Source organism: Cupriavidus sp. 22TCCZM01-5, from assembly GCF_057798915.1.
In genome coordinates this window covers 1-55,701 of record NZ_JBYOJR010000009.1, presented here as the reverse complement: position 1 = coordinate 55,701, position 55,701 = coordinate 1, and the positions used below count along the sequence as shown (strand labels likewise).

Genomic DNA, 55,701 nt, shown 5'->3' with positions numbered 1-55,701 from the left:
TGTTGAAGATATTGAACAGGTTCAGGCGCACGTCGTACCTCGGCTGGTGGTAGGCCACCATGCCGTCCCAGCGCACGAAGCTGCCCACCTGGACCGTATTGGTGTTGTTGGCGAAGCGCTCCGACATATAGAAGGCGCCGCCGCCAACTTCCCAGTTGGGCAGGATGGTGTAGCTGGTCCAGGCCGTTGCAGTGTGCTTGGGCGTGTTGGTGGGCACCTTGCCGGTGGTGTTGGCGCCGATGCCGTTGATGATCTCGCCGTCCAGGTAGGTATAGCCGGCGAACACCTGCCACTTGTTGGTGATGTGTCCCGTGGCGCCCGCGCGGAAGCCCTTCACGCGGATCTTGCCGGACAGCGCGTAGGTGGTGGCGTCGATCTGGCTGCGGGCATTGTCCTTGGTGATCTGGAACAGCGCCGAGGTCAGCGACAGGTCGCCGCCCATCAGGTCCCACTTGCCACCGACTTCATAGGACTTGTTCTTCTCCGGGTCCAGGCTTTGCTGGCCGACGGTGCCGACCAGCTGCTCCAGCGAGGGGTTGAACGACGTGCCATACGACACGTAGTAGGACTGGGCTTCGGTCGGCTGCCAGATACCACCGAGGCGCACGCTGGTGAAGTTGACGGTCTGGTCGGCGTTGGCCAGCGCGGTGCTGAAGAAGGGGGCGCGGGCGGAGTTGGATGAGTTGATGGAGTTGCTGATGCTGGCGATGTAGCGGTCATAGCGCACGCCGGCTACGGCCTTCCATTGCTTGCTGAACTCGATCGAATCGTTGAGGTAGGCGGCTATCGTATTGGCCGAGCCGCCTTGCAGATTGCCGGTGCTGGTGGCCACGTTGGCAGGCGAGGCCGTGTAGGTCGGGTTGACCAGCGGTTCGCAGGCAACGTATCCCGCCGTCGCGGCGGTCGTGCCACTGACCAGCGGCTGGCCGTTGCAGCTGCCGTTGCGGTAGTAGTTCTGGTTGTTGTAACCGTCATGGCCGATTTCCGCGCCGACCAGCAGCGTGTGCTTGACGGAGCCGGTATCGAAGTTCGCGGTCAGTTCGGTCTGGTTGAAGATCGAATAGTCGCGGATCTTGCGGTCGTGGCTCTGCAGGCGCACGAACAGCTGGTCCAGCGGCAGGGTACTGGTGGTCAGCGGCGTGAAGCCGCGCGCACTGACCGAGCCGACCGCGTTCGGCGCGGTTTCGCGCGCATCGGTTTCCACGTAGTTGAACTGCGTCTGGTTGCGCAGGCGCAGGTTGGGCGAGAACTTGTGCGTGATGCCCGCGCTCAGCGCCGCGATGTCCTGGTTGGTGCGATCGTCGGTGAAGCCGTAGAAGGTATTGCGGTCGACATTGGTCGGATGGCCGTTCAGGTTCGAAAAGCCATAGTCCGGCATGTCGTGGTTGTGCTGCAGCAGTGCCGACAGGGTGATTTCCGTGGGTGTGCCGATGCCGAAGCGCCACGACGGCGCAATGCCGAAGTCTTGCACCGTCATCTCGTCACGGGTGCTGGGACGGCCATCCTGCGCCATCGCCGAGATGCGGAAGGCCGAGGTGTCGCCGGTGGGCGTGTTGTAGTCCGCGGTGGCGCGCACCAGGCCATTGGTGGTGACCGAGCCCGTCACTTCGGTGGCGGCCTTCATCTGCGGCTTCTTGCTGACCTGGTTGATCACGCCGCCGGTGGACCCGCGCCCGAACAGCATCGACGACGGACCCATCAGCACTTCGACGGAATCCAGCGCGAAGGTATCGCGATAGTACTGGCCGCGATCGCGGAAGCCGTCCAGGTAGATATCGGTGCGGGCCGAGAAGCCGTTCAGGTTGATGTTGTTGCCGATCTGCCCGCCTTCGGCGCCGCCGATGGTGATGCCGGGCACATTGCGCAGCGCGTCGGCCAGCGAACTCACGCCCTGGGATTCCATCAACGCCTTGTTCACCACCGTGACGGACTGCGGCACGTCGCGCAGGTCTTCAGGCAGCTTGCTGATGGAGGTCCTGCCCGCATTGAAATCATCGCGCGAGGCTGCGCCATTGACGACCACCTCCTGCAGCGTCGTGGCTGCGGCGGTCGGGACGGGTGCCTGCTGGGCAAGAGAGGCTGCGGGGGCGGCAAACAGCGCGATCAGCGCGGCTGCGATGGGCGTAGGTTGGGAGCGGCGGTTCATGGCGTACGTTTCTTGTCCGACCCCCGGTGCGGGTCCGGCCGGCGCCGCTGCCAGCGCGAAAGCACGGGAATCGACGATGCCGTCATGGGGGGATGATTTGGGCTGTGCGAATATAAATGCGAATGATTTGCGTTGCAATTAACGTTGCGGACAAGTCACAGACATTGACTGTCGTGTTCATATGCTTTAAATAAAAAACAAACAGGCGCAAAATAGTGCGCAAAACGCCATAAATTGCTCCGCGCAAGACTCCTCTGGCCCCAAGGGGCTGGGCGCGAAAAGAAAACGGCCCTTCGCAGGAAGGGCCGCCTCAGTACATTGGCGAAAATGACCGGCCGGTCAGCTTAAAAATATTTCTCAGTCGGCGCTCATATTGGCGTTCTTTGCAATCCGCCCCAGGCGTTCGCGTTCGGACTTGATGAAGGCGACGAAGCTCTCCTGCGAGCCCCCTGCCGGCTCAATGCCATTAGGCAGCAGTCGCTCGCGCGTTTCCTGTGTCTGCATGGCCGCGGTCATCTCCGCATTGAGCTTCTTCAGGATGGCGGGGTCGGTGCCCTTGGGCGCGAAGATGCCGGCCCAGTGTCCGATGCGGACTTCAGGCATGCCCTGTTCGGCAGTGGTAGGGATGCCCGGCGCGGCGCTCATGCGCTTGTCCCAGGTTGCGCCGAGCGCCTTGAGCTTGCCCGCCTTGATATGCGGCAGTACCACCACGCTCGCTTCGGATGTCGCGGCGACCTGGCCGCCCATCACCGCGGTGATGCTCTCCGAACCGCTCTTGTATGGCACCGGCGTGAGCGATGCACCTTTCTCCTTGAGCATCTCCTCGACGAAGTGCGGCGTGCTGCCGCTACCGGCCGTGGCGAAGTTCACTCCGCCGCCTTGTTTCTTCGAGTAGTCGATCAGCTCCTTCAGGTTGTTCGCCGGCAACGATGGCGATGCCACGATCACCGAAGGGCTCACCGCGATCAGCGACACCGGTACCAGGTCGTCCGCGGCGTAGGGCATCTTCGTGCGGATCAGGCTGTTGGTCACGGTGCCGACCGCGCCGACGAGGAAGGTATAGCCATCGGGTTTGCTCTTGGCCACAAAGTCGGCGCCGACCACGCCACCGGCACCGGGACGATTCTCGATCACGACCGGCTGGCCCAGGCGCTTGCTGACGGCGTCGGCCGCGGCACGCGCCACCAGGTCATTGGCTCCGCCCGCCGTGAACGGCACCACGAACTTGATGACGTGCGCCGGCCATGCATCGGCTGCGCGCGCGGGCGAGGGGAGGGCAACGATGATTGCCGCAGCCGCGGCAAGAGATGGCAAGGCAAGGGCCAGCGCGCGGCTGGCGGGGATCTGTCGCATGGTGTCTCCGATGTGTGGGTCCGATTCGCGGCGCGACGGCCATCGCTTGCGCCGCGAATGCCGGACGATGTTACCGGGACTGGCTGTCAGTCTGCTTGACGTGCGTCTTGCGGTGCTTCTCCCTGGAGCGGTGATGCGGAGAAACCCTGACGCACCGGCGGGCGCCGGCAGTGTGCCATCAGTGCTCGCGCTCCCAGGTCTGCGTGCGGCCCAGCAGGCTGATGCCGATGAAGCCGCGCACGTTGAGTTTGCCGCCATCGTCGGACAGCGACATCTTGCTCTTGTAGACCTTGCCGTTCTCGGGGTCGAGGATCTCGCCACCACTCCATTCGTTATCGCCGGTCTTGCGCAGGCCGGAGAGGATGGTCATGCCGATGATGGGCTGGTCCTTGCGCGCATCGGTGCATTTGTCGCACACCTTCGGCTTGCCGTCGCCTTCGACGAAGGTCTTCACCAGCCGGCCGCTGTAGACGCCGTTCTTTTCGGTGATCTCAATCAGGCCGCGTGGCTTGCCGGTGGTGTCGTCAATGGTCTTCCAGTTGCCGCTCGGCGTGGCCTGGGCGTGCGCCGCGGCGCTCGCGAACAAGACGGCGGCGAACATGCCGGCGCGCAGCAGCGCGCGCGCGGGGTTGGCTTGGGGGTGGATGCGCATGAGGTCTCCTCTCGGGTGGTGGCGGTTGCTTGCGCCGGTGCCGGCAGCCATGCTGCTGCCAGTTGCACAGTCTGTGCGGCGTCAAGCGTGCTCGCCAATCTACTGGCGCGGCTTGCGCTTCGCAATCAGCGCCCCGGCGCGCGCAGGCTCCGCGCCGCTGTTGCACGTTTCTCCGAAAGCCGCATCGGCAAGCCGTTTGCGGGAATTCTGTGTCGCAACAAAGCGTGTACCGCGCGTGCCTGAAGCAATCCTCTAGGCGGCCGCGTTGCGATGTTTCACCGGCATCCTTCGCGCGACAGGAACGGGTTGTGCAAAGCGTCGATCTTCACTGACATCGGCATCGCGTGACGGGTGTCGACGCGCATGCGGATCGTTGCCTGCGGACATCGCGACGCGTCTTCATTGCGAAAGCTTTGCCGGATCGCAACGCTTCGGAGGTCGTCGAGCTGTTGCTTCGATGCAAACCGTTGCGTTGGCGCATCAGTGTCGCGCGCGCTCGGCGACATGGATGCGCGCGACCATCGCGCGCGTCATCGCAGCGAGAGGATCATGGCGCGCGGCGCGCTTGCCGTCCGGTGTCGAGACAGCGCGCGCAAGGGCGAGGCGCGTGATCGCGTGCGTGCGGTGCGTGCATGGCAGCGCGTCTTGTACAGCCTCGCTTCGCCTGCCGGAAAGCCTTTATTCATGCGGCTTTCCAGTCGGCACGATGCGTGTTGCGCGCGCGCTTTCGATGAGTGCGGTGCAGGCATTGCGATGCTTTCACGCGCGATGCGAAGCGCTCGCCGATCGTGTCGGAGTGCGTGCATTCGCGCGCGTCGCGATGCCTGTTCGCGTCGCTGATGAGGACATGCGCCGACGCATGCGGACGAGGTTGCGCGATGGTGTTGGCGATGTCTTCGCGAAGCGGTGCTCGCGATCTAGATCGACTTGCGCGCGCGCGCAAGTTTTTTTGCACTTTTTTCTTAACATCATCGTGCAAACGAATTATGATTCGCCTTGACAAGAGTCCCACTTCATTGCAGCGAAGCAGGAACAAACAAACAAGATTGAACGAAGAGCGCGATGCGAGCTTCGATGCAGTGACACAGTGATGCAGGTAGCTGAGGAGCACGAGAACTTTGACGCAGACCAGGCCGGAACGGCTTCTTAAAACGCGTGCAGTCTCCTTTGGCCCAGTGACGGGATGGGCCAGCTACCTCAAGATGAATGCCGTCTGCCGTGCGCGAGGCCAGGCCCGCACCGCAGGCAAGCCGTCCGATATCTCCTCATTGCTGGCTGCGCGCCGACTCGACGGGCGGCGTGGGCTGATCGAATATTCCGGGGCGCGGCAAGTGCCCGGAGCCCGCATGCGGGCCCGTCTTGCCGCCAGTGCGTCGCCGTGGGCGACGGCCCTGCTACCGAATTCATTAGCGTGCGGCGGAGGTAATGCCGTGCGCCGATGAATCGCTCGCTCGACTGGGGTAGTGGCAAAGTGCTGCGCCTCGGGTCGGTCGGGTCGCCAACCTAGGTCATTCGATATTCACTCTCTAGTGAAGGAGTTATCCATGGCAACGACTGCGAAGAAGAAGCCGGCGGCCAAGAAGGCCGCCAAGCCGGCAGCCAAGAAGGCTGCACCGGCCAAGAAAGCCGCTGTGAAGAAGGTAGCCGCCAAGAAGGCGCCGGCCGCCAAGAAGGCTGCAGTGAAGAAGGTAGCCGCCAAGAAGGCGCCGGCCGCCAAGAAGGCTGCAGTGAAGAAGGTCGCCGCCAAGAAGGCAGCGCCGGCCAAGAAGGCCGCAGTAAAGAAGGTCGCCGCCAAGAAGGCAGCGCCGGCCAAGAAGGCAGCGCCGGCCAAGAAGGCCGCAGTGAAGAAGGTCGCCGCCAAGAAGGCAGCACCGGCCAAGAAGGCCGCAGTGAAGAAGGTCGCCGCCAAGAAGGCAGCACCGGCCAAGAAGGCCGCAGTGAAGAAGGTCGCCGCCAAGAAGGCAGCACCGGCCAAGAAGGCCGCTGCCAAGAAGGCTGCGCCGGCCAAGAAGGCTGCTGCCAAGAAGACCGCCGCCAAGAAGCCGGCTGCGAAGAAGGCTGCTGCCAAGAAGCCGGCTGCGAAGAAGGCCAAGGCTGCCCCTGCGGCGGCTCCTGCCGCTGCGCCCGCCGTTGCTCCTGCTGCCGCTGCCAAGACCGCGCTGAACCCGGCCGCTGCCTGGCCGTTCCCGACGGGCAACCGTCCGTAAGCCTCACTCGGTCGAGTGGGGGCCACGACATCCGCAAGGAGTCGCCCGGGCACGTACAGCGTGCCATAGTGGCCGGATACACCGTATCCGGCCAGCAAGACACCAGTCTTGCCAACCCGCCGACGGCGCTTGCCCGGCGGGTTTTTTCTTTTGGGCCTGCCGCTGCGAAGGGGAAGGGGCGATGGAAGCGCTGTCCCTGACAGCCTGACCTGTCCTCCCAAAAGAAAAGCGCCGCATTCTCTCGGATGCGGCGCCTCCAGTCGCCGGGACGCAGGTGAATCAGTGCGTGACCCGCGTCACGCCGCCGGAGGTCAGCAAGCGCACCCGGTCGCCGGGCCGGAACAGTTCGTCCGCTTCCTGCGTGATCGCGCGCATCTCGCCATTTTCCAGCCGGACCGTGATCTCCAGCCCGCGCCGCTGATTGACCTTGTTCTCGGCCGCGCTGCCGGCAATGCCACCAAGCACCGCGCCAAGAATGCCGGCCGCCACCGAGCCGTTGCCGCTGCCGATCAGGCTGCCTGCGGCGACGCCGCCGATCGCGCCGCCGGCAATGGTGCCGGCGCCGGTCTGGCCGCCCTGGATCATGACGTCGCGCACACCTTCGACCATGCCGTAGCGCACGGTCTGCTCGCGCTGTGCCTGGCCTGTCGAGTAGACGCTGTTGGAGCTGGAGTCCGTGGCACAGCCGCTGATCAGCGCCGCCACGGCGCACAGGGCGATGACACCCGTTCGGAGTTTGTTGTTCATTTCAATGCCCGTAAACGTGCCACGCCCTCGCCGCAGGTCAGGCGTAGCGGTAGCCGAATGCAGACTGGAAGCGGTTGCCGATTTCGTCGAGCGACAACCAATGGTTCTGCGGACCCTGCTGCGCGATCTTGATCGATCCCATCAGCGATGCCAGGCGGCCAGTGGTTTCCCAGTCTAACCCGTTTTCAATGCCGAACAGCAGGCCGCCGCGGAAGGCGTCGCCACAGCCGGTCGGGTCCACGATGCGCTCGGCCGGAACGGCCGGGATCGCGTACTGCTGACCATCGGCAAAGATGCTGGCGCCGCGTTCGCCGTGCGTGACGATGAAGGCACGAACCTTGGCGGCAACCTCGGCGCTGGTCCAGGCAGTGCGGGACAGCAGGACCTGCGCTTCGTAGTCATTGACTGTCACGTAGCTCGCGAGTTCAACGAACTCCCGCAGGTCTTCGCCGTTGAACAGCGGCATTGCCTGGCCAAGGTCAAAGATGAACGGAATTCCGGACTCGGCGAACTGGCGCGCGTGGTGGAGCATGCCCTCGCGGCTGTCCGGGGCGACGATGCCGAGCTTCGGTGCGTGGCTGCCGCCCAGCGCATCCTTCACGTTGGAGAGCTGCGACTGGCTCATCGCGCCGGGATGGAAGGCGGTGATCTGGTTGTTGTCCAGATCGGTGGTGATCATGGCCTGCGCCGTGAACGTATCTGGCAGCACGCGGATGTGCGTGGTGTCGATATTCAGCGCGCGCAGGTACTGCAGGTAGGGTTCGGCGTCCGCGCCCACCGTGGCCATGACCACGGGCTCGCCGCCGAGCATCTTGAGCGTATAGGCGATATTGCCGGCGCAGCCGCCGTACTCGCGCCGCATGCCGGGCACCAGGAACGAGACGTTCAGCATGTGGATCTGGTCCGGCAGGATGTGTTCGCGGAAGCGTCCGTCGAACGTCATGATGGTGTCGTAGGCGACGGAGCCGCAGATCAGGCTGGCCATGCTCTCTCCAGGTACTTGGGGTGGTCGGGCCGTGCGCGGCCCGCAGGGTTTCAGAAAACGGAAGCGGCCGCCCCGGGAATGCAGGCGGCCGTTGCGGGATGCCGGGCGGCTTACTTCAGTGCGGCGAGCGCGGCGTCGTAGTCGGGCTCGTTCTTGATCTCGGGCACCAGCTGGCTGTACTTGACGACGTTGTTCTCGTCCAGCACCACCACGGCACGCGCGGTCACGCCGGCCAGCGGGCCGGTCGTGATGTCCACACCGTAGTTGCCCTTGAACTCGGCGCCGCGCATCGTCGACAGCGGCACCACGTTGGCCAGGCCTTCGGCGGTGCAGAAGCGGCCCATGGCGAACGGCAGGTCGGCCGAGACCGTCAGCACCACGGTGTTGGCCAGGCCGCTGGCAGCCTCGTTGAACTTGCGCGCCGACGCCTGGCACACCGGGGTGTCCAGGCTCGGTACGATATTCAGCACTTTGCGCTTGCCGGCGAAGTCGGCCAGCGTCACGTCCTTCAGGTCCTTGCCAACCAGCTTGAAGTCGGCGGCCTTGTCGCCGGGTTGCGGGAACTTGCCTGCCACTTCAATGGCGTTGCCGCCGAGAGTCACGTTGCTCATCACTGCTCCTTCCTGTTCAGGATCTTCGGGGGGCGCAGCTTGCGGCCGGACTCGATTCGGCCCTTGGCAGCAAGCCTGCGGAATCCAGGGACCGTCCACCGTGAAAAGCGCGAGCGCCTTGCGCGTGAACAGGCCCTATGGATAGAAAATCAGCACGCGGTAATTGGCCGCCGCCTGCTGAGTCCGGAATCGTACCCGAACCTGCAGCTCCGTGCCTGCACGAAGGCCGTGCGTGGCGAAAGGCTTCTGCGCCGGTTCCAGATACTCGGATGGCTCCAGGACGCGCCGCAGCAGTAACTGGTCCTGCAGGTCGGTCATGACCAGTTCGATGGCCGGCAAGGCGGTGGTGGCGCGGCCCTGGTTGCGCAGCGTGACCGCCAGGATGTAGGCATCGCTGCCTTCATCCTGCTTCTGCAACTGGGAGGTATCGATGCGCAGCGCGTCGATGTCGCGCCATGGCGGCACCACGCAGCCCAGCGGCCTGCACGCGGCTTCCAGCATGGGGCGCAGCGCCGGGAACTGTCCCGCGAGCTGTCCTCGCATCAGGTAGAGCCCCTGCAGGAGCACCCCAATGGCCAATACACCGGCGGCGATGTGCCAGCCATAGCGCAGGCGCGGCGGAGCAGGCGTCGCCGCGGCCTCGCGCGCGCGTTCGCGTTCACGCTCGCGGGCCTGGCGCAGGAAATCAGGTGCGAATGCCGGACCCAGTTGCGGCTCCTGGCGTGCCCAGCGCCGCTCGACGTCCTCGCGCGCAATGGCGCCGGCGGTGGCGCTGAACGCATCGCTGGTGCTCGGCCCGTAAGTGGGGCCATAGTTGCGGCCGTAGTCGTTGTCAGGCTCGTGCGGTGCTTTGGGTGTCGCAGCTTCGGCCGGTGTGTGGGGTGCGCTGCCTGGCGTTTCGGTGCTGTCGCTTGACCGTGCGCGCAGGAACTCGCTGGCGCTGCGCAGCACGGGTTCGCCGGATTCGGCGGCCTCTTCGGTGACCGGTGCGTTGACAGGTGCGTCGACCGGTGCATCAACTTGGTCCTCGGACGCCTTCGGTGCCGCGGCCCCGGTCGTACGCGTGGACGATTCCTGGTCGTCGAGGGCAGAGCTGTCCAGCGCTGGCCACGGAGCATGAGCGGCCCCGATCGCGGCGTATGCCTGATCGGCTTCCTGGCCGGCATGAGTCTTGCCGTTGGCGGCCTCGACGGGACCGGAGTCGGCAGGCTCCGCTTCCGACGGTTCGGCTTCAGAAGCTTCGGCTTCCTGCGTTGCGGGTTGCGCGCTGTCTTCGGCAGCCGGTTCTATGGATGGAGAGCCAGCGTCCTGCCCGCCCGGTGTTTCCACCTCGGCGGGTGCCTCTTCGTCCTCGGCCGGCGCCATCATCATGGTGGGCGAATCGAGCGCGGGCACGTCGTACCCGGGGTCGTAACCAGGATCGAAGTGAGTGGAAGACGCTGTTGGCGCGGTTGCGGCAGGCGCAGCCGCAACCGGTTCCGGCGCCTGCTGTGGCGGCCGCGAGGAGGCCGAGGCAGCCGGCGCGGGCACTTCGATCAGGTGCTCACGCGCATCGAAGACGGTTTCGCAGTGTCCGCAACGCACCAGTCCCTGACGCAGACGCAGCTGGTCGGCGACCAGCCGGAAAGCGGTGCGGCAGGCCGGGCAGCGCGTGACGAGCTTGGCGGCGGCCATCGGCGCACCTCAGGGACGGGTGCCGTGCAGGCAGACCCAGCCTTCCTCGCTGCGCCAGACGGTCAGCGGCAGCCAGGCGGCATAGGCGGCCGCGACTTCCTCGGCCTGGCGCTCGAGCACGCCGGACAACACCAGGCGTCCGCCGGAGCGCACGCGGGCGCTCAGCATCGCGGCCATCAGCTTGAGCGGGTTGGAGAGGATGTTGGCGACGACGAGATCGTAGGTCGCCTCGGAGACCGACTCCGGCAGCGCGAACCCGGCCTGGACCTGGTTGCGCTCGGCGTTGTAGCGCGACGCTTCCACGGCGTTCGGGTCGATGTCGATGCCGAGCGTAGCGCCGGCGCCGAGCTTCTTCGCCACGATCGCGAGGATGCCGGAGCCGCAGCCGTAGTCGAGCACGGTCTCGCCGGCCTTCAGGTTCTGTTCCAGCCACTGCATGCAGAGCCGCGTGGTCGGATGGCTGCCGGTGCCAAAGGCGAGACCCGGGTCGAGTTCAAGTACCACGGCGTCCGGCTCCGGCGCCTCGTGCCACGACGGCACGACCCAGATCCGTTCGCCGATGCGGATCGGCTCGAACTGCGATTGCGTGAGGCGCACCCAGTCCTGGTCTTCGACATCGCGCAGCACATAGGCCGGCACCGGATCGATGCCGAGTGCATTCGACGCGGCCGCGACCGCGAGCACCGGGTCGGTGTCGTCGCCGAACAGCGCGACCACGCGCGAGCGGTTCCAGGCAAGCCGTGTCGGCTCGAGCCCGGGCTCGCCGAACAGCGGCTGCTCATCCGGCGTGTCGGCGTCGGCGTCTTCCACCGATACCGACAGCGCGCCAAGGTCGAACAAGGCGTCAGACCAGGCTTCGGCCTGGTCCTGCGCCACTTCGATCACACATTCCTGAAATGCCACGGGCTTCCTTTTGTACAGCAGGTGCGGCAGCTGCCGCGTCAGGCTTTTTCGCGCTGCGCCAGGCGATGCTCGAGATAGTGGATGCTGGTGCCGCCTTCGACGAAGTTGGCGTCCATCATCAGCTCGCGGTGCAGCGGGACGTTGGTCTGGATACCGTCCACCACCATCTCCGACAGCGCGATCCGCATGCGGGCAATGGCTTGCTCGCGGCTGGCGCCGTAGGTGATGATCTTGCCGATCATCGAATCATAATTCGGGGGGACGAAGTAGCCATCATACGCGTGCGAGTCCACGCGTACACCGGGACCGCCAGGCATGTGCCAGGCGGTGATGCGGCCGGGCGACGGGATGAACTTGAACGGGTCTTCGGCGTTGACGCGGCACTCGATCGCATGCCCACGGAACTGCACATCCTTCTGGCGGAAGCGCAGCTTTTCGCCGAAGGCGATGCGGATCTGTTCCTGCACGATGTCGATGCCGGTGATCATCTCGGTGACCGGGTGCTCGACCTGCACGCGCGTGTTCATCTCGATGAAGTAGAACTCGTTGTTCTCGTACAGGAACTCGAACGTGCCGGCACCACGGTAGCCCATCTTGCGGCAGGCCTCGGCGCAGCGGTCGCCGATGCGCTCGATCAGGCGGCGCGGGATGTGCGGCGCGGGCGCTTCCTCGATCACCTTCTGGTGGCGGCGCTGCATGGAGCAGTCGCGCTCGCCCAGCCAGATGGCCTGCTTGTGCTGGTCGGCAAGGATCTGGATTTCCACGTGGCGCGGATTCTCCAGGAACTTCTCCATGTAGACCTCGGGGTTGCCGAAGGCGCGGCCGGCTTCCTCGCGCGTCATGTTGACGGCGTTGACCAGCGCAGCCTCGGTGTGGACCACGCGCATGCCGCGGCCGCCACCGCCGCCGGCGGCCTTGATGATGACCGGGTAGCCCACCTGGCGCGCGATGGCCAGGATTTCCTTCGGATCTTCGGGCAACGCGCCATCCGAGCCCGGCACGCACGGCACGCCGGCCTTGATCATGGCCTGCTTGGCCGAGACCTTGTCGCCCATCAGGCGGATGCTTTCGGCGGTCGGGCCGATGAAGACGAAGCCGGACTTCTCCACGCGCTCGGCAAAGTCGGCATTCTCCGACAGGAAGCCATAGCCCGGGTGGATCGCCTGCGCGTCGGTCACCTCGGCGGCCGAGATGATGGCAGGCATGTTCAGGTAGGACAGCGGCGACGGGGCCGGGCCGATACACACGGCTTCGTCGGCCAGCTTCACGTACTTGGCTTCCTTGTCGGCTTCCGAGTACACCACCACGGTCTTGATGCCCAGCTCGCGGCAGGCGCGCTGGATGCGAAGGGCAATTTCACCGCGGTTCGCGATCAGAATTTTTTCAAACATGGTCTCTCTCTGCGAGAACGGGAGCGGTCCCGCCAGGTGCCTCAGCGGCACACCGGGCGCGCGGCCGGGGAACTGGCGGTGCCAGGGGGCCGCTTCATGGCATGGGATGCGGGCCGCAACGTGCGGACATCCACGAGATCCGGCGAGCCGCTCAGCCCCGCGCCGCATCGGGCAGGGCTGCGCGGCTCGCCGGACAGCATCAGCCGATGACGAACAGCGGCTGGCCGTATTCCACTGCCTGGCCGTTCTCGACCAGGATTTCCTTGATTACGCCGGCCTTGTCGCACTCGATCTCGTTGAGCAGCTTCATGGCCTCGATGATGCAGACGGTCTGGCCTTCCTTGACGGTGTCGCCCACATTGACGAACGGCGCGGCGCCCGGCGACGGGGCACGATAGAAAGTACCGACCATGGGCGAGGTCACCACGTGGCCTGCCGGAAGCTGGGCGGCGGCCGGCTCGGCGGCTACCGGGGCGCTGGCTGCAGCGGCGGCAGGCATGACCGGCAGTGCCTGCATCTGCGGCATGGCCATCGGCGCGGCGATGACTTGCGGCGGTTGCTTGACGATGCGTACCTTGCCATCGCCTTCCGTCACTTCCAGCTCCGAGATGCCGGATTCGGCCACCAGGTCGATCAGCGTCTTCAGCTTGCGCAGGTCCATCTTCTTATCCTCCTGAATCAGGTTGTCCGGGCGCGCCCTGGCGGGCCGCGGCGGAAGAAATCGTCGGTGCGGCGACCGGCTGTCCACGCCCGCGGTGTTCGCACACGCTGCAGGCGCGGCGCCAGGCGGCGCGCGTCATGTTTTTCGGGTAAAGCTTGTTTGCCGGCGGGCTTCAGCCCTTTGGCGGCGGCTGCTCCAGCCCGAGGGCATAGTCCAGCGCCAGCAGGTAGCCGTGCCAGCCCAATCCGCAGATCACGCCGACCGCGAGGTCGGAGAAATAGGAATGGTGACGGAAGCTTTCGCGGCGATGCACATTCGACAGGTGCACTTCGACAAACGGAATGGCCACGCCGGCCAACGCATCGCGCAGCGCCACGCTGGTGTGCGTATAGGCGGCCGGGTTGATGATGATGAAATCCACCCCTTCCGTACGCGCGGCGTGGACGCGGTCGACCAGCGCCCCTTCGTGGTTGGACTGGAATGACGACAACGCGATACCGGCGTCGGCGGCGTGACGCCCCAGTGCTGCGTCGATATCGGCCAGCGTGGTATGCCCGTAGGTCTCCGGTTCGCGCGTGCCCAGCAAATTGAGGTTTGGCCCATGCAGGACCAGCACCTTGCGGTAGCGGGCTGAGCGACGATTGGAGCGGGTTGCAGTCACGGCGGCTCGACCAGTTCAACGAAATTGCGCGGAGATTACCGTAGCTTAGAGGGATTTGTCTAGCACGCGATACAAGGCTTCATGCGCTTGCCCGGCATTGGCGCGTTGATTAGGCCACTTTGGGGCGCCGGGCGCAATATGCGCGCAGTTTCGATGCAAGTTCGGCACCGATTCCGTGAACTTGCATGAAGAAGCCTGTTATGGCGCCGGCTGCACCTAGGATCGTGGCAGAACCGCGCGCAACTCGTCAGACGTGATGCGTCCCATCTTGCGGTATTTCACGGATCCGTCGGGATTGATCACGACGGTGTAAGGCAGGCCGCCAGCGGCATTGCCGAAGTTGCGCGACAACTCCGTGCCCGCGAAGCCAGCCACCGCGAGAGGATAGGCAACCGGCACTTTCTTCACGAACTGCTGGATATTGGCGGCTGAATCGATGCCGATGCCGACAAACTCGACCTTGCGGGCCGCGTACTCGGCATGCAGCGCGGTCAGCTCCGGCATTTCTTCCACGCAGGGCCCGCACCACGGCGCCCAGAAGTTGACCACCACGGTTTTGCCGCGCAGCTTGCCAAGATCGATATCGGTGCCACTCGGGTCGGGCAGGCGAGTCTGGAAGAAAGTTTCCACGGCCTGCGAGGACGCTGGCTTTGGCGAGAACATGAAATGACCGGCCAGCGCTCCCGCGGCACAGGCCACCACGGCCACGGCAATCCACAGCCACAGGCGGGAACGGTTGACAGGTTTCTGGGTGGGAGCGTTCATGGGGTCTCGGTAAGCGGGCAGCGGTTCGGCCCAGATGCCGGCAAATGGTGATCTTCTGACAGGCTCGGCTGGCCTCAGTTCGACCCATCTGCGTCGGCAAGCAGCGCCCGCACGGCCTGCATATCGGCCCTGGCCAGGCGGCCGCTCGCATCGGAGCGCGCGGCGCCGCGTTCGTCATCGGCATCATACAGAGCAATATGAATACCGACGGGCGCACCCAGCTCGGCACGGACTTCGCCGGCCAGCAGGCGGGCTTCGCGACGGTCGGGCCACTGGCCTTTCCACAGGAAGCTCAGGGTTTCAACCTCGCCGCGGCCATTGAAGTGACGGGACTCGCTGGTCTCGAAGTCGACGCCGGCATTGAGCAGGTGCAATGTGGCGTCCTTGGCGCTGTCGCAGAAGCATTGCAGATAGATATCCGAATGCTCGGTCGCGGTGCCATTGAGCACGGCGCCCACGAGGTACGGGCGGAAGCCAGCCAGGTCCTCCATCGCGAGGATGGCTACCCGGCGCAGCAGCGCCAGCACGCGCGGCTGCGTCTCGGCGTGGAAAAGTGCCTGATAAGCGCGGACTTCGGCTTCGATCATCTCGTTATCGGGCAGCCATTCGCCAGCCACGCGCTGGTCGCCGAGCAACTGGCGCGCGGCCTTGCGCTTCGCGGTGGCGTAATCGGCGCCATCTTCGGCAATCATGCGTGCCGCGGCCTGTGCGATCTCCTCGCGCAGGCGGGCAGGGTCGGAAAGGGCATGTCGTGGCATGTGCCGATGATACCGGAGCAGCGCGCCCGGCCGGTGCGCAGAGCTCTGCCGCAGTGCAGCGAAGCGCGCAAGCGCTCGGGTACAATCGAAGTCTTCCTGCCCGGCATGGTCCGCTGGACCACGGCTGGCAAGCCGACCGGCCCGACCGGTCCCAAGTCTTTCCGGGAACCCCATGCATATTCATATCCTTGGCATCTGCGGCACTTTCATGGGCGGCCTGGCGGTACTCGCCAAGCAGGCCGGTCACCGTGTGACCGGCTGCGATGCCAATGTCTATCCGCCAATGAGCACCCAGCTCGAGGCCCAGGGTATCGAGCTGATCGAGGGCTTCGATCCCGCCCAGCTCGCGCTTGAGCCGGACCTGTTCGTGATCGGCAACGTGGTGTCGCGCGGCAATCCGCTGATGGAAGCGATCCTCAACCGCAACCTGCCCTATGTGTCGGGCCCGCAATGGCTGGGCGAGCACGTACTGGCGGGCAAGTGGGTACTGGCCGTGGCCGGCACGCACGGCAAGACCACCACGACGTCGATGCTCGCGTGGATCCTGGAGGATGCCGGCTACAACCCCGGTTTCCTCGTCGGCGGCGTGCCGCAGAATTTCGGCATCTCGGCGCGCGTGACGGAATCGGACTTCTTCGTGATCGAGGCGGATGAATACGACACCGCCTTCTTCGACAAGCGCAGCAAGTTCGTCCACTATCGTCCGCGCACGGCCATCCTGAACAACCTGGAATACGATCACGCCGACATCTTCCCGGATCTCGCGGCGATCGAAACGCAGTTCCACCACCTGGTGCGTACGGTGCCGGGGCAGGGCCGCCTGGTCGTCAATGGCCTCGAAGCCAGCCTGGCCCGCGTGCTCGAGCGTGGCTGCTGGAGCGAGGTGGAGCAATTTGGCGTTGGTGACTGGCGCGAAAGCGACGCAGGCGGCGACGGCGGCAAGGATGCCTTCGACGTGTGGTTCGGCGAGGCCGTGCAGGGCCGCGTGACCTGGGACCTGCAGGGCACCCATAACCGCTTGAACGCGCTGGCCGCCATTGCCGCCGCGCGCCATGTCGGCATACCGCCGGCGCAGGCCATCGAATCGCTCAGCCGCTTCGCCAACGTGAAGCGCCGCATGGAAGTGCGTGGCGTGGCCGGCGGCGTGACCGTCTATGACGACTTCGCCCATCATCCCACCGCGATTCAGACCACGCTGGAAGGCCTGCGCCGCCGCGTCGATGGCGCGCGCATCCTGGCTGTGCTGGAGCCGCGCTCCAACACCATGAAGCTCGGCGTGATGAAGGCGCAGCTGCCGGCCAGTCTCGAGCAGGCCGACCTGGTGTTCGGCTATGGCGCCCCGAGCGGCAAGGACGCGCTCGGCTGGGACCTCGCTGGCGCGCTGGCCCCGCTTGGCAAGAAGGCCGCGGCTTTCCACGATCTCGGCGCACTGGTCGAGGCCGTGCGCGCCGCGGCGCGGCCCGGCGACCAGGTGCTGGTCATGAGCAACGGCGGCTTCGGCGGCGTGCACCAGAAGTTGCTGGACGCGCTGGGCCAGGGCGCCGCAGGCTAAGGGCAGCCGATATGCTGCTGTACCTGCACGGATTCCGCTCCTCGCCGCAGTCGTTCAAGGCGCGGCTGGTGCAGGAGCGCATGCGCGAATGGGGCGTGGGGCGCTACTACGCCTGCCCCTTGCTCGATGTCTCTCCTGCCCGGGCGATCGCCCAGGCCGAAGCCGCCATCAGCGCGGCGCGCGCGGGCGGCGACCAGGAAATCGCGATCGTGGGGTCCTCGCTGGGCGGCTTCTACGCGCGCTGGCTCGGCGAGCGCCATGGCTGCCGCACGGTGCTGCTGAACCCGGCTATCCACCCGTGGACCGACTTGCAGCAATACATCGGCGAGCAACCGCTGTGGCACGGCGGCGGCTCGGTCACGGTCGAGCCGCGCCATATGCAGGAACTGCTCGACTTGCGCGTCGATGCCCTGACGCATCCCGAACGCTATTACCTGCTGGCTGCCACCGGCGATGAAGTGCTCGACTACCGCGAGATGGTCGCCGCCTGCACGGGCGCGCATATCCGCGTGATCTCGGGCAGCGATCACGGCATCAGCGAGTTTGCGGACTACGTCGACGACGTGCTGGCCTTCTGCGGCTACGGGCCTGGCGGCGTGGTGCCGGGCCGCGCGGCATGAGCGCGCAGAGCGCGCGCCGCTGCGGCTGGACCTGCCACCTGCCATTCGACCCGGCGATCCCGCCGAACCTGCGGCATTGGGTCACGGGCGAAGGCTCGCTGACCGCACGGCTGGTGGCCGCTTCCGAACGCTTCCGTGTGCACCGCTTGCGCCAGGATTCGGCGCGGCCCTATCTGGACGAATGGCAGGCACTCGGGCAATGCCGCCGCGAACCGGCGCTCACGCGCGAAGTGCTGCTGATCTGCGACGAGCAGCCGGCCATCTACGCGCACACCGTCGTGCGCGAGCGCCACGCGCGCCGTGACTGGCCCTTCCTGCGCGGGCTCGGCGAACGCCCCCTGGGCGGTCGCCTGTTTGTGGATCCGACCGTGCGGCGCGATCCGTTCGAGTTTGCGCGGCTGCTGCCGCACCACCCGCTGCGCCAGGCGCTGCAGCGGATCCTGCCGGCCATGGCGCCGGTGCCGATGCTGCCGGCGCGCCGTTCCGTATTCCGGCGCGGCGCCGGCGTCATGCTTGTGACAGAGGTCTTCTTGCCGGACCTGCTGGCACGGCCTTCACGGGGACTCCGGCAAAGTTGTCCATCAGACCGGAGCCCCGACTGACTTACACACTACCCAGAGCTATAAAGAGAAAGACATCATGAAATTGCAGGGTCGCGTTGCCATCATCACCGGCGCAGCCGCCGGCATCGGGTTTGCCACCGCCGAGCGCTTTGCCGCCGAAGGCGCCATTGTCATCCTTTGCGACGTACAGGAAGCGCGTGTGCGCGAGGCCGCGGCGAAGCTGGCCGCCAACGGCGCCACCGTCGCCGCCTACCGTGTCGACGTGACGCGCCGCGACGAGGTCGATGCCATGGTCGCGGCGGTGCTGGCCGCGCATGGCCGCATCGACGTGCTCGTGAACAACGCCGGCATCACCAAGGATGCGCGCCTGGCCAAGATGACCGAGGCGCAGTTCGATGCGGTCATCGACGTCAACCTGAAGGGCGTGTTCAATTGCGCGCAGGCCGTGGCTTCCGTGATGACCGAGCAGGGCAAGGGCGTGATCCTCAACGCGTCGAGCGTGGTCGGCCTGTATGGCAACTTCGGCCAGACCAACTACGCGGCCAGCAAGTTCGGCGTGATCGGCTTCACCAAGACCTGGGCGCGCGAACTCGGGCCCAAGGGCGTGCGCGTCAACGCCGTGTGCCCGGGCTTCGTCAACACCGAGATCCTGCAGACCGTGCCGGAGAAGGTGCTCGATGGCATGAAGGAATCTTGCTGGCTGCGCCGCCTGGCCGAGCCGTCGGAGATCGCCAGCGTGTACGCCTTCCTGGCCAGCGACGACGCCAGCTACATCAACGGCGTCGCCATCGAGACCAGCGGCGGCATGTCGCTCTGACGTCACCTTCATCCGGCCGCACTACGCGACATACCCCGCGCCATACCCCCGCCGTGCCGGTCGCCGGCAGGCGGCCGGAACCAGTGCGGTATCATTCTGACTTTGGCACTTGCGGCCAGCCTGCCCGTCAGGGGCACTCACTCTATCTCCCCGGAACCCTCGTCTGTGCCGCCCGAGCGGCAGGGTTCCCGGCATTTCTGAAAGTACCGATCGATGCAGTTGCTGTTCGAAGAAGGCGGCGAGATTCGCGCCGGCACCGTGCTGACTCAGCAGGGCGAGGCCTACCAGGTCGAATTGCCGGCCGGCAAGCGCACCAAGGTCAAGTCGCGCGACGTGCTGCTGCAGTTTGCCCAGCCGTCGGCGAGCGAGCTGGTGCGCCAGACCGGCGAGATGACCGCCGAAATCGACCTCGACTTCCTGTGGGAATGCGCACCCGAAGCCGAATTCGGCTTTGCCGAGCTGGCCGCCGAATACTACGGCGCGGATGCCGGCCCCGTGCAGCAGGCGGCACTGGCCATGGCCCTGCACGGCAACCCGGTGTATTTCCGCCGCAAGGGTCGCGGACGCTACCAGCGCGCGCCGGAAGACCAGCTCAAGGCCGCCCTGGCGGCGCTCGAGCGCAAGAAGCAGCAGGCACTCTTGCAGGCCGAATATGAAGACCAGCTCAAGGCGCTGACCCTGCCGGAATCGTTCCGCAACAAGGTGCTGCAACTGCTGTTCAAGCCGGACAAGAACAGCCTGGAATACAAGGCGATGGACGCCGCCTGCACTGCGCTCGGCATGTCGCCGATGCGCCTGATGGTGGCGGCCGGCGGCGTGGCCAGCGCGCGTGCGCTGCATGAGGCCAAGTTCCTTGCCGAGTGCTTCCCGAAGGGCACGGGCTTCCCGGAGATCGACGTACCCGAGCCGCAGGCCGACCTGCCCGTGGCCGACGTGCAAGCGTTCTCGATCGATGACGTGACTACCACCGAGATCGACGATGCGCTGTCGGTCACCGAGCTGCCGGACGGCAACCTGCGCGTCGGCATCCACATTGCCGCGCCCGCGCTTGGCATCCGCCGTGGCGAGCCGCTCGACGCGGTCGCGCGCAATCGCCTTTCCACCGTCTACTTCCCGGGCGACAAGATCACCATGCTGCCCGACGCCGTGGTCGAGCGCTACACACTGCAGGAAGGCCGCCAGTGCCCGGCGCTGTCGCTCTACGTGACGGTCGAGCCACTGCAATGGCAGGTGCTGGGCAGCGAGACGCGCGCCGAGATGGTGATGATCGCGGCCAACCTGCGTCATAACCTGCTCGACGATGTCATCACCGAGGCGTCGCTGGCCGATGGTAGCGGTGACTATCCGTTCCGCGCCGAACTGACGCGCCTGTGGCACTTTGCCGGCGCACTGCACGACGAGCGCCAGAAGGCCCGCCTGGCCAGTGGCCTGCGGCCCGAATCGCACAATCGCGCGGATTTCAATTTCTACCTCGACGACCAGGCCGACGGCAGCCAGCGCGTGCGCATCGAGCAGCGCAAGCGCGGATCGCCGCTGGACAAGATCGTGGCCGAGCTGATGATCCTGGCCAACAGCACGTGGGGCAAGCTGCTGGCGGACAACGGCGTGCCGGGCATCTACCGCACGCAGAAGGCCTGGGGCATGCACCGCACCCGCATGCAGACCTACCCGGCCCCGCACGAAGGGCTGGGCGTGGCGCAGTATGCGTGGAGCACTTCGCCGCTGCGCCGCTATGTCGACCTGGTCAACCAGTGGCAGATCCTGGCGGTGGCGCAGCATGGCATCACGGCCAAGCTGGTGGCGCCGTTCAAGCCGAAGGACGCCGACCTGCTGGCCGCGGTGGCGGACTTCGAAGGCACCTACGCGGCCTATGCGGACCACCAGTCGACCATGGAACGCTACTGGTGCCTGCGCTGGCTGCAGCAGGAAGGCCGCGAGCGCATGATGGCCACCACGCTCAAGGAAGGCGCGGTGCGCTTCACCGAGATCCCGCTGGTCACGCGCGTGCCCGAACTGGCGCAGGCGCAGCGCGGCACGCAGGTGCTGCTCGAGATCGGCGACATCGATGAGATCTCGCTCGATGTGTCGTGCCGGGTGCTCGAAGTCTTTGCCGGTGAGGGCGCGTTGCCCGAGGAAGAACTCGAAAGCGACGAGGAAGCCGCTGAAGTCTCGGCAGAAGCCGCGGCGGAGATGGCAGCCGAGCACGCTGCCGAGCAGTCCGCGGAAGGCGCCGAGCCTCCCGCCGGCGAAGCGGGCGACCCGGCCGCAGATGGCAGTGGGGACGGGGCGTCTGCCGCGCGCGACACCATTGTCCCCAGCCAGGGCTGATCCCTTCGGAAAAGCCGGCGGCTCACATACAATGCCCTTCTGACCCGGAGCAGCCGCCGGGCCGGGGGCGCATGACGCCATGCGGCCCCGGCGAATCTCCCAAGCGATTCCCCCAAGCCACTGTCCAGCCAGCTCTCCATCGTGAACGCCGCTCTCGTCGATCCCCGCCACTGGTGGCATGCCAGCAATACGCTGGCCAAGGCGCTGGCCATCTCGGTCGTCGTGCACGTGGTGCTGCTGATGGTCCGGATCGCGGCACCCGAGGTGTTCGAGATCAAGCGCACGGATGCGGCGCTGGACGTGGTGCTGGTCAATTCCAAGTCCGCGCAGAAGCCGCGCAACGCGACCGTGCTGGCACAGGCCAACCTCGATGGCGGCGGCGACCACGACCAGCAGCGCGCCACCACGCCGCTGCCGGCACAGACCGTGTCGCAGGACGGCGACCTGGTGCGCCAGGTGCAGCGCCGCGTCGAGCAGCTCGAGCTGGAACAGCAGCGCCTGATGACGCAGTCGCGCGAAGCTGCCCCGGCCGTGCGCAGCCAGCCGCTCAAGCCTGGCGAGCAGCGCCAGGACAATCCACTGCGCGGCCAGGACGAGCGTACCTCGACGGACGAGATGGCCAAGCTGGAAGCGGAGATCGGCCGCAATATGGAGCACTACGCCAAGCGGCCCAAGCGCTACCAGCTCACCGCCACGAGCGCGCGCGAGGTCGACTACGCGCAGTACTATGACCGCCTGCGCCGCAAGATCGAGGCGCGCGGCACCAGCGATTTCCCGCAAAGCAAGGGCAAGCCGCTGTACGGCCAGCTGATCCTGGTGATCAACGTGAACCGTCTGGGCAAGCTTGGCTACAACCGCGACGGCTACAACGTCGATGCCATCGACGTGGTCAAGAGCTCCGGCGATCCGGCGCTGGACCGCCAGGCCGTTGCCATTGTCCGCGCTGCCGCGCCGTTCGGCCCGTTCACGGCCGAGATGACGGCGCGCCAGGACATCCTCGAAGTCATTTCCACATTCAAGTTCTCGCGCAGCGGGCTGGAAACCCGCTTGCAGGCCCGCTGATGACCTCCACTGAACCTACCCAGCCGGCTGACCGCTACGTCGTGGTCGGCAACCCGGTCGCGCACAGCCGCTCCCCATTCATCCACGCCGCGTTTGCGCAGCAGACCGGCGAGGCCGTCGAGTACGGCCGCCTGGAAGCGCCGCTCGACGCGTTCGCCGAGACCGTGCGCGCGTTCCTGGCCGACGGCGGCCACGGCTTCAACGTGACCGTGCCGTTCAAGCTGCAGGCCTATGACCTGGCCGACCGCCTGACGGAGCGTGCCGAAGCTGCTGGCGCGGTCAACACGATGTGGATCGAGGACGGGCTGATCCACGGCGACAACACCGATGGCATTGGGCTGGTGCGCGACATCCAGGACAATCTCGACACGCTGCTGGAAGGCCAGCGCGTGCTGCTGCTGGGCGCGGGCGGCGCGGCCATGGGCGCGATGCTGCCGCTGATCGAATGCCGGCCTTCGCGCATCGTGGTGGCCAACCGCACGGCTTCCCGCGCGAGCGACATGCTCGAGGAATTCGTGGAAGCAGCCGACGCCTACGGCGTGGAGCTGTGGGGCGGCGGTCTCGATGCACTCGAGCAGTTGTCCGAGGACGAGGCCTGCGACGTGGTCATCAACGCATCGTCGAGCAGCCTGCATGGCGAACTGCCGCCGGTGCCAGCGTTCCTGCTCGGCGAAGGCGTGCTGGCGTACGACATGATGTACGGCGCCGAGCCGACCGTGTTCCTGCGCCATGCCGCGCAATGCGGCGCGCGCACGGCCGATGGGCTGGGCATGCTGGTCGAGCAGGCCGCGGAGGCCTTCTACATCTGGCGCGGCGTACGTCCGCGCACCGCGCCCGTGCTGGCCGACCTGCGCGCCGCGCTGCAGGCCGAGCGCAAGGGCTGAACCGCCGCCAGCACCCCGTGGCCACCCGACAGCGCACCCTGCGCGCCGCCGGCACGGCGTTTGCCCCGATGCGCTGGGCCGGCTACCTGATCGCGTGCGTGGCGGCCGGCATTCTTGCGATGCAGGCCTACTTCTTCCTGCAGATCGCGGCCTGGCAGTACGTGACGCCCTCGTCCACGTCATTCATGCGCGCCGAGCGCTGGCGCCTGTGCGGCTTCAACGTCTGGAACTGCAACATCGACCGCCGCTGGGTGCCGTACGACCAGATCTCGCGCAGCCTCAAGCGGGCGGTCATCGCGAGCGAGGACGCGGACTTCGTCAATCATCCCGGCTACGAGATCGACGCCATGCTCGATGCCTGGGAGCGCAACAAGAAGCGCGGCCGCGTCGTGCGCGGCGGTTCCACCATCACGCAGCAGCTCGCCAAGAACCTGTTCCTGTCGCCGGAGCAGCACTACCTGCGCAAGGGCCAGGAACTGGCCATCACATGGATGCTGGAGTTCTGGCTGGACAAGCAGCGCATCTTCGAGATCTACCTGAATTCCGTGGAGTGGGGCGAGGGCGTGTTCGGCGCGGAAGCCGCGGCCCAGCACTATTTCCGTACCAGCGCCGCGAAGCTCGGCGTGGGCCAGGCCGCGCGCCTGGCGGCGGCGCTGCCGGCGCCGAAGTGCTTCGACAAGAAGCAGTACTGCGCCAACGTGCGCATCAACTTCAAGGTGAAGGCAGGGATCATCGCAAGGCGGATGGGGGCGGCGACGCTGCCGGATTAACGGGCGTCAACCGCCGCCTGGAGTCAGCCCCGGACCCTTAGCTCAACCAGCCTTTGCGCCGGAAATACACCAGCGGAATGGCCGCCGACACCGCCATCAGCGCAATCGCCCACGGATATCCCGCGGCCCAGTCCAGTTCCGGCATGATCTTGAAGTTCATGCCGTAGATGCTGGCGATCAGCGTGGGCGGCATCAGCGCCACCGACACCACCGAGAACAGCTTGATGATCTTGTTCTGGTTGATGTTGATGAAACCGACGGTCGCATCCATCAGGAAGTTGATCTTGTCGAACAGGAACGCGGTGTGGTTCTCGATCGAGTCGATGTCGCGCAGGATCTGGCGCGCCTCGTCCTGCTGCTCGGCCGACAGCAGCTGGCTGCGCATCAGGAAGGACACCGCGCGGCGCGTGTCCATGACGTTGCGGCGGATGCGGCCGTTCAGGTCTTCCTCGCGCGCGATGGTTTCCAGCACGTCGGCGGCGGCGGCGTCGGTCACGTTCTCGGCCAGCACGCGGCGGCTCGCTTCTTCCAGGCGTTCGTAGACTTCCTCGATCGAGTCGGCCGAGTATTCCGCGTCGGTCGCGTACAGGTCCATCAGCACGTCCTTGGCGTTGCGCACCGAGCCCGGGCGCATGCGCGCGCGCAGCCGCACCAGGCGGAACACCGGCAGGTCTTCGTCATGGATGGAGAACAGCACGTCGCGCGTGAGCACGAAGGCCACGCGCACGTTGCGCGACGCCTCTTCCTCGTCGAGCAGGAAGTCGGTGCGGATGTGGATGTTCTCGTCCTCGCCTTCGAAATAACGCGCGGACGCTTCCAGGTCGCCCAGGTCTTCCAGTTCCGGCAGGGCTACGCCGTAGGCTTCCTTGATCCAGGCCAGCTCCTCGTCGTCGGGGCTGACGACGTCGATCCAGATCGGCTTGTGCTGCAGCAGCTCGTTGCGCTCGTCGACCTGCTCCTGGGCAAGCCGGCCTTTTTGCAGGACGAACAGGTTGATCATCCCCGGGATTCCTTATTGCTAATGCTGATTGCGACGAAAAAACAAAGACAAGCGCGAAGACAAGCGCAGGCTGGCTCGCCGCATCCCAGGTGGTCCGGACCGGTTCAGTGCGGAATCACGGGCAAGCGTGATCGCGCTGCGCGAAACGGCGTCAGGCCGGCGGGCGCAAGGCGATGGCGTTTGCCTGGGGTGGCTGGCAGGCCGGGAGAGGGAAGATCCGCAATGGCACGGCACGCGCTGCGGCGGCCGCCGGCGACACGGAAAAACACTCGCCCGCATGGATTCTGCGGGCGATGCGACGAGGCGGGAGCGCGTGGCGGCTCCGGCGATTCGTCTACGTAGCCCGCAGTGACATGGCATCCGACGAAGCTGCGTTACCGCGGCAACTCGAACACCCGATGCTACTGCCCACGTAGTTTCTCCGGGATTGTGATGGCCGCGAGTGTAGCCCAACGCGGGGGGGCTTGTTAAGTGAAATCTCCACGCGCCGCGCCGGCCTGCAGGCAACGGTCAGGATGACCAGCAGGATGAGGCCGCCGCGATCGAGAGACATGGATGGCGGGCTGCGTGCCACGCCGCTCTTTGTTTTGACTTTGAGCGCAAAACGCTAGCACGCAGCGGGTAAAATTGCCGGAAACGACATATGCTGCGATACAGGAGGGGCGCATCCGCCCCAGCCCGCAGCGGCCGGGTCGCCCGCCATGCGCCGGCGGCGCCGGCGCAACCAGGATATCGAGTAGCCCATGACCTTCATCGAGCAGCTGTCTGCCGCCTGGCAGCGCAACGATTCCCTCCTCTGCGTCGGACTTGATCCTGACCCGCAGAAGCTGCCGCTGTCCCTGACCGGGACGGGCGGCGCGATCTTCTCCTTCTGCCGCGAGATCGTCGACGCCACCGCCGACCTGGTCTGCGCGTTCAAGCCGCAGATCGCCTACTTCCATTCGCAGCGCGCCGAAGACCAGCTCGAGCAGCTGATCCACTATATCCATGATGCCCACCCGGGTATCCCGGTGATCTTGGACGCCAAGCGCGGCGATATCGGCTCCACCGCGGAGCACTACGCCAGTGAAGCGTTCGAGCGCTACAAGGCGGATGCCGTGACCGTGAGCCCCTACATGGGCTTCGATTCGATGCAGCCGTACCTGGCCTATCCGGACCGCGGCGTGATCGTGCTGTGCCGGACATCCAACCCGGGCGGATCGGACGTACAGTTCCTGCAGGTGGATGGAAAGCCGCTATATCAGCTGGTAGCCGAGGCGGCGAGGGAGCGCTGGAACACCACGGGCCAGATGGGCCTGGTGGTCGGCGCCACCTTCCCGAACGAGATCGCGCGCGTGCGCCAGATCGTCGGCGATATGCCGCTGCTGATCCCGGGCATCGGCGCGCAGGGCGGCGATATCGAAGCCACCGTGAAGGCTGGCCGCACGGCAGACGGCACCGGCATGATGATCAACTCGTCGCGCGCCATCCTCTATGCCAGCGGCGAGAAGGATTTCGCCACGGCGGCGCGCAATGTGGCGTTGCAGACGCGGGACCTCATCAACCGCTACCGCCACGGGTGAGCCGCGCCGCCCTGGCGGCGGGCAGCATCATGACAATTGGGCAAAGTTGGACAACAAGGGCCGTGCCGCACCGGGCGCGGCCCTTTGTCGTTTCAGGCCTCGTTGCGTACCAGTTCGAGCAGCCCGCGCATGGCGTGCTCCGCGGCCTGGCGGCGGATCTGCGCGCGGTCGCCCTTGAAGCGCTGGGTGTCGGTGCGCGTGGTGATGCGGTTGCTCCAGCCAAAGCAGACCATGCCGACAGGCTTGTCGGGCGTGCCGCCGTTCGGCCCGGCTACTCCGGTGATCGCCAGCGATACCTGCGCGCGGCTATTGAGCAGCGCGCCTTCCGCCATGGCCTTCGCGACTTCCTCGCTGACGGCGCCATGATCGCGGATCAGCTTGGCGGGCACGCCGATCATGGTGCTCTTGGCCTCGTTCGAGTAGGTGACAAAGCCGCGTTCGAACCATCCGGACGAGCCGGACACGTCGGTGATGGCGGCGGCCACCAGCCCGCCCGTGCAGGACTCGGCCGTGGCTAGCATCAGCGATCTTTCGGCAAGGGCTACGCCGGCCTGGATGGCCAGCTGGTCGAGCAAGCGGCTGATGGACATAAATGAAAGTTGCCTGGCGATTGAGGGGACTTGGCTGACGAACGGTGCGGCTGAGGCGAAGACGTCAGAACGACCGCCACAGCGCGAACACCAGCAGGGTGTAGAACGCCGCGAAGATGTCGTCGAACATCACGCCGAACGCGCCGCGCAGCCCCGGCCCCTTGAGCGTGCGGTCGTAATAGGCGATGGGCGCCGGCTTGGCGATATCGAACAGCCGGAACCACAGGAAGGCGGCGAACTGGCCCCAGAGGCCCGTGGGCGTGACAAAGGTCAGCACCAGCCAGAACGCGATGATCTCGTCCCAGACCATGCTGCCGTGGTCGTGCACGCCCATGTCGCGCGCTGTGCGCGCGCAGGCCCATAGCCCGATCAGGAAGCCGGCGCCGATGATCCACAGCCAGGTGGTCGGCTCGATCCACAGCGAGATGACGACAAAGGACAGCCACCCGTAGAGCGTGCCCACGGTACCGGGGCTGACCGGCGACAGGCCGGAGCCGAAGCCGAGGGCGATCAGGTGCGCCGGGTGCGCCAGCATGAAACGGGCCGTGGGCCGGGTGACCTTGGCGGTTTGCCCGGCTTCGAGGGTCATGGCGGGGTCGCGCGGCGCGGCCGCGGGAGGGGAGGTCGACATCAGAATTTGGCTCGTGTGCTTATGTTTTATGTCTGCGGCGCCTTGCGTGCCAGTTTCCCGGGGTTCCCTCCCGGGCATGCCGGCGCAGCCTATGCCGGCATCATGACACGCTCGCGTGCCGGCTGTCAGGGCGAGGCGAAGTGGTCGAAGCTGGCGCCGGCGTAGGTCACCGGGCTGCCATGGCGGTCGACCAGTCGCAGTCCCGGCTCGGGCGTGATCGCGCCGACCCGGGTCAGCGGCAATTCCAGGCGATCCGCGATCGCGGCGATGGCCTCGCGGTTGCCGATCGGCGCGGTGAAGCAGAGTTCGTAGTCGTCGCCGCCGGCCAGCACGCACTCGCGCTGCAGGGCTTCGGGCTGGCCGGCCAGCACTTCCGAGCGCGGCAGCGCATCGACATCGAGCAAGGCGCCCACTTGCGAACGCGCCAGGATGTGGCCAAGGTCGCCGATCAGCCCATCGGAGATATCCAGTGCGGCATGCGCCACGCCACGCAGCGCAAGGCCCAGCGCAATGCGTGGGGACGGCGTTTCCATGCGCGGGCGCACGCGGCTGAATTCCGGTTCGGGCAGCAGCCATTCGCCGCGGCAGTCGCCCAGCGCCAGGCGCGCGTCGCCAAGCGTGCCGGATACCCAGATGTCGTCGCCGGGTCGGGCGGCATCGCGCCGCAGCGCGCCGCGCGCCGGTACATCGCCAAACACGGTCAGGCTGAGCGTGAGCGGCCCGCGCGTGGTGTCGCCGCCGATCAGCTCGCATCCGTGCAAATCAGCCAGTGCCAGCATGCCTTCAGCCAGTTCTTCCAGCCAGGCCGGATCGGCCTCGGGCAGCGCCAGTGCCAGCGTGAACGCGCGCGGCTCGGCGCCCATGGCCGCGAGGTCCGACAGGTTGACCGCCAGTGCCTTGTGGCCGAGCGCGCGGGGCGGGACATCGGCAAAGAAATGGCGGCCGCTGACCAGCATGTCGGTGCTGATGGCCAGGTGATGGCCGGGCCGCGGGTCGATCAGTGCGCAGTCGTCGCCCACGCCGAGCACGGCCTTGTGCACCGGCCGGGTAAAGAAGCGGCGAATCAGGTCGAACTCGGAGAGCTGCGCGCGGCGGATCGTGGGCATGGGACTAAGCTGGCCAGGGCGGCGCCGGCGCAGAAAAGGCGGATCGGGACAAGAATGATGCCGGGCCCGAAGCTCGGCAAGATACCGCAGCGGGCGGCAGCATTGACTGTTGCTTGCTGTTCAAGGCCTGCGGCTTGGGGCATATTGTACCGAAACGCAATGCTGGTCCCCGTAAAACGCTTATTGTGAAATTATATTTCACAATGTAAAATGTTGGGTCCAGAGGAAGAGATGGGCGGGCACGTGGAGCCGGTCCGCCGATCATCCGAAGCCCTGTCAAATGACGGCTCCACCGATTGGAATATGCGCCGATGACCAGCCCTCAGCAGTCCCCGTCCCAAGACGATCTGAAACAGCAGCAGCGTGAGGCGCTGCGCAAAGCGGCGCTCGAGTACCACGAGTTTCCGACTCCCGGCAAGATCTCCGTCACGCCGACCAAGCCGCTGTCCAACCAGCGCGACCTGGCCCTGGCCTACTCGCCGGGCGTGGCCGCCGCGTGCGAGGAGATCGTCGCCGACCACGCCAATTCGTTCCGCTACACCGCGCGCGGCAACCTGGTGGCCGTGATCACCAATGGCACCGCCGTGCTGGGCCTGGGCGACATTGGCGCCGCGGCGTCCAAGCCGGTCATGGAAGGCAAGGCCGGGCTGTTCAAGAAATTCGCCGGTATCGACGTTTTCGACATCGAGGTCGACGAAAAGGACCCCGAAAAACTGGTGCAGATTATTGCTGCGCTGGAGCCGACCTTCGGCGGTATCAACCTGGAAGACATCAAGGCACCGGAGTGCTTCTACGTCGAGCGCAAGCTGCGCGAGAAGATGAAGATTCCCGTCTTCCATGATGACCAGCACGGCACTGCGATCGTCGTCGCCGCTGCCGTCATCAACGGACTGAAGGTCGTCGGCAAGGACATCAAGAGCATCAAGCTGGTGGCCTCGGGCGCAGGCGCCGCGGCGCTGGCTTGCCTGGACCTGCTGGTGGACCTGGGCCTGCCCATCGAGAACATCTGGGTGACCGACCTGGCCGGCGTGGTCTATGAAGGCCGTACCGAGCTGATGGACCCGGAAAAGGCCCGCTTCTGCCAGAAGACCGACAAGCGCAAGCTTGGCGAGGTGATCGACGGCGCCGACATTTTCCTCGGCCTGTCCGCCGCCGGCGTGCTCAAGCAGGACATGGTCCAGCGCATGGCCGACAAGCCGCTGGTGCTCGCTCTGGCGAACCCGAACCCGGAAATCGCGCCCGAGCTGGTCAAGGAAGTCCGCCCGGACGCCATCATGGCCACTGGCCGGACTGACTACCCGAACCAGGTCAACAACGTCCTGTGCTTCCCGTTCATCTTCCGCGGCGCGCTTGACTGCGGTGCGACCACCATCACGCGCGAGATGGAAATCGCTGCCGCCAACGCGATCGCCGAGCTGGCGCGCCAGGAGCAGAGCGATATCGTAGCCTCGGCCTATGGCATCCAGGACCTGTCGTTCGGCCCGGAATACCTGATCCCGAAGCCTTTCGACCCGCGCCTGATCGTGTGGGTGGCGCCGGCCGTGGCCGAAGCCGCCATGAAGTCCGGCGTGGCCTCGCGTCCGATCGAGGACATGGACGCCTACCGCCTGCAGCTCCAGCAGTTCGTGTACCACTCGGGCACGCTGATGAAGCCGATCTACGCCGCTGCCCGCAAGGTGGAAATGGCGAAGAAGCGCATTGTCTTCGCCGAAGGCGAGGAAGAGCGCGTGCTGCGCGCCGTGCAGGTGATCGTCGATGAAAAGCTGGCCAACCCGATCCTGATCGGCCGCCCGGCAGTGCTGCAGCACCGCATCGAACGCTTCGGCCTGCGTCTGCGTCCGGGCGTGGACTTCACCGTCGTCAACCCCGAGCACGACGACCGCTTCCGCGATTACTCCGATGTCTACTACCGGATGATGGCGCGCGAAGGCGTGACCCCGCAGTACGCCAAGCTCGAACTGCGCCGCCGCACCACGCTGATCGGCGCCATGCTGGTCAAGAAGGGCGAGGCCGACGGCATGATCTGCGGCACCGTCAGCAATACCGCCGCGCACCTGCGCTACATCGACCAGGTGCTGGGCGGTACCAGCAAGGTCTACGCGGCCATGAACGGCCTGGTGTTGCCGGGCCGCCAGATCTTCCTGGTGGATACGCACGTGAACGTTGACCCGACCGCTGATGAGCTGGCCGAGATCACGCTGATGGCCGCCGAAGAACTCAAGCGCTTTGGCATCGAGCCCAAGGTGGCGCTGCTGTCGCACTCGAACTTCGGCTCGTCCGAAGCCCCTTCGGCACGCAAGATGCGCGATACCCTCGCTATTCTGCGCGAACGTGCGCCGGAACTCGAGATTGATGGCGAGATGCACGGCGACAGCGCGCTCGACCAGAAGCTGCGCGACGCCCTGGTGCCGGACGGTTCGCTCAAGGGCGAAGCCAACCTGCTGGTCTGCCCGAATATCGACGCGGCCAACATCTCATACAACTTGCTGAAGGTTGCAGCGGGCAACAACGTCGCCATCGGACCGATCCTGCTGGGCGTGAAAGCGCCGGTGCACATCCTGACGCCGTCGGCGACGGTGCGACGGATCGTCAACATGACCTCGCTGGTCGTGGTGGACGCCGCAGCCAAGCGTTAAGCCAGGGTACGACTCAGACTGCGAAAAAGCCGGGTTTGCCCGGCTTTTTTTGCGCGGTGACATCGCCGGTTAGTATGCGCACACATTCTGTTAACATGTTGAAACAATTGAGGATTTCGCGCTGGCGCCGGGCCGGGATTGATTAATTGCTTGCATGCGCGTACCCTTACGCCTTTGATACAGGCGCTCGCCACGGGCGCTCCGGTGAGGTCGGCGGCTTGCATGCCGGCCAGGGTGGCCCGGATTACTTGTCTACCCAGCAGGCGGCAGGCTCGATTTCCGGTTCAACCAAGACAGACCAACGTGGGTTTCCAGATTCCCCTGAAACAGCAGCGGCAGCGGCCCATGCGCGGCCCGCGCAAGCTGGCGCGAGCCCTGTCGGGCTTGGTCCTGGCACTGGCGCTCACGCAGCCAACGCTGGCAAGGCAGCAGCAGGCCGAGGGACTGCCGGGAACCATTGCCGTGCAGCAACTGCCCAATGAAGCACGGCAGACGCTGGAGCGCATTGAGGCCGGCGGCCCGTTTCCCTATGAGAAGGATGGTTCGCGGTTCGGCAATTACGAACGCAGCCTCCCTCAACAACAACGCGGTTATTACCGTGAATATACGGTCAAGAGCCAGAACAGCCGGAACCGGGGAGCAAGGCGGATCGTTTGCGGCGGCGACCAGCGCGCGGCCAACGACTGCTACTACACAGAAGACCACTACAACAGCTTCAAACGGATAAGCAAATGATGACTGACATTTTCGGATTGGGCGACGCCCTTGCCGCCCGCGAGGAGCGCGGCGCCGGAGATGGCTGGCAGCGGGCACAGCATCAGGCCCAGAACCTTTACGACAACGTGCTGATGATGCCGCGCCAAGAGCTCACGCACAGACTTCCGCCCGCCGCTCCGGCCGCTGTGCCGGCCATCGCGAACTGGGCCGACGGGGCCGAGGGAGCCATGAACCTGTTCAAGTCGGTGCGCCCGAACATCGTCCAGTCGATCCGCGCATTCCGCGTGCCTGACCTTGCCCAGGCTGCCGCCGAACTTGGCCAGCATTTCCTGTATGCGAACTGCGCCCATTGCGCGAGCAAGGCGGAGATCCTGGAAACGATCGCGACATCGTTCACGTTCCCCAAGCATTTCGGCAAGAACTTCGACGCGCTGGCCGATTGCCTGACCGACATGATCCACAAGGCCGGCCAGCAACCCGGATTCGTGATCGTGCTGGAAGGTCTGCCGATTGCGCAGAAGTTCGACAAGGAAGCGCGCGAGGTGCTGCTGGATGTGTTCCGCGATGCGGCCGAGTTCTGGGCCGAGCGCAAAGTCCAGTTCCGCGTGTTCTATTCGTTCGCCTGATTGCTGTTCGCATTCCGGGGCTTAGTGCTCCGGTTCAAGAAGAAACAAAGCCCGCGATCGTCGCCGATGGTCGCGGGCTTTGGCTTTTAATGCCGATCCGACTGGGACCGCTCAGGATTGCGACGGCAGGTGCCCGTGCGGAGTCAGTCGGTCGATGAGTTCGGGCAGGCCTTCGCTGAGTTGCGCTGCCACGTCTTCCTGGGACATGCCCGTGGAGCTGGCCAGCGAGGCGAGGGCGCCCGTGTCGCCGAGCGCGTCGCTAAGCGCCGACGGCGTGACCGGCTGGTTGCTGCCAACGCCGATCCACGAATCGACCTGTTCGCCCAGGCCAGCTTGCGCAAGCACATCGCGCAGCGCGCCAATGCCGCCGGCCGCGGTACCGAGCGCCTGGCTGTTGGCCGGGGCGCCGCCCTGGCCGCCAAGCAGGCCGCCGAGCAGCGAGCCCAGATCCAGCCCGCCGGTGCCGCCACCACCCGCGCCACCGGTCAGTCCGCCCAGCAAACCGCCGAGGCTGCCCAGTCCGCCCAGCCCATCTTCCTGGCTGGCCTGCGCCGCGTCGTCCGCGGCGCCCTTGTGGCGCATCGCCATCATGGCCAGTAGTCCTAGCGCCATCATCAGCTTGGGGTTGAGGCCGCCGGCGCTTTCGCCTTCGCCCTGGCGCGTGCCGCCGAGTTGCCCGAGCACCCCGCCCAGCACGCTATCGAGTAGTCCCATGGTCGACTCCTTTTTGAAGGATGGCGTGCGCCGCCATCAGAATCCGCCAAGCAAGGCGTTCAGGGTTGCCAGGCATGCCAGCCCGGCAGTTTCAGTGCGCAGGATGCGCGGGCCGAGTGACACGGCGGTGAAGCCGGCACGCAAAGCCGCCTCTTCTTCTTCCGGCGCCAGCCCGCCTTCCGGTCCGACCAGCAGCGTGACGCCGCCGGCCAGCATCGTTTCCCGGTTGGCCGCCACGTAAGCGGGCAGCGATTGAACGGCGCGCGGCGACACCAGCAGCCGCGCACCTTCGCCCTCGATACGCAGCCACGTATCCAAGTTAGCGACCGGCGCGACCGCCGGCAAGCGATTGCGTCCGCATTGCTCGCAAGCGGCTTCGACCAGGGCTTGCCAGTGCGCTTGCCGCTTCTGCGCGCGCTCGCCACTCAGCCGCACGACCGAGCGGGCGGCCTGCAACGGCTGGATCGCCGCGACGCCAAGCTCGACGGCTTTCTCGATCAGCCAGTCCATCTTGTCGCCGCCGGCCAGCCCTTGTGCCAGCGTGACGTGGAACGGTGGCTCGGCTTCGGTCGTATCGTGGTCGCCTACGCGCGCGAGCGCATGGCGCTTGCCCAGTTCGGTCAGCGTGGCGGCATGGCTGCCGCCACGCCCGTCGAAGAGGGTGATGGCATCGCCGGGCGCCAGGCGCAGCACCTGCACATGACGGACCACGGCTTCGGGCAGTTCGAAATCCGTGCCGGCGGCCAGCAATGCCCCGGCACTGTCGACAAAGAAACGCGGCGGCATCAGCTTGCCTTGCCTTCCTGGTTGCCGGCCACCGGTCTGCCGAACCCCCAGCGGTAGCCGTCCGGGTCTTCGACCATGCAGTAGCGGTCGCCCCAGAACTGGTCGGCGGGCTCCATCAGGCTGACGGCCCCCGCCGCCACCGCTTGCGCGTGCATGGCGTCGACGTCGTCGCAATATACGTAAAAGGTCTGCGGGCACTCCACGCCGAGCGAGCGCGGCGTGCGCGCCGTGCTACCCCAGGCGCCTTCGGGTGCAAACATGAGGATCAGTTCGCCCTGATAGTGCATTTCGGCATGGGTCGGCACGCCGTTCTCGTCGACCACGTTGCCGGCCGCAAAGCCGAAGGCGCGCTGATAGAAGTCCAGGGCGTCGCGTGCGTTGCTGACGGTCAGGTAAGGGGTGAGCCTCGGGGTGTTGGCCGGTCTCGTCATGATCGTCTCCTGTCGGGGAAACCTCGCGCTGCCTGAAGGCACGCGGTGCGAGTGTGCATCTTACGCGTGCGGGCCGGCGCTGTCGAAGTCCGCGCCCCGGCGCCGAAAGTGCGGTAACGGCAATGTGCGGACGGAACCGGACGACATCCCGTGCGATTACCGCCCTGTGCCCGGCCTGGCCGCAGGCACCCCGGCGACCGGATTTGCTCCCGGCATCTGCTAAAATTGCGGTTTTCTTGCCGCCAGGCCCAGCGCCACTACGCCCGCATGTCCGCCCTCGCTCATCCCGCCACAAGTCCTTTCGCTTCCCAGCCTGCCAAGCTGATGGCCGATGCCATTCGCGTGCTTGCCATGGACGCCGTCCAGCAAGCCAATTCCGGCCACCCGGGTGCGCCGATGGGCATGGCCGATATCGCAGTGGCACTGTGGGGCCGGCACCTGAAGCACAATCCGGCCAATCCAAAGTGGGCCGACCGCGACCGTTTCGTGCTGTCCAACGGCCACGGCTCGATGCTGATCTATGCGCTGCTGCACCTGACCGGCTATGACCTGCCGGTCGAAGAGCTGAAGAATTTCCGCCAGCTCCACAGCAAGACCGCGGGCCACCCGGAGTACGGCATTACCCCCGGCGTGGAAACGACCACGGGCCCGCTGGGCCAGGGCATCACCAACGCGGTCGGCATGGCGCTGGCCGAACGCCTGCTGGGCGAAGAATTCAACCGCCCGGGCTTCGACATCGTCAATCACCACACCTATGTGTTCCTCGGCGATGGCTGCCTGATGGAAGGCATCAGCCACGAAGCCTGCTCGCTGGCCGGCACGCTGAAGCTCAATAAACTCATTGCGCTGTGGGATGACAACGGCATCTCGATCGATGGCGACGTGGTGCACTGGTTCAACGACGACACGCCCAGGCGCTTCGAAGCCTACGGCTGGAACGTGATCCGCGGCGTCGACGGCCATAACGTGACCGCCGTCGACCTGGCTATTGCGCAGGCCAAGGCCAGCGACAAGCCGACCCTGATCTGCTGCCGCACCAAGATCGGCAAGGGCGCGCCCAACAAGGAAGGCGGCCATGACGTGCACGGCGCCCCGCTGGGCGGCGCCGAAGTGCTGGCCACGCGCGAGGCGCTGGGCTGGGCCCACGCCCCGTTCGAAGTGCCGGCCGAGGTCTACGACGCCTGGGACGCCAAGGCCAACGGCCTGGCCCTGGAAAAGGCCTGGAACGCGCTGTTCGAAGGCTACGCCGATCGCCATCCGTACGAAGCCGGTGAATTCCAGCGCCGCATGCGCGGCGAGCTGCCGGGCAGCTTCGACGCCGCCGTCGATGCCTTCATCGCCAAGTGCGAGGAAAAGGCCGAAACCATCGCTACCCGCAAGGCCAGCCAGAACACCATCGAGGCCTTCGGCCCGGTGCTGCCCGAGTTCCTGGGCGGCTCGGCCGACCTGACCGGCTCGAACCTGACCAACTGGTCGGGCAGCCAGGCGGTGCGTGTCGATGCCTGGGGCAACCACATCAACTATGGCGTGCGCGAGTTCGGCATGAGCGCCATCATGAACGGCATTGCGCTGCACGGCGGCTACATCCCTTACGGCGCCACGTTCCTGACGTTCTCGGACTACAGCCGCAACGCGCTGCGCATGGCGGCGCTGATGAAGATCCGCTCGCTGTTCGTATTCACGCACGATTCCATCGGCCTTGGCGAGGACGGCCCGACGCACCAGTCGATCGAGCATGTGTCCAGCCTGCGCCTGATCCCGAACATGGACGTCTGGCGTACCGCCGACACCACCGAGACCGCCGTGGCCTGGGCCCAGGCCGTGCGCCGCGAGAACGGCCCGAGCTGCCTGATCTTCAGCCGCCAGAACCTGCCGTTCCAGCAGCGTGACGACGCCACCCGCGCCAATATCGCGCGCGGCGGCTATGTGCTGCGCGACGGCGCCAACCCGAAGACCGGCCGCCCTGACGCCGCGATCCTGGCCACCGGCTCCGAAGTCGGCCTGGCGGTCGGCGCCGCCGACCAGCTCGCCGCCGAAGGCGTGCACGTGCGCGTGGTGTCGGTCCCGTCGACGAGCGTGTTCGACAAGCAGGAAGCCGCCTACAAGGCCAGCGTGCTGCCCGCGGGCGTGCCGCGCGTGGCCGTGGAAGCCGGTGTGACGGATTTCTGGTGGAAATACCAGGTCCAGGCTGTTGTGGGCATCGACACCTACGGCGAATCGGCCCCGGCGGGCGTGTTGTTCAAGCACTTCGGCTTCACCGTCGACAACGTGGTCCGGACCGTCAAGGACGCGCTGCAATAATTTTCCGGCGGACAACCCGACGCCCCAGTTTTCTAGCATCAGGCATCTCAGGAGATAGACATGACCATCAAGATCGGCATCAACGGCTTTGGCCGCATCGGGCGCATGGTGTTCCGCGCCGCCGTCGCAAACTTCAAGGACCTCGAAGTCGTTGCCATCAACGACCTGCTCGAGCCCGACTACCTGGCGTACATGCTGAAGTACGACTCGGTGCACGGCCGCTTCGACGGTGAAGTGTCGGTCGACGGCAACACGCTGGTCGTCAACGGCAAGAAGATCCGCCTGACCGCCGTCAAGGATCCGTCCGAGCTGAAGTGGGGCGAAGTCGGCGCCGACGTGGTGGTCGAGTCGACCGGCATCTTCCTGACCAAGGAAGGCGCGCAGAAGCACATCGACGCTGGCGCCAAGAAGGTGATCATGTCGGCCCCGTCCAAGGATGACACCCCGATGTTCGTGTACGGCGTCAACCACGACACGTACAAGGGCGAGGCGATCATCTCGAACGCCAGCTGCACCACCAACTGCCTGGCACCGGTGGCCAAGGTGCTGAACGACAAGTGGGGCATCAAGCGCGGCCTGATGACCACCGTTCACGCTGCCACCGCCACGCAGAAGACCGTTGACGGCCCGTCCAACAAGGACTGGCGCGGCGGCCGCGGCATCCTGGAAAACATCATCCCGTCGTCGACCGGCGCTGCCAAGGCCGTTGGCGTGGTGATCCCGCAGCTGAACAAGAAGCTGACCGGCATGTCGTTCCGCGTGCCGACCTCGGACGTGTCCGTGGTCGACCTGACCGTCGAGCTGGAAAAGTCGGCCTCGTACGAAGAAATCTGCGCCGAGATGAAGGCCCAGAGCCAGGGCGCGCTGAAGGGCGTGCTGGGCTACACCGAAGACAAGGTCGTGGCCACGGACTTCCGCGGCGATGCGCGCACCTCGATCTTCGACGCTGAAGCCGGCATCGCGCTGGACGGCACCTTCATCAAGGTCGTGAGCTGGTACGACAATGAGTGGGGCTACTCGAACAAGGTTCTGGAAATGGCCCGCGTGGTGGCCAAGTAATCCAGTCAGCCTGACACGAAAAACGCGCCTTCGGGCGCGTTTTTCTTTGCGTGTCAGCCGCCGCGCCGTGCCGCCAGCGGCCGCGCGTCCACGGCGTCGCCGTCGACCAGGAAATGGCCACCGGCCACGTGGTGGATGGTGCGAAGCGCGTCGTGTCCGTCGAAATGCCAGCGTCCGTTGCTGAACACGCGCGCATCGGCGTGTGCCGCGACGACTTCGCCGAGGAACAGGTCATAGGTCTGCTGGATCGGCGGCTCGGGCAGCAGCCGGCATTCCAGCCACGCCGCGCAGCCGGCCAGCAGCGGGGCGCCCACGGCGGTACCAGCGAAGGCATCCAGGCCGAACGCCTCGAACTTGTCCGTGCCTTGCTGTTCGGCGAGTGACTGTCCGGAACTGGAGCCGAGCGCTTCGGTCAGGTCGACCTGGCTTGCCGTTGGCACCTGCAGCACGAACTCGCCGCTCTGCTCGAGCAGCCGGCGCGTCCAGGTGCTCTTGTCCAGCACCACCGCAACCTTGGGCGGCGCGAAATCCAGTGGCATGGCCCATGCGGCGGCCATGATGTTGCGGTGCCCGTCGGCAGCGGCGCTGACCAGTACAGTGGGACCGTGGTTCAACAGACGGTACGCCTTCGCAAGCTCAACCGGATGAATATGTGATGACATGAGCGCATGCGTGGAGTCGGGGGAAACCCGACTATACGCCGACGCAGATGCAATTGCAGGCGGTCGCAAGCGCTGAAAAATCGTGAAATGGCACGGAATTTCCTAATACTGATGGGAAAATGTCCACCATTGCCAGTATCGAAATGCCGAATCTGCTTTCCGCTGCCGTTTTTTCCTCTTACACTAATAACGAGCCGTTGATATCTGATGTGCAGCCAGTGCAAGTCGCGGGGCCATCTTTCATGAGAATAAATCCGAACAAGGCCTGATCATGGTGAACGTGGACACCAAGCTTCTTGTGATTTTCACCGAACTGCTGAGCAAGCGGAACGCGACCTATGTCGCGGAGAAAATGCACATGACCGCCCCGGCCGTGTCGCATTCGCTCGGCCGGCTGCGCGAGATCTTCGACGATCCGCTTTTCATCCGCGTGCCGCACGGGCTCACGCCCACGCCGCGCGCGCTCGAACTGGGCCCCAAGATCCGCGACATGCTGGACTTGTGGTCGTCGATCAATGAGGGCGATGCCGACAATTTCGATCCGGCTGTCGCGACCGGCACGCTGAGCATCGGCTTTGCCGCCGAACTCGGCGACACGGTGTTCAACCGCTTCGTGTTGCGCATCAAGCAGCTCGCGCCGGAACTCCATATCAAGCTCGTCGAATCCCATTCCTGGGAGAGCGACGTGGCGTCGATGCGCGCCAACGAGCTTGACCTGGCGTTTTCGCCGTTTCCGACGCGGCATCCGGAAATCGTCGAGGAGATGGTGACGTCGCTGAGCCTGTGGGTATGCGCGCGCAAGAACCATCCCCTGCTGAAAGGCCAATGCACCCTGGAGCAGTATCTCGACTGCGGCCATATCTTCATGGCGCACTCCGGCGGCGCGGGCCGTCCGGCGCCGTCGCTGATTCCGCTCGACTACGCACTGCAGCAGCGCGGACTGAAGCGCAACGCCACGCTGACCGTGCATTCATGGCGCGCGCAGGCAGAACTGGCCGCGCAGACGGACATGATCTTCACCGTCAATGCCCTGACCAAGGACATGGCCTGCGAAACCTATGGACTCAAGGCATTCCCGTTGCCGGCCGAGCTGAACACCACGGTAGGCCTGAACATGTTCTGGCACCGCAGCCGCAATACGCACCCGATGCTCGTGTGGGCGCGCGGCCTGTTCCGCCAGGTGGTCGGGGAATTCGTCGGCATGCCCGCCGCCAGGTCGCTGCGCATGGTGGCCGAACCGGACATCGAAACACCCTGATCGCGTCGTACGCGGACCCATGAAAAACCGGCGCGGTGGCGCCGGTTTTTCATGCTTGCGTCCCGCCGCGCAAAGGCAGCGGCCGGCTTATCGTTTTGGTCTGTGGGGGCAATCGGTCTTGGTGCAGTTGCCGTACAGCGACAATGCGTGTTCCTGCAGTGCAAAGCCGCGCTCGCGAGCGATGCTCTGCTGGCGTTGCTCGATCTCGCCGTCGAAGAACTCTTCGACACGGCCGCAATCGAGGCACACCAGGTGGTCGTGGTGCTTGCCTTCGTTCAGTTCGAAGATGGCCTTGCCCGATTCGAAGTTGTTGCGCGAAAGCAGGCCCGCCTGCTCGAACTGGGTCAGCACGCGGTAAACGGTCGCCAGGCCGATATCCATATGCTCGTTGAGCAGGATTCGGTAGACGTCTTCAGCGCTCAGGTGGCGCTGTTCACTGGTCTGAAAAATCTCAAGGATTTTCAGCCGCGGCACGGTCGCCTTCAGGCCGATATTCTTGAGGTCCGCCGGACTCGGCATGGGCGTGACTCCCTAGAGTACAATGTCTGGATAGTTGAATCATAAGGGTTTTGGCGACAAAAGTCGCCCGGTGCCAGGGCCAGCGAAGGCGGCTTCAGCCCGCCGGATGCCGTGGCCGACCAGGTAACCGCCGAACGGCGGAAATGCCCCTGCCGGCACTTTCCTTTCCCTCTGGAAGCGAGATACATGCGTTCATTCCGTTCGTCTGCCATGCGTCCGACGCTGGTGTTTTCCCTGCTGGCCGTCGCCCTGCTGGCGGGAGCCTGCTCGACCTACGACTCCACCTCGCGCAAGGTCGCCAACGTCATCACGCCGTACCGGATCAACATCGTGCAGGGCAACTTCGTTTCGCGTGAGGCGGCTTCGCAACTGCACGAAGGCATGACCCGCGACCAGGTGAAGTTCCTGCTGGGCACGCCGCTGCTGACTGACGTTTTCCACAACGATCGCTGGGACTACGTTTTCTCGTTCCGCCGCGGCAATACCCCGGTCGTGCAGCAGCGCCGCTTCACGGTCTATTTCGATGGCGACAAGCTGGTGAAGTTTGGCGGCGACGAGCTGCCGTCCGAATATGAGCTGATTGCCGAGATCGACGGCATGAAGAAAGCCTTGAAGGAGCAGAAGCCCGGTATCGGGGGAAGTTCCGGCACCCAGGCCGCGGCGCCTGCACCTGCGCCCGCGCCGGCGGCAGCCACGGCCGCGCCGCAAGAGGCCCCTGCAGCACCCGCCGCCCAGGAAGGTGCGGCACCGGCAGCTTCGGCGGCGACACCGGCGGCAGACGCGCAACAGGAATCCACTGCGCAGCCGAACTAAGCGCTCCGCCGCGGCCCGGATCGGCCGCCCCGAGATTTTCGGCCGGCGCTTTGCGACCGGCCGTTTTCCGATATCGCCAGGTAAAACACCATGAACATCGCCATTGCTGGCGCATCCGGCCGCATGGGCCGCATGCTGATCGAACACATTCTTGCCACGGAAGGGGTCTCGCTGTCGGGTGCGCTCGATGTGCCGGGCTCGCCCGCGCTGGGCCAGGATGCCGGCCTGCTGCTGGGACGCCATACCGGCGTGGCGATCACGGCTGACCTGGAGGCCGGCCTGGCCGGTGCGGACTGCCTGATCGACTTCACGCGGCCCGAAGGCACGCTGGCCCACCTGGCCGTCGCCAAGCGCCTGGGCGTCAAGATGGTGATCGGCACGACCGGCTTCGACGAAGCCGGCAAGGCCGCGCTGGCGGAAGCCGCGAAGTCCATCGGCGTTGTCTTCGCCGCCAACATGAGCGTGGGTGTCAACGCCACCTTCAAGCTGCTGGAAGTGGCGGCAAAGCTGCTTTCCACGGGGTACGACATCGAAATCATCGAAGCCCATCACCGCTTCAAGGTCGATGCACCCTCGGGTACGGCACTGAAGATGGGTGAAGTGATCGCCGAAGCGCTGGGCCGCGACCTCAAGACCTGCGCGGTCTACGCGCGCGAAGGCCACACCGGCGAGCGCGATCCGAATTCCATCGGCTTTGCCACCGTGCGCGGCGGCGACATCGTCGGCGACCACACCGTGATGTTCGCCGGCATCGGCGAGCGCATCGAGATCAGCCACAAGTCGTCGAGCCGCCAGTCCTATGCCGATGGCGCCGTGCGTGCTGCCCGCTTCCTGGCCGACAAGCCGAACGGCCTGTTCGACATGCAGGACGTGCTGGGCCTGAAGTAAGGCCTGGCCTGGCGGCCTGGCCTGGCCCGGTCGCCGCCGTGATGGCATCGCCGCACGGTTATAATCAGCTTCTTTCGCATTGCACGACTGGCGGGCGCCGCGGGCGCCCGCCGTCTGCCTTCCTGTCCCCCGGATGCGGGCCTCTCAGACGCCGCGCAGACCGTTGTCCTGAACGTTGTCCCGACCATGCAAGACAAATACCTTCCTTCCGCCGTTGAACAAGCCGCCCAGCAGCACTGGCAGGCGATCGACGCCTACCGCGTGTCCGAGCATGCCACCGGCCCCGACGGCAAGGAAAAGCCCAAGTTCTATGCCTGCTCGATGCTGCCGTATCCGTCGGGCAAGCTGCACATGGGACACGTGCGCAACTACACCATCAATGACGTGATGGCGCGCTACCTGCGCATGAATGGCAACAACGTGCTGATGCCGATGGGGTGGGACGCCTTCGGCATGCCGGCGGAAAACGCCGCGCTCAACAACGGCGTGGCGCCGGCCGCCTGGACCTACGACAACATCGCTTACATGAAGAAGCAGATGCAGTCGATGGGCCTGGCCATCGACTGGTCGCGCGAAGTCGCCACCTGCAGCCCGGACTACTACCGCTGGAACCAGTGGCTGTTCCTGAAGATGCTCGAGAAGGGCATTGCCTACCGCAAGACCGGCACCGTCAACTGGGATCCGGTCGACCAGACCGTGCTGGCCAACGAGCAGGTCATCGATGGCCGCGGCTGGCGTTCGGGCGCTATCGTCGAGAAGCGCGAGATCCCGATGTACTACCTGCGTATCACCGACTACGCAGAGGAGCTGCTCGGCGACCTGGACAACCTCGGCTGGCCCGAGCGCGTCAAGATCATGCAGCAGAACTGGATCGGCAAGAGCGTGGGCGTGCGCTTCGCGTTCACGCATGACATCCCGGGCGACGACGGCAAGCCGATCAACGACGGCAAGCTGTACGTGTTCACCACGCGCGCCGACACGATCATGGGCGTGACGTTCTGCGCCGTGGCCGCCGAACACCCGCTGGCCACGCACGCCGCCGCGAACAATCCCGAACTGGCTGCCTTCATCGACGAATGCAAGCACGGTTCGGTCATGGAAGCCGACATGGCGACCATGGAAAAGAAGGGCATGCCGACCGGCCTGCAGGTCACGCATCCGCTCACCGGCGAGAAGGTCGACGTGTGGGTCGGCAATTACGTGCTGATGAGCTACGGCGACGGCGCCGTGATGGGCGTGCCCGCGCACGACGAGCGCGACTTCGCCTTCGCCAACAAGTACCAGTTGCCGATCAGGCAGGTCATCGACGTGAAGGGCCAGCCGTACTCCACCGAAGCGTGGCAGGAATGGTACGGCGACAAGGAAAACGGCGTCTGCGTCGAGAGCGGCAAGTACAACGGCCTCGGCTACCAGGCGGCGGTCGAGGCGATCGCCGCCGACCTCGGCGCGATGGGCCTGGGCGAGAAGAAGGTGACCTGGCGCCTGCGCGACTGGGGCATTTCGCGCCAGCGCTACTGGGGCACGCCGATCCCGCTGATCCACTGCGACAGCTGCGGCGTGGTGCCGGTGCCCGAGCAGGACCTGCCGGTGGTGCTGCCCGAGGACCTGGTGCCGGACGGCACCGGCAACCCGCTGAACAAGGACCCGCGTTTCCTGCAGTGCACCTGCCCATCCTGCGGCAAGCCGGCGCGCCGCGAGACCGACACGATGGATACCTTCATCGATTCGTGCTGGTACTACATGCGCTATACCTGCCCGGACGCGGCCGCCATGGTCGATGCCCGCAACGACTACTGGATGCCGATGGACCAGTACATCGGCGGCATCGAGCACGCGATCCTGCACCTGCTGTATGCGCGCTTCTGGACCAAGGTCATGCGCGACCTGGGCCTGGTCAGGTTCGACGAGCCGTTCACCAACCTGCTCACGCAGGGCATGGTGCTCAACGAGACCTATTACCGCGAGGACGCCTCGGGCAAGAAGCACTGGTACAACCCGGCCGAGGTCGACCTGCGGACCGACGAGCGCGGCCGCCCGGTGGGTGCCACGCTGATCGCCGACGGCCAGCCGGTGGTGATCGGCGGCGTCGAGAAGATGTCGAAGTCCAAGAACAACGGCATCGATCCGCAGGCGCTGATCGACCAGTACGGCGCCGATACCGCGCGACTGTTCGTGATGTTCGCCGCGCCGCCCGAGCAGCAGCTCGAGTGGAGCGGTTCGGGCGTGGAAGGCGCCTCGCGCTTCCTGCGCCGCGTGTGGAACTATGGCTATGCCAACGCCGCTGCCGTGCACGATGGCGCCGGTGCCGCGCCGGGCGCGGAGGATGCGGACCTGCGCCGCGAGATCCATGGCGTGCTCAAGCAGGCCAACTACGACTACCAGCGCATCCAGTACAACACCGTGGTCTCGGCCACGATGAAGATGCTGAATGCGCTCGAAGGCGCCAAGAATGCCTCGCCGGCCGCGCGCCGCGAGTGCTTCGGCATCCTGCTGCGCGTGCTGTACCCGGTGGTGCCGCACATCACGCATGGCCTGTGGGAGGCGCTGGGCTACGCCGTCGAAGCCGGCGACCTGCTCGACGCCCCGTGGCCGCAAGTGGATGAAAGCGCGCTGGTGCGCAGCGAGATCGAACTGGTGCTGCAGATCAACGGCAAGGTGCGCGGCAGCGTGACCGTGCCGGCTGACGCCGATCGCGCCGCCATCGAGGCCGCGGCCGCCGCCAGCGAGACCGTGGCCAAGTTTGCCGAGGGCAAGGCGCCCAAGAAGATCGTGGTCGTGCCTGGCCGGCTGGTCAACGTGGTGCTGTAAGCGCAGGGATCGGAAACCGACAAGCGGATGAAGGAATTGCCGAGAATGGATCGACTGGACAAGGGCCGCCGCAAGCTGCTCGCCGCCATGCTGGCTACCGGCCTGCTGGCGGGCTGCGGCTTCCACATGCGCGGCAATGCCGACTTCGCGTTCAAGCGGCTCTACATCGGCATTCCGCCCAATACGCTGATGGGTTCGGATCTGCGCCGCGCGATCCGCGGCGGATCGGACACCGTGATCGTGGCTGACCAGAAAGAGGCCGACGCGCTGCTGGACGTGCTGCAGGACACCCGTACCAAGACCATCCTGTCGATCACGACGGAAGGGGTGGTGCGCGAATACCGCCTGACGCAGCGCTTCAGCTTCCGCCTGCGCGATGCCGCCGGCAAGGAGCTGATCCCGCCGTCGCAACTCATCCTCACGCGCGACCTGACCTACAACGAAGCCAATACGCTGGCCAAGGACTACGAAGAGCAGCAACTCTACCGCGACATGCAGCGCGACATCGTGCAGCAGCTGATGCGCCGGCTGGCCGCGGTCAAGGCCATTTGAGCGCGAACGGACGCACCGCACCGGCATGCAGCTCAAGCTAGACGGACTTGACGCCCACCTGCGGCAGGCCAAGGCCAAGGGCCTGGCGCCGCTGTATGTGGTTCACGGCGACGAGCACCTGCTGGTGCTCGAGGCGGTCGATCGACTGCGCCAGGCCGCGCGCGAGGCGGGTTTCTCCGAGCGCGATGTACTCGTGGCCGAGCGCAATTTCCACTGGAGCCAGCTGGTCGAGGCGCAACAGTCGATGTCGCTGTTCGGCGACCGCAAGATCGTCGAGCTGCGCATTCCGTCGGGCAAGCCTGGCAAGGATGGCGGCGAGGCGCTGCGCGCCGTGGCGGCCCAGCCGTCGCCCGACGTGGTAATGCTGGTCACGCTGCCGCGACTCGATTTCGCCGCGTCCAAGTCGGCCTGGTTCCAGGCGCTGGAGGGCGCGGGCGTGTCGATCAAGGTCGACTCCGTGGACCGTACCCGGCTGCCGGCCTGGGTGGGCGAGCGCCTGGCACTGCAGCAGCAGCGCGTGGAAGGCGGCGAGCCCGGCCGGCGCGCGCTGCAGTTCATTGCCGACAAGGTGGAAGGCAACCTGCTGGCGGCCCACCAGGAAATCCAGAAGCTCGGCTTGCTGTACCCGCCCGGCGAACTGAGCTTCGACCAGGTGCACGATGCGGTGCTCAACGTGGCCCGCTACGACGTTTTCAAGCTGTCAGAAGCCATGCTGGGCGGCGACGTACCGCGCCTGGTGCGCATGCTCGAAGGACTGCGCGGCGAGGGCGAGGCCACGGTGCTGGTGCTGTGGGCGCTGACCGAGGAAATTCGCGTATTATCCAAGGTCCGGCAAGGCATTGCGGCCGGCAAGCCCGCCGCCGTGCTGATGCGCGAGCTGCGGGTCTGGGGCCCGCGCGAACGCCTGGTGCCGCAGGCGGCGCAGCGGCTGACGCAGGCGCGGCTCGATGCGGCGCTGTCCATGGCCGCGCGGCTGGACCGGCAGGTGAAGGGATTGTCCGACCTGCCGCCACCGGGCAGCGGCCCGCTGCCGGCAGAGCCATGGGATGGCCTGCAGCAACTGGCGCTGATGATCGCGCGCTAAGGCTTGCATCCGCGAAGGTTTGCTCCCCTCTCCCGCTTGCGGGAGAGGGGCCGGAGGTGAGGGCAGGCGGTAAATCGGGCGATATCGCCACGAGACGCTCCGACCCTCACCCCCAACCCCTCTCCCGCGCGCGGGAGAGGGGAGGAACACACATTGACGGCCGTCCTCCCGGCCGGCCACTGACATGACCGAGCTCGACCTCAACCAATACATGGACCGCGTCGGCCGCCAGGCACGCGCGGCATCGCGCGCGATGGCGCGTGCCTCCACCGCCGACAAGAACCGTGCGCTGCTGACCATTGCCGCGGCGATCCGCCGTGATGCGGACAAGCTCAAGGCCGTCAACGCACGCGATGTCGAGCGTGCCCGCGCCCACGGCCAGGACGCCGCCTTTGTCGACCGCCTGACCCTGTCGGACAAGGCGATCAAGACCATGGCCGAGGGCCTGGAGCAGATTGCCGCGCTGGCCGATCCGATCGGCGAGATCTCGAACATGAAGTTCCGCCCGACCGGCATCCAGGTCGGCCAGATGCGCGTGCCGCTCGGCGTGATCGGCATCATCTACGAGTCGCGGCCCAACGTGACCATCGACGCGGCGGCGCTGTGCCTGAAGTCGGGCAATGCCACCATCCTGCGCGGCGGTTCGGAGGCGATCGAATCCAACACCGCGCTGGCCGCGCTGGTGGCCGAGGGGCTGGCTGCCGCCGGCCTGCCGCCCGAGGCCGTGCAAGTCATCGAAACCACGGACCGTGCCGCGGTCGGCCGCCTGATCACGATGACCGAATACGTCGACGTGATCGTCCCGCGCGGCGGCAAGAGCCTGATCGCGCGGCTGATGGAAGAAGCGCGCGTGCCGATGATCAAGCACCTGGACGGTATCTGCCACGTGTTCATCGACGCCGACGCCGACCTCGACAAGGCCGTGCGCGTCTGCGACAACGCCAAGACCCAGCGCTACGCGCCGTGCAATACGATGGAGACGCTGCTGGTGTCGCAGGACATCGCCGCGCGCGCGTTGCCGCCGCTATGCCGCATCTACCAGAAAAAGGGCGTCGAGCTGCGCGTCTGCCCGGCAACCCGCGCCACGCTGGAGGCCGCCGGCTTCGGCGGACTCGTCGATGCCTCCGAGGAAGACTGGCGCCTGGAATACCTGGCTCCGATCCTCGCCATCAAGACCGTTCCCGGCCTGGACGAGGCCGTCGCGCATATCAACGAATACGGTTCGCACCATACCGATTCGATAATCACCGAGAACTATTCGACCGGCATGCGTTTCATCCGCGAGGTCGATTCGGCCAGCGTGATGATCAACGCGTCGACGCGTTTTGCCGATGGCTTCGAGTACGGCCTGGGCGCGGAGATCGGCATCTCCAACGACAAGCTGCACGCACGCGGCCCGGTCGGGCTGGAAGGGCTAACGTCGCTGAAGTATGTAGTGTTCGGCCACGGCGAGATCCGCACCTGAGAACTGCGGCGGGCACGCCGTGCCCGCCGCGAACAACAACAACCGCTGCCGCAACGCTTCGCTGAATGCTCTGGGTCAAAGCGCTTCATATCGTCTTTGTCGTGTCCTGGTTTGCCGGCCTGTTCTACCTGCCGCGCATCTTTGTCAACCTGGCCATGGAGACCGAGCCCGCCGGCACGCAGCGCCTGCTGCTGATGGCGCGCAAGCTGTACCGCTTCATGACCATGCTGGCCGTGCCGGCGGTGGTGTTCGGGCTGTGGCTGTACCTCGGCTACGGCATCGGCCGCGGACCGGGGCAGGGCTGGATGCATGCCAAGCTGGCGCTGGTGCTGGTGCTGATCGGCTACCACCACGGCTGCGGCAGGCTGCTGAAGAAGTTCGAGGCGGGCCGCAACACCCGCTCGCATACCTTCTACCGCTGGTTCAACGAGCTGCCCGTGCTGGTGCTGCTGGCGGTGGTGATCCTGGTGGTGGTCAAGCCGTTCTGAAACCCGGTCCGCAGGGACTTTCCCAATCGAGCGCAAGATGAGCAAGCAGGTCGATTACTATTTCTCGCCGCAGTCTCCGTACGTCTACCTGGGGCATGAGCGCTTTGCCGCCATCGCGGCCGCCCATGGCGCCCAGGTCAACCTGAAGCCGTGCGATCTCGGCAAGGTATTCTCGGTGTCCGGCGGTTTGCCGCTCGCGCAGCGTCCGCCGCAGCGCCAGGCGTACCGGCTGGTCGAGCTGGCCCGCTGGAGCGAGTTCCTGGGCAAGCCGCTGAACCTGCAGCCGACGTATTTCCCGGTGTCCGGCGATCCGGCCAGCAAGCTCATCATCGCGGCCCAGCTCGCCCACGGCACTGCGCGCGCCATGCAGCTCGTGGGCGCCATCGGCACGGCGCTGTGGGCCCAGCAGCGCAATATCGCGGATGCCGCCACGCTCGCGCAGCTTGCGGATGAGGCGGGGCTCGATGGCGCCAGCCTGCTCAAGGCCAGCGAGGGGCAGGCCGTGCAGGCCGCCTACGCGCAGAATACGCAGGACGCGATCTCGGCGGGCGTGTTCGGCGCCCCGTGGTACGTCTACGATGGCCAGCCCTACTGGGGCCAGGACCGGCTCGACTTCCTGGACCGCGCACTGGCGGCCAGTTGAACCGTCGCCTAGGCTAATCTGATCTTCCCGTCCGCCACGGCGGACGTTTTTGTTTGCAGGAAACCCGAATCCATGACCCAAGCTTTCTTTGCTCCCTGCCCGCGCGGCCTCGAGGGCGCGCTGGCCGAAGAACTGCGCGAAATCGCCGCGCGGCCCGGAATGGCGTCGCTGGCCCCGTTCGAGGTGCATCGCGAGGTGCCGGGCGGCGTCAGTTTTTCGGGCGAGCTGGCGGCGGCATACGCCGTCAACCTGCACTCGCGCATTGCCAGCCGCGTGCTGATGCGCGTGGCCGCGCGCGGCTACCGGCATGAGGACGATATCTACGCACTGGTACGCAACCAGCGCTGGGAGCAGTGGTTCTCGCCCGACGAGTCGATCCGCGTGGACCTGACCGCCACCAAGTCGCCGCTGCGCAGCCTGAACTTCACCGCGCTGCGCATCAAGGACGGCGTTTGCGATGGCATGCGCGAACGACTGGGCGCGCGGCCCAGCGTGGACACTGTCAGCCCGGATGTGCGCATCTATGCCCACCTGACGGAGCACGACTGCACGCTGTACCTCGATACCACCGGCGAGCCGCTGTTCAAGCGCGGCTGGCGCATGGAGAAGGGCGAGGCCCCGCTCAAGGAGAACCTGGCAGCGGGCATCCTGCGCCTGGCGGGCTGGGTGCGGGGGCAGACCAACCGCCCGTTCTACGACCCGATGTGCGGCAGCGGCACCTTCCTGATCGAAGCCGCGCAGGTGGCGCTGGATATCGCGCCGGGCGGCAGCCGCAGCTTTGCCTTCGAATGGCTCAAGGGCGCCGACACCAAGGCCTGGCAGAAGCTCAAGGCGGATGCCCAGCGCGCGCGCATGCTCGCCTCGGCGGAGGGCTTGCAGATTGCCGGATCGGACATCTCCACTGACATGCTGGCCATGGCGCAGGCCAACTGGACGCGCGCCGGCCTGCCCGACTCAGCGCGTACCAAGCAGGTGGATGCGCGTTTCACGCAGCCGCCGTTCGCCGAGCCTGGCCTGCTGCTGATGAATCCGCCGTACGGTGAACGGATCGTGGTGCGCGGCGAGCGCCGCCAGTCCCAGGATGAAATGCCGCGCGACGAAGCCGAGGAAGCCGCCGCCAACCAGTTCGCCAGCGCCTTTGCCACGACGCTCAAGCAGAACTTCGCAGGCTGGCAGGCCTGGGTCTTTACCGGGGACCTGGCGATGCCGAAGCGCTTGCGGCTCAAGGAGTCGCGGCGCACGCCGCTCTACAACGGCAATATCGAGTGCCGCCTGTTCCGCTTTGACATGGTGCGAGGCGGCAACCGCGGGCCGCAGCCGGCCTGAATGGCCTGAATAGCCGAATGGGCGGCCGGCTGAACGTCAGGGCCGCTTGCGGCCCGTCAGCGCGTCGGGATTGCGCGCGAAGTCGGCCAGGAAGGCCTGCTGGCTGACCACAGGCTCCTGCAGCAGGTGGCGCGGCAGGTCGAACAGGGCGTAGACATATTCCTCGCGCCCCTCGCAACGTTCGGCCGGCAGGCAATATTGCTCCCAGTCCACGCAGGCCGGCGTGTACATGCCGTTGCCAGGCCAGAAGAAGGGCACCAGGCGGCCTTCGCGCAGGCCTTCGATCAGCGCCGCCGGCGCGTCGTAGGCCTCGGCCGATTCGACCTGGCTCATCAGTCCGGCGCGGGTTTCGATCACCATCAGGGTGGCATGGCCTTGCGCCGTCAGCATCAGGATGCCGACCGGATTCGGGTACAGGTAGTACTCGACGAAGCCATAGCGCGCGGTGATCTGCCGCACGCGCTCGGTCATGGCGGGGTCGGACAGGAACGAGTACGAATGCCGCGTCAAAAGCTCGCGCAAGGTGCGTGACAGCGTGGCGAAATACTGCTGCTGCAAGGCGTCGATTTCCTGGTCCAGGCGCTCGACCATATTGGCTTCGTGCTTTTTCACGTAGCGGTCGATCAGGCCATGGTTGAAGCCCTGCACGGCGATGCTCTCATCGGCGGTGCCGGTCAGCAGGATGGTCTTGCACGGCAGGTCCTGCAGCGCCTGGCAGAATTCCAGCCCGTCCATCTGCGGCATCGAATAATCCACCACGATCACGCCAGGCTGCAGGAAGCGGTTGACGTCGTGGATCTGGCGATGGATGCGGTCGATGTCGAGCTGCACCGTGCGCCGCTCGGTGAGGAAGGTCAGGTCGTCGTGCGTGACCCGCACCGGCAGGAAGGCGGGAAAGCGGGTGGCGTAGGCGTCGCGGATCCACTGCAGCGCTTCGCGCGGGTCCGTGAAGGTGACCACCGCGCGCGACGCGTCCATCTGGAATGCCAGGCTGTCGATGAACGATTTGCTGTCATCGACCAGGACGGTCAGGATCGGGTGATGGAAAACCGACAGGTTCCTGTCGTGCGGGTTGAAGGTCATGGTGCGTTCGGGCCATGCAGCAACGCTGGGAAGTCAGCGCAGGCCAGTATAACGCGCTGCCGCCACGGCGGGCGGCAGCGTGTCGTATCCTGCACAGATCCGGGGGCGTCCCGTGGTTAATCCACCGCCTTGAGCATATCCTCGACCACCTTCTTGGCGTCGCCGAATACCATCATGGTCTTGTCCATGTAGAACAGCTCGTTGTCCAGCCCCGCGTAACCGGAGGCCATCGAACGCTTGTTGACGATGATGGACTTGGCCTTGTAGGCCTCCAGGATCGGCATGCCGGCGATGGGCGACTGGGGATCGGTCTTGGCCGCCGGGTTCACCACGTCGTTGGCGCCCAGCACCAGCACCACGTCGGCCTGGCCGAACTCGCTGTTGATGTCCTCCATCTCGAAGACCTGGTCATACGGCACCTCGGCCTCGGCCAGCAGCACGTTCATGTGGCCTGGCATGCGGCCGGCCACCGGGTGGATCGCGTACTTTACCGTCACGCCCTTCTCGGACAGCAGTTCGGCCAGTTCCTTCAATGCGTGCTGCGCGCGCGCCACGGCCAGGCCATAGCCCGGCACGATGATCACGGTCTCGGCATTGCCCATCAGGAAGGCCGCGTCGTCGGCGGAGCCTGATTTCACGTTGCGCTGGGCCTGCGCACCGGCCGCGCCGGCCGCTGCCGTGTCGCCACCGAAGCCGCCCAGGATCACGTTGAAGAACGAGCGGTTCATCGCCTTGCACATGATGTACGAGAGGATGGCACCGGACGAACCCACCAGCGAGCCGGCGATGATCAGCATCGGGTTGTTCAGCGAGAAGCCGATGCCGGCGGCCGCCCAGCCCGAGTACGAGTTCAGCATCGACACCACCACGGGCATGTCGGCACCGCCGATCGGGATGATGATCAGCACGCCGAGCACGAAGGCAATGGCGAGCATCACCAGGAACGGCAGCCAGTCCTGCGTCATGAAGAACGCAATGCCGAAGCCGACCATTGCGACGGCCAGCGCCAGGTTCAGCATGTGCTGGCCGGCGAACACCACCGGCGCGCCCTGGAACAGGCGGAACTTGTAGCGCCCGGCCAGCTTGCCGAAGGCGATCACCGAGCCCGAGAAGGTGATGGCGCCGACGAAGCAGCCGATGAACAGCTCGACCCGGTTACCGGTCGGGATCTCATGCGAACCCGCCGGGCTGATGCCGAAAGCGGAGGGTTCCGCCACGGCTGCCACCGCGATGAATACCGCGGCCAGACCGATCAGCGAGTGCATGGCGGCGACCAGCTCGGGCATCTTGGTCATCTCGACCTTTTTTGCCACGTAGGCGCCGATGCCGCCGCCCACCACCAGCGCGCCGAAGATCAGCGCCAGGCCCGAAGCAACCGAGGACTGCGCCGTGCCGGCCGCCAGGAACTCGTTCTTGAGCTTGATGATCAGCACCAGCGTGGTGACCACGGCAATGGCCATGCCGATCATGCCGAAGGCGTTGCCCTTGCGGGCCGATGCCGGGTGCGAGAGCCCCTTCAGCGCCTGGATGAAGCAGACCGAGGCGACCAGGTAGAGCAGGGTGACAAGGTTCATGCTGACGAGTTCGGTCATCACGCACCCTCCTTGGCGCCGGCCTTGGCCTTGGGCGCTTTCTTCTTGAACATCTCCAGCATGCGCTGGGTCACCAGGAAGCCGCCGAACACGTTGACGGCAGCCAGGGCCACGGCCAGCGTGCCCATGATGCGGCCCGTGGCGCCCTCGGTGAGGCCGGCTGCCAGCATGGCGCCGACGATGATGATGGCCGAGATTGCATTGGTCACGGCCATCAGCGGGGTGTGCAGCGCGGGCGTTACCGTCCACACCACGTGGTAACCCACGTAGATCGCCAGCACAAAGATGATCAGGTTGATCACCGTGTGGTTCACCATCTCCATCGACTTCTCCTCCCTTGCATTGAATCCTGGATGCCGCCTGCGTTGTCTGTATTGGAATGCGAACGACCGGGATGCCGCGGGCCGCTAAGGCGCCTGCGCGAGCACCGGTGCCAGCGTTGCCGCCGCCGCGCCCGGGGCCGGGAACACACGGGCCCAGTCGCGCTTCATGCTCACCACGGTCCAGCCGCGCTCCGAGGCCGCGTGCAGCGATCCACCGTCGTTTTCCGCATACGCCGATTCGCGCTCGGCGTCATCATGGTTGACCAGCAGCTGGAATGAAGGCCCCTTGCGCGCCTGCGAATACGACAGCATGGCGATATCGCCCTTGCCGCCGACATTGCCAGCGGCGAACACCGGCCGCTTGCCGATCTGCAGCGCAATGTTGACCGGCTTCATCTGCTTGTCGTTGAAGCTTTCGATCTTCGGCTCGCGCCAGATTTCGTTGTCGCGGCCGTGTTCGCGGAACTGCGCGGAAAGCCGGGAGCCGATGACCTGTTGCGGGGGAATGCCGTAGAAGGACTGGGACACGACGCGCATGAAGTCCGTCGTGCCACCCGAGCAGATCCAGGTCTGGTAGCCGTGGGCGCGCAGCAATGCCAGCAGCTCCAGCATCGGCTGGTAGGTGCTTTCGCGCAGCGAAGCCTTGGATTTTGGATGGCGCGCGCTGGCGACATAGCGCCGCGCGTCTTCCTGGAAGGCGTCGACTGAGGTATTGCCGTAAAGCTCGTTGAGCAGGCGCACGGCGCCCGCCTCCCCGGTGGACTTGAAATAGGCCGTGGGATCGGCCAGGAATTCCTTGTAGGGCGAGCGACTGGCCAGTGCCGGCTCGGCCCGCGCGCGCTCCTGCGCGCGGTTGACCACGAACAGCAGCTCCACCACCGGGTCCTCGCGCCACAGCGTGCCGTCGTTGTCGAACACGGCGATGCGGTCCTCGGGCGAGACGAATTCGGGGCTGCCCGGCGTGGTGGTCTTGCTGACGAAATTCAGGATGGACTGCTTGGCCGCCCCGTCGCGCCACGCGGGCAACGGGTCGAGCAGCTTGGGGCCGCTGGTGGCGGCAGCACTTGCGGCACGGGACGAACTGCCGCCGCCCGATGTGCCGCACGCCGCGCACAATGCCAGCAGGCCAATGCCGGCCGCCTGCGCGAACCGCATGCCAAGGCGGGCACGCCACGGTGCCGCCTTCGCTACGGAATCCCGACACAGGCTGGCCGTCATGGGCTTAGACCTTCTTGATTTCCTTGATGCCGTTCTTCTCGTCGACCAGGATGATCTTCGGCTTGTACGTGGCGATCTCTTCGTCGCTCATCGGCGCGTAGGTGCAGATGATCAGATGGTCGCCGATATGCGCGCGGCGTGCGGCGGCGCCATTGAGCGAGATCTCGCCGCTGCCGCGCTTGCCCTTGATGATGTACGTGGAGAAGCGTTCGCCGTTCTGCACGTTGTACAGGTCGATCTTCTCGAACTCCTTCATGTCGGCAGCTTCGAGCAGGTCCTCGTCGATGCCGCACGAGCCCTCGTAGTGGAGGTCCGCCTGCGTCACGGTGACGCGGTGGAGCTTGGCGCGGAGCATGATGCGTTGCATGGGTGATACGTCCTTATATTGATGCGAAATGCAGCCGGCGCCCGCGGGCGCCGGAAAGACTCACGCCGCCTTGCGCACGACTTCGCCGCCGTTGCACATCAGGCAGGCGGCGACGATGTCGTCTTCGAGGTTGAGCGTGAACTGGCCGTCCTTGTCGATGACCAGCTTGAGGAAGTCCAGCACGTTGCGGGCATAGAGCGCCGAGGCGTCGGCCGCGACCATGCTGGCCAGGTTGGTGTGCCCGACGAAGGTGACGCCATGGCGCTCGACCACTTCGTCAGCCACGGTCAGCGGGCAGTTGCCGCCTTGAGCCGCAGCCAGGTCGACCACCACCGAACCGGGC

The 55,701-nt window shown here is 65.9% G+C and carries 54 protein-coding genes and 1 pseudogene (1 of these 55 only partly in view); 25 read left to right on the top strand and 30 right to left on the bottom strand.

Features of this window, described 5'->3' with window-relative positions; all coding sequences use genetic code 11:
- The 5 genes from AC3FNH_RS11220 to AC3FNH_RS11200 all read right to left on the bottom strand — a co-directional run.
- On the bottom strand, positions 1-2,146 hold the 5' portion of the coding sequence (locus AC3FNH_RS11220; RefSeq protein ID WP_488720098.1) for a TonB-dependent receptor. The gene continues 95 nt to the left of window position 1, outside the view; only the first 2,146 of its 2,241 coding nucleotides appear in the window; the start codon lies at positions 2,144-2,146; its stop codon lies beyond the left edge, outside the window.
- 357 nt (positions 2,147-2,503) lie between these two features.
- On the bottom strand, positions 2,504-3,499 hold the full coding sequence (locus AC3FNH_RS11215; protein ID WP_488720097.1) for a Bug family tripartite tricarboxylate transporter substrate binding protein: 996 nt from the start codon (positions 3,497-3,499) through the stop codon (positions 2,504-2,506).
- 178 nt (positions 3,500-3,677) lie between these two features.
- On the bottom strand, positions 3,678-4,151 hold the full coding sequence (locus AC3FNH_RS11210; RefSeq protein WP_488720096.1) for a DUF2147 domain-containing protein: 474 nt from the start codon (positions 4,149-4,151) through the stop codon (positions 3,678-3,680).
- 275 nt (positions 4,152-4,426) lie between these two features.
- Entirely contained in the window at positions 4,427-4,657 is a 231-nt protein-coding gene (locus AC3FNH_RS11205; RefSeq protein WP_488720095.1) for a hypothetical protein, read from the bottom strand.
- A 176-nt stretch (positions 4,658-4,833) separates the two neighbouring features.
- Positions 4,834-5,094: a hypothetical protein gene (locus AC3FNH_RS11200; protein ID WP_488720094.1), complete on the bottom strand. Its 261-nt coding sequence runs from the start codon at positions 5,092-5,094 to the stop codon at positions 4,834-4,836.
- A gap of 601 nt (positions 5,095-5,695) precedes the next feature.
- Here AC3FNH_RS11200 and AC3FNH_RS11195 point away from each other — a divergent pair.
- Complete coding sequence (locus AC3FNH_RS11195; protein WP_488720093.1) at positions 5,696-6,358, top strand: histone H1-like DNA-binding protein; 663 nt, start codon at positions 5,696-5,698, stop codon at positions 6,356-6,358.
- A gap of 279 nt (positions 6,359-6,637) precedes the next feature.
- On the opposite strand, the gene AC3FNH_RS11190 is transcribed toward AC3FNH_RS11195, so the two are convergent.
- The 10 genes from AC3FNH_RS11190 to AC3FNH_RS11145 form a co-directional block, all read right to left on the bottom strand.
- Complete coding sequence (locus AC3FNH_RS11190) at positions 6,638-7,105, bottom strand: outer membrane lipoprotein (RefSeq protein WP_276098494.1); 468 nt, start codon at positions 7,103-7,105, stop codon at positions 6,638-6,640.
- A gap of 37 nt (positions 7,106-7,142) precedes the next feature.
- Positions 7,143-8,090, bottom strand: coding sequence for a carbohydrate kinase family protein (locus AC3FNH_RS11185; RefSeq protein ID WP_276098493.1), 948 nt, complete (start codon positions 8,088-8,090; stop codon positions 7,143-7,145).
- Positions 8,091-8,200: 110 nt separating this feature from the next.
- Positions 8,201-8,701 carry a thiol peroxidase gene (tpx, locus tag AC3FNH_RS11180; RefSeq protein WP_488720092.1) on the bottom strand — a complete coding sequence of 167 codons (501 nt, stop codon included), beginning with the start codon at positions 8,699-8,701 and terminating at the stop codon, positions 8,201-8,203.
- Positions 8,702-8,836: 135 nt separating this feature from the next.
- A complete protein-coding gene (locus AC3FNH_RS11175) occupies positions 8,837-10,375 on the bottom strand; it encodes a zinc-ribbon and DUF3426 domain-containing protein (RefSeq protein ID WP_488720091.1) in 1,539 nt (512 codons plus the stop codon).
- A 9-nt stretch (positions 10,376-10,384) separates the two neighbouring features.
- Positions 10,385-11,278, bottom strand: coding sequence for a 50S ribosomal protein L11 methyltransferase (prmA, locus tag AC3FNH_RS11170; protein WP_276098490.1), 894 nt, complete (start codon positions 11,276-11,278; stop codon positions 10,385-10,387).
- 38 nt (positions 11,279-11,316) lie between these two features.
- Complete coding sequence (gene accC, locus AC3FNH_RS11165) at positions 11,317-12,669, bottom strand: acetyl-CoA carboxylase biotin carboxylase subunit (RefSeq protein WP_488720090.1); 1,353 nt, start codon at positions 12,667-12,669, stop codon at positions 11,317-11,319.
- 199 nt (positions 12,670-12,868) lie between these two features.
- Complete coding sequence (accB, locus tag AC3FNH_RS11160) at positions 12,869-13,330, bottom strand: acetyl-CoA carboxylase biotin carboxyl carrier protein (protein ID WP_488720089.1); 462 nt, start codon at positions 13,328-13,330, stop codon at positions 12,869-12,871.
- Between the two features lie 172 nt (positions 13,331-13,502).
- Positions 13,503-13,991 carry a type II 3-dehydroquinate dehydratase gene (gene aroQ / locus AC3FNH_RS11155; RefSeq protein ID WP_276098487.1) on the bottom strand — a complete coding sequence of 163 codons (489 nt, stop codon included), beginning with the start codon at positions 13,989-13,991 and terminating at the stop codon, positions 13,503-13,505.
- A gap of 216 nt (positions 13,992-14,207) precedes the next feature.
- Positions 14,208-14,756, bottom strand: coding sequence for a TlpA family protein disulfide reductase (locus AC3FNH_RS11150; RefSeq protein ID WP_488720088.1), 549 nt, complete (start codon positions 14,754-14,756; stop codon positions 14,208-14,210).
- Positions 14,757-14,830: 74 nt separating this feature from the next.
- Positions 14,831-15,514 carry a UDP-N-acetylmuramate--alanine ligase gene (locus tag AC3FNH_RS11145; protein WP_488720087.1) on the bottom strand — a complete coding sequence of 228 codons (684 nt, stop codon included), beginning with the start codon at positions 15,512-15,514 and terminating at the stop codon, positions 14,831-14,833.
- 172 nt (positions 15,515-15,686) lie between these two features.
- On the opposite strand from AC3FNH_RS11145, the gene mpl reads away from it, so the two are divergent.
- The 8 genes from mpl to mtgA all read left to right on the top strand — a co-directional run bounded on the left by mpl (position 15,687) and on the right by mtgA (position 24,110).
- The gene (mpl, locus tag AC3FNH_RS11140; RefSeq protein WP_488720086.1) at positions 15,687-17,066 is read left to right on the top strand and encodes a UDP-N-acetylmuramate:L-alanyl-gamma-D-glutamyl-meso-diaminopimelate ligase; all 1,380 of its coding nucleotides are present in this window, start codon (positions 15,687-15,689) and stop codon (positions 17,064-17,066) included.
- Between the two features lie 11 nt (positions 17,067-17,077).
- On the top strand, positions 17,078-17,686 hold the full coding sequence (locus AC3FNH_RS11135; RefSeq protein ID WP_488720085.1) for a YqiA/YcfP family alpha/beta fold hydrolase: 609 nt from the start codon (positions 17,078-17,080) through the stop codon (positions 17,684-17,686).
- Complete coding sequence (locus AC3FNH_RS11130; RefSeq protein ID WP_488720084.1) at positions 17,683-18,288, top strand: chorismate--pyruvate lyase family protein; 606 nt, start codon at positions 17,683-17,685, stop codon at positions 18,286-18,288. Before AC3FNH_RS11135 ends, AC3FNH_RS11130 begins: the two co-directional genes overlap by 4 nt.
- A gap of 37 nt (positions 18,289-18,325) precedes the next feature.
- The gene (fabG, locus tag AC3FNH_RS11125; protein WP_488720083.1) at positions 18,326-19,066 is read left to right on the top strand and encodes a 3-oxoacyl-ACP reductase FabG; all 741 of its coding nucleotides are present in this window, start codon (positions 18,326-18,328) and stop codon (positions 19,064-19,066) included.
- A 213-nt stretch (positions 19,067-19,279) separates the two neighbouring features.
- On the top strand, positions 19,280-21,394 hold the full coding sequence (locus tag AC3FNH_RS11120; protein ID WP_276098480.1) for a ribonuclease catalytic domain-containing protein: 2,115 nt from the start codon (positions 19,280-19,282) through the stop codon (positions 21,392-21,394).
- 141 nt (positions 21,395-21,535) lie between these two features.
- Entirely contained in the window at positions 21,536-22,456 is a 921-nt protein-coding gene (locus AC3FNH_RS11115) for an energy transducer TonB family protein (protein WP_276098479.1), read from the top strand.
- Entirely contained in the window at positions 22,456-23,340 is an 885-nt protein-coding gene (gene aroE, locus AC3FNH_RS11110) for a shikimate dehydrogenase (RefSeq protein WP_276098478.1), read from the top strand. Before AC3FNH_RS11115 ends, aroE begins: the two co-directional genes overlap by 1 nt.
- 68 nt (positions 23,341-23,408) lie before the next feature.
- Positions 23,409-24,110, top strand: a complete 702-nt coding sequence (gene mtgA, locus AC3FNH_RS11105; RefSeq protein WP_488720187.1) for a monofunctional biosynthetic peptidoglycan transglycosylase — start codon at positions 23,409-23,411, stop codon at positions 24,108-24,110.
- A 37-nt stretch (positions 24,111-24,147) separates the two neighbouring features.
- On the opposite strand, the gene corA is transcribed toward mtgA, so the two are convergent.
- The gene (gene corA / locus AC3FNH_RS11100; RefSeq protein ID WP_211945766.1) at positions 24,148-25,110 is read right to left on the bottom strand and encodes a magnesium/cobalt transporter CorA; all 963 of its coding nucleotides are present in this window, start codon (positions 25,108-25,110) and stop codon (positions 24,148-24,150) included.
- Positions 25,111-25,853: 743 nt separating this feature from the next.
- On the opposite strand from corA, the gene pyrF reads away from it, so the two are divergent.
- On the top strand, positions 25,854-26,672 hold the full coding sequence (gene pyrF, locus AC3FNH_RS11095) for an orotidine-5'-phosphate decarboxylase (protein ID WP_276098477.1): 819 nt from the start codon (positions 25,854-25,856) through the stop codon (positions 26,670-26,672).
- Between the two features lie 92 nt (positions 26,673-26,764).
- Here pyrF and AC3FNH_RS11090 read toward each other — a convergent pair whose 3' ends face one another.
- The 3 genes from AC3FNH_RS11090 to thiL form a co-directional block, all read right to left on the bottom strand.
- The gene (locus tag AC3FNH_RS11090) at positions 26,765-27,262 is read right to left on the bottom strand and encodes a CinA family protein (protein WP_488720082.1); all 498 of its coding nucleotides are present in this window, start codon (positions 27,260-27,262) and stop codon (positions 26,765-26,767) included.
- A gap of 64 nt (positions 27,263-27,326) precedes the next feature.
- Entirely contained in the window at positions 27,327-27,893 is a 567-nt protein-coding gene (locus AC3FNH_RS11085) for a phosphatidylglycerophosphatase A family protein (RefSeq protein ID WP_488720081.1), read from the bottom strand.
- Between the two features lie 125 nt (positions 27,894-28,018).
- Complete coding sequence (gene thiL / locus AC3FNH_RS11080; RefSeq protein WP_488720080.1) at positions 28,019-28,999, bottom strand: thiamine-phosphate kinase; 981 nt, start codon at positions 28,997-28,999, stop codon at positions 28,019-28,021.
- Positions 29,000-29,310: 311 nt separating this feature from the next.
- Here thiL and AC3FNH_RS11075 point away from each other — a divergent pair, with 311 nt between their 5' ends.
- From AC3FNH_RS11075 to AC3FNH_RS11065, 3 genes are all read left to right on the top strand, one after another.
- Positions 29,311-31,635 carry an NADP-dependent malic enzyme gene (locus tag AC3FNH_RS11075; RefSeq protein ID WP_488720079.1) on the top strand — a complete coding sequence of 775 codons (2,325 nt, stop codon included), beginning with the start codon at positions 29,311-29,313 and terminating at the stop codon, positions 31,633-31,635.
- Positions 31,636-31,980: 345 nt separating this feature from the next.
- Positions 31,981-32,370, top strand: a complete 390-nt coding sequence (locus AC3FNH_RS11070; RefSeq protein WP_488720186.1) for a guanyl-specific ribonuclease — start codon at positions 31,981-31,983, stop codon at positions 32,368-32,370.
- A complete protein-coding gene (locus tag AC3FNH_RS11065) occupies positions 32,367-32,978 on the top strand; it encodes a barstar family protein (protein WP_276098472.1) in 612 nt (203 codons plus the stop codon). The genes AC3FNH_RS11070 and AC3FNH_RS11065 overlap by 4 nt, the downstream gene beginning before the upstream one ends.
- A gap of 111 nt (positions 32,979-33,089) precedes the next feature.
- Here the strand turns inward: AC3FNH_RS11065 and AC3FNH_RS11060 are convergent, their stop codons facing one another.
- From AC3FNH_RS11060 to AC3FNH_RS11050, 3 genes are read right to left on the bottom strand one after another with little or no spacing between them, the layout of a single operon-like run.
- Entirely contained in the window at positions 33,090-33,692 is a 603-nt protein-coding gene (locus AC3FNH_RS11060) for a YidB family protein (protein ID WP_488720078.1), read from the bottom strand.
- A 36-nt stretch (positions 33,693-33,728) separates the two neighbouring features.
- Entirely contained in the window at positions 33,729-34,478 is a 750-nt protein-coding gene (locus AC3FNH_RS11055) for a 16S rRNA (uracil(1498)-N(3))-methyltransferase (protein WP_488720077.1), read from the bottom strand.
- Positions 34,478-34,909, bottom strand: a complete 432-nt coding sequence (locus tag AC3FNH_RS11050; protein WP_488720076.1) for a VOC family protein — start codon at positions 34,907-34,909, stop codon at positions 34,478-34,480. Before AC3FNH_RS11050 ends, AC3FNH_RS11055 begins: the two co-directional genes overlap by 1 nt.
- Before the next feature lie 267 nt (positions 34,910-35,176).
- Between AC3FNH_RS11050 and tkt the strand changes: the two genes are divergently transcribed.
- Positions 35,177-37,210 carry a transketolase gene (tkt, locus tag AC3FNH_RS11045; protein ID WP_488720075.1) on the top strand — a complete coding sequence of 678 codons (2,034 nt, stop codon included), beginning with the start codon at positions 35,177-35,179 and terminating at the stop codon, positions 37,208-37,210.
- Positions 37,211-37,270: 60 nt separating this feature from the next.
- Positions 37,271-38,269 carry a type I glyceraldehyde-3-phosphate dehydrogenase gene (gene gap, locus AC3FNH_RS11040; RefSeq protein WP_276098467.1) on the top strand — a complete coding sequence of 333 codons (999 nt, stop codon included), beginning with the start codon at positions 37,271-37,273 and terminating at the stop codon, positions 38,267-38,269.
- Positions 38,270-38,322: 53 nt separating this feature from the next.
- On the opposite strand, the gene AC3FNH_RS11035 is transcribed toward gap, so the two are convergent.
- The gene (locus AC3FNH_RS11035) at positions 38,323-38,931 is read right to left on the bottom strand and encodes a flavin reductase family protein (RefSeq protein WP_276098466.1); all 609 of its coding nucleotides are present in this window, start codon (positions 38,929-38,931) and stop codon (positions 38,323-38,325) included.
- Between the two features lie 271 nt (positions 38,932-39,202).
- On the opposite strand from AC3FNH_RS11035, the gene AC3FNH_RS11030 reads away from it, so the two are divergent.
- The gene (locus tag AC3FNH_RS11030) at positions 39,203-40,189 is read left to right on the top strand and encodes a LysR family transcriptional regulator (RefSeq protein WP_276098465.1); all 987 of its coding nucleotides are present in this window, start codon (positions 39,203-39,205) and stop codon (positions 40,187-40,189) included.
- An 87-nt stretch (positions 40,190-40,276) separates the two neighbouring features.
- Here the strand turns inward: AC3FNH_RS11030 and fur are convergent, their stop codons facing one another.
- The gene (gene fur, locus AC3FNH_RS11025) at positions 40,277-40,708 is read right to left on the bottom strand and encodes a ferric iron uptake transcriptional regulator (protein ID WP_211945752.1); all 432 of its coding nucleotides are present in this window, start codon (positions 40,706-40,708) and stop codon (positions 40,277-40,279) included.
- Between the two features lie 186 nt (positions 40,709-40,894).
- Here fur and AC3FNH_RS11020 point away from each other — a divergent pair, with 186 nt between their 5' ends.
- The 9 genes from AC3FNH_RS11020 to AC3FNH_RS10980 all read left to right on the top strand — a co-directional run bounded on the left by AC3FNH_RS11020 (position 40,895) and on the right by AC3FNH_RS10980 (position 50,775).
- Positions 40,895-41,521, top strand: a complete 627-nt coding sequence (locus AC3FNH_RS11020) for an outer membrane protein assembly factor BamE (RefSeq protein ID WP_276098462.1) — start codon at positions 40,895-40,897, stop codon at positions 41,519-41,521.
- A gap of 90 nt (positions 41,522-41,611) precedes the next feature.
- Positions 41,612-42,409, top strand: a complete 798-nt coding sequence (gene dapB / locus AC3FNH_RS11015; protein ID WP_488720074.1) for a 4-hydroxy-tetrahydrodipicolinate reductase — start codon at positions 41,612-41,614, stop codon at positions 42,407-42,409.
- 186 nt (positions 42,410-42,595) lie between these two features.
- Positions 42,596-45,217 (top strand): leucine--tRNA ligase, encoded by a 2,622-nt coding sequence (leuS, locus tag AC3FNH_RS11010; RefSeq protein WP_488720073.1) that lies wholly within the window; start codon positions 42,596-42,598, stop codon positions 45,215-45,217.
- 45 nt (positions 45,218-45,262) lie between these two features.
- The gene (locus AC3FNH_RS11005) at positions 45,263-45,769 is read left to right on the top strand and encodes an LPS-assembly lipoprotein LptE (RefSeq protein WP_276098459.1); all 507 of its coding nucleotides are present in this window, start codon (positions 45,263-45,265) and stop codon (positions 45,767-45,769) included.
- Between the two features lie 25 nt (positions 45,770-45,794).
- Positions 45,795-46,853 (top strand): DNA polymerase III subunit delta, encoded by a 1,059-nt coding sequence (holA, locus tag AC3FNH_RS11000; protein WP_276098458.1) that lies wholly within the window; start codon positions 45,795-45,797, stop codon positions 46,851-46,853.
- A gap of 184 nt (positions 46,854-47,037) precedes the next feature.
- Positions 47,038-48,318, top strand: coding sequence for a glutamate-5-semialdehyde dehydrogenase (locus AC3FNH_RS10995; RefSeq protein WP_488720072.1), 1,281 nt, complete (start codon positions 47,038-47,040; stop codon positions 48,316-48,318).
- 65 nt (positions 48,319-48,383) lie between these two features.
- Positions 48,384-48,806, top strand: coding sequence for a CopD family protein (locus tag AC3FNH_RS10990; protein ID WP_276098456.1), 423 nt, complete (start codon positions 48,384-48,386; stop codon positions 48,804-48,806).
- Positions 48,807-48,843: 37 nt separating this feature from the next.
- Positions 48,844-49,449: a 2-hydroxychromene-2-carboxylate isomerase gene (locus AC3FNH_RS10985; RefSeq protein ID WP_276098455.1), complete on the top strand. Its 606-nt coding sequence runs from the start codon at positions 48,844-48,846 to the stop codon at positions 49,447-49,449.
- 72 nt (positions 49,450-49,521) lie between these two features.
- Positions 49,522-50,775, top strand: a complete 1,254-nt coding sequence (locus AC3FNH_RS10980; RefSeq protein ID WP_276098454.1) for a THUMP domain-containing class I SAM-dependent RNA methyltransferase — start codon at positions 49,522-49,524, stop codon at positions 50,773-50,775.
- A 36-nt stretch (positions 50,776-50,811) separates the two neighbouring features.
- Here the strand turns inward: AC3FNH_RS10980 and AC3FNH_RS10975 are convergent, their stop codons facing one another.
- From AC3FNH_RS10975 to AC3FNH_RS10950, 6 genes and pseudogenes are all read right to left on the bottom strand, one after another.
- Complete coding sequence (locus AC3FNH_RS10975) at positions 50,812-51,858, bottom strand: response regulator (RefSeq protein ID WP_276098453.1); 1,047 nt, start codon at positions 51,856-51,858, stop codon at positions 50,812-50,814.
- Positions 51,859-51,974: 116 nt separating this feature from the next.
- Entirely contained in the window at positions 51,975-53,450 is a 1,476-nt protein-coding gene (locus AC3FNH_RS10970) for an NAD(P)(+) transhydrogenase (Re/Si-specific) subunit beta (RefSeq protein WP_276098452.1), read from the bottom strand.
- Positions 53,450-53,773 carry an NAD(P) transhydrogenase subunit alpha part 2 gene (locus AC3FNH_RS10965; protein WP_276098451.1) on the bottom strand — a complete coding sequence of 108 codons (324 nt, stop codon included), beginning with the start codon at positions 53,771-53,773 and terminating at the stop codon, positions 53,450-53,452. Before AC3FNH_RS10965 ends, AC3FNH_RS10970 begins: the two co-directional genes overlap by 1 nt.
- Before the next feature lie 84 nt (positions 53,774-53,857).
- Positions 53,858-54,991 (bottom strand): HAD family hydrolase, encoded by a 1,134-nt coding sequence (locus tag AC3FNH_RS10960; protein ID WP_488720071.1) that lies wholly within the window; start codon positions 54,989-54,991, stop codon positions 53,858-53,860.
- Between the two features lie 4 nt (positions 54,992-54,995).
- Entirely contained in the window at positions 54,996-55,358 is a 363-nt protein-coding gene (gene panD, locus AC3FNH_RS10955; RefSeq protein WP_276098449.1) for an aspartate 1-decarboxylase, read from the bottom strand.
- A gap of 60 nt (positions 55,359-55,418) precedes the next feature.
- Positions 55,419-55,701: pseudogene (locus tag AC3FNH_RS10950) on the bottom strand (NAD(P)(+) transhydrogenase (Re/Si-specific) subunit alpha); the annotation flags it as partial.

Excerpts from the sequence above, each read along its gene's own strand:
- AC3FNH_RS11215 (WP_488720097.1), bottom strand. The coding sequence starts at position 3,499 with ATGCGACAGATCCCCGCCAGCCGCGCGCTGGCCCTTGCCTTGCCATCT.
- AC3FNH_RS11210 (WP_488720096.1), bottom strand. The coding sequence starts at position 4,151 with ATGCGCATCCACCCCCAAGCCAACCCCGCGCGCGCGCTGCTGCGCGCC.
- AC3FNH_RS11205 (WP_488720095.1), bottom strand. The coding sequence starts at position 4,657 with ATGTCGCCGAGCGCGCGCGACACTGATGCGCCAACGCAACGGTTTGCA.
- AC3FNH_RS11195 (WP_488720093.1), top strand. The coding sequence starts at position 5,696 with ATGGCAACGACTGCGAAGAAGAAGCCGGCGGCCAAGAAGGCCGCCAAG.
- AC3FNH_RS11190 (WP_276098494.1), bottom strand. The coding sequence starts at position 7,105 with ATGAACAACAAACTCCGAACGGGTGTCATCGCCCTGTGCGCCGTGGCG.
- AC3FNH_RS11185 (WP_276098493.1), bottom strand. The coding sequence starts at position 8,090 with ATGGCCAGCCTGATCTGCGGCTCCGTCGCCTACGACACCATCATGACG.
- tpx (WP_488720092.1), bottom strand. The coding sequence starts at position 8,701 with ATGAGCAACGTGACTCTCGGCGGCAACGCCATTGAAGTGGCAGGCAAG.
- AC3FNH_RS11175 (WP_488720091.1), bottom strand. The coding sequence starts at position 10,375 with ATGGCCGCCGCCAAGCTCGTCACGCGCTGCCCGGCCTGCCGCACCGCT.
- accC (WP_488720090.1), bottom strand. The coding sequence starts at position 12,669 with ATGTTTGAAAAAATTCTGATCGCGAACCGCGGTGAAATTGCCCTTCGC.
- accB (WP_488720089.1), bottom strand. The coding sequence starts at position 13,330 with ATGGACCTGCGCAAGCTGAAGACGCTGATCGACCTGGTGGCCGAATCC.
- AC3FNH_RS11150 (WP_488720088.1), bottom strand. The coding sequence starts at position 14,756 with ATGAACGCTCCCACCCAGAAACCTGTCAACCGTTCCCGCCTGTGGCTG.
- AC3FNH_RS11145 (WP_488720087.1), bottom strand. The coding sequence starts at position 15,514 with ATGCCACGACATGCCCTTTCCGACCCTGCCCGCCTGCGCGAGGAGATC.
- mpl (WP_488720086.1), top strand. The coding sequence starts at position 15,687 with ATGCATATTCATATCCTTGGCATCTGCGGCACTTTCATGGGCGGCCTG.
- AC3FNH_RS11135 (WP_488720085.1), top strand. The coding sequence starts at position 17,078 with ATGCTGCTGTACCTGCACGGATTCCGCTCCTCGCCGCAGTCGTTCAAG.
- AC3FNH_RS11130 (WP_488720084.1), top strand. The coding sequence starts at position 17,683 with ATGAGCGCGCAGAGCGCGCGCCGCTGCGGCTGGACCTGCCACCTGCCA.
- fabG (WP_488720083.1), top strand. The coding sequence starts at position 18,326 with ATGAAATTGCAGGGTCGCGTTGCCATCATCACCGGCGCAGCCGCCGGC.
- AC3FNH_RS11120 (WP_276098480.1), top strand. The coding sequence starts at position 19,280 with ATGCAGTTGCTGTTCGAAGAAGGCGGCGAGATTCGCGCCGGCACCGTG.
- aroE (WP_276098478.1), top strand. The coding sequence starts at position 22,456 with ATGACCTCCACTGAACCTACCCAGCCGGCTGACCGCTACGTCGTGGTC.
- mtgA (WP_488720187.1), top strand. The coding sequence starts at position 23,409 with ATGCGCTGGGCCGGCTACCTGATCGCGTGCGTGGCGGCCGGCATTCTT.
- corA (WP_211945766.1), bottom strand. The coding sequence starts at position 25,110 with ATGATCAACCTGTTCGTCCTGCAAAAAGGCCGGCTTGCCCAGGAGCAG.
- pyrF (WP_276098477.1), top strand. The coding sequence starts at position 25,854 with ATGACCTTCATCGAGCAGCTGTCTGCCGCCTGGCAGCGCAACGATTCC.
- AC3FNH_RS11090 (WP_488720082.1), bottom strand. The coding sequence starts at position 27,262 with ATGTCCATCAGCCGCTTGCTCGACCAGCTGGCCATCCAGGCCGGCGTA.
- AC3FNH_RS11085 (WP_488720081.1), bottom strand. The coding sequence starts at position 27,893 with ATGTCGACCTCCCCTCCCGCGGCCGCGCCGCGCGACCCCGCCATGACC.
- thiL (WP_488720080.1), bottom strand. The coding sequence starts at position 28,999 with ATGCCCACGATCCGCCGCGCGCAGCTCTCCGAGTTCGACCTGATTCGC.
- AC3FNH_RS11075 (WP_488720079.1), top strand. The coding sequence starts at position 29,311 with ATGACCAGCCCTCAGCAGTCCCCGTCCCAAGACGATCTGAAACAGCAG.
- AC3FNH_RS11070 (WP_488720186.1), top strand. The coding sequence starts at position 31,981 with ATGCGCGGCCCGCGCAAGCTGGCGCGAGCCCTGTCGGGCTTGGTCCTG.
- AC3FNH_RS11065 (WP_276098472.1), top strand. The coding sequence starts at position 32,367 with ATGATGACTGACATTTTCGGATTGGGCGACGCCCTTGCCGCCCGCGAG.
- AC3FNH_RS11060 (WP_488720078.1), bottom strand. The coding sequence starts at position 33,692 with ATGGGACTACTCGATAGCGTGCTGGGCGGGGTGCTCGGGCAACTCGGC.
- AC3FNH_RS11055 (WP_488720077.1), bottom strand. The coding sequence starts at position 34,478 with ATGCCGCCGCGTTTCTTTGTCGACAGTGCCGGGGCATTGCTGGCCGCC.
- AC3FNH_RS11050 (WP_488720076.1), bottom strand. The coding sequence starts at position 34,909 with ATGACGAGACCGGCCAACACCCCGAGGCTCACCCCTTACCTGACCGTC.
- tkt (WP_488720075.1), top strand. The coding sequence starts at position 35,177 with ATGTCCGCCCTCGCTCATCCCGCCACAAGTCCTTTCGCTTCCCAGCCT.
- gap (WP_276098467.1), top strand. The coding sequence starts at position 37,271 with ATGACCATCAAGATCGGCATCAACGGCTTTGGCCGCATCGGGCGCATG.
- AC3FNH_RS11035 (WP_276098466.1), bottom strand. The coding sequence starts at position 38,931 with ATGTCATCACATATTCATCCGGTTGAGCTTGCGAAGGCGTACCGTCTG.
- AC3FNH_RS11030 (WP_276098465.1), top strand. The coding sequence starts at position 39,203 with ATGGTGAACGTGGACACCAAGCTTCTTGTGATTTTCACCGAACTGCTG.
- fur (WP_211945752.1), bottom strand. The coding sequence starts at position 40,708 with ATGCCGAGTCCGGCGGACCTCAAGAATATCGGCCTGAAGGCGACCGTG.
- AC3FNH_RS11020 (WP_276098462.1), top strand. The coding sequence starts at position 40,895 with ATGCGTTCATTCCGTTCGTCTGCCATGCGTCCGACGCTGGTGTTTTCC.
- dapB (WP_488720074.1), top strand. The coding sequence starts at position 41,612 with ATGAACATCGCCATTGCTGGCGCATCCGGCCGCATGGGCCGCATGCTG.
- leuS (WP_488720073.1), top strand. The coding sequence starts at position 42,596 with ATGCAAGACAAATACCTTCCTTCCGCCGTTGAACAAGCCGCCCAGCAG.
- AC3FNH_RS11005 (WP_276098459.1), top strand. The coding sequence starts at position 45,263 with ATGGATCGACTGGACAAGGGCCGCCGCAAGCTGCTCGCCGCCATGCTG.
- holA (WP_276098458.1), top strand. The coding sequence starts at position 45,795 with ATGCAGCTCAAGCTAGACGGACTTGACGCCCACCTGCGGCAGGCCAAG.
- AC3FNH_RS10995 (WP_488720072.1), top strand. The coding sequence starts at position 47,038 with ATGACCGAGCTCGACCTCAACCAATACATGGACCGCGTCGGCCGCCAG.
- AC3FNH_RS10990 (WP_276098456.1), top strand. The coding sequence starts at position 48,384 with ATGCTCTGGGTCAAAGCGCTTCATATCGTCTTTGTCGTGTCCTGGTTT.
- AC3FNH_RS10985 (WP_276098455.1), top strand. The coding sequence starts at position 48,844 with ATGAGCAAGCAGGTCGATTACTATTTCTCGCCGCAGTCTCCGTACGTC.
- AC3FNH_RS10980 (WP_276098454.1), top strand. The coding sequence starts at position 49,522 with ATGACCCAAGCTTTCTTTGCTCCCTGCCCGCGCGGCCTCGAGGGCGCG.
- AC3FNH_RS10975 (WP_276098453.1), bottom strand. The coding sequence starts at position 51,858 with ATGACCTTCAACCCGCACGACAGGAACCTGTCGGTTTTCCATCACCCG.
- AC3FNH_RS10970 (WP_276098452.1), bottom strand. The coding sequence starts at position 53,450 with ATGACCGAACTCGTCAGCATGAACCTTGTCACCCTGCTCTACCTGGTC.
- AC3FNH_RS10965 (WP_276098451.1), bottom strand. The coding sequence starts at position 53,773 with ATGGAGATGGTGAACCACACGGTGATCAACCTGATCATCTTTGTGCTG.
- AC3FNH_RS10960 (WP_488720071.1), bottom strand. The coding sequence starts at position 54,991 with ATGACGGCCAGCCTGTGTCGGGATTCCGTAGCGAAGGCGGCACCGTGG.
- panD (WP_276098449.1), bottom strand. The coding sequence starts at position 55,358 with ATGCAACGCATCATGCTCCGCGCCAAGCTCCACCGCGTCACCGTGACG.